Source organism: Bacillus sp. LJBS17, assembly GCF_019334685.1.
GTDB lineage: Bacteria > Bacillota > Bacilli > Bacillales > Bacillaceae > Bacillus > Bacillus subtilis.
Genome location: NZ_CP079759.1, coordinates 2,572,526 through 2,627,999, shown reverse-complemented (window position 1 = coordinate 2,627,999; position 55,474 = coordinate 2,572,526). Strand labels below are relative to the sequence as shown.

Genomic DNA, 55,474 nt, shown 5'->3' with positions numbered 1-55,474 from the left:
TCATTCTTTTCTCTCCAAGTTTGTTGGCCAATTTCCCGAATAGTAAAACTTGAATAACTACCGCAACAATGGAACTAATCGTAATAATGGTTGCAATATCTTTTGGTGTGAAGCCAAATTTATGATCAGAAAACAAGCTGAATACCGTTTCATAAGCTGATAAACCAAAAGCCATTACAAAGACGATAATAAATGCAATGAGATAGACAGGATGAATGGATCTCTTCAAATCTTTAATGAAATTTGATTCCTTTGTATGAGATGAGAGTTGATGGCGTTCTTCTATCGACAATGACTCTTTTAGTATAAAAACGGAAGTGACAGCTGCTATTAACGCGATGGCGGAGGCGAAGAAAAACGGCATGCGGATACCAAAGCCGGCAATAAATCCTCCCGCACCAGGCCCAATAATAAAGCCGGTGCTAATTGCAGCAGAAACATACCCCATAGCCTTTGACCTTTCCTTTAGGGTTGTCATATCAGCTACATATGCTGTTACCGCGGGCATGATAAAAGCCGCACTTATACCACCCAATATCCTCGAGAAATAAAATATTGAAACATGGGTCCCTAATCCGAAAATCAACTCAGATAAACTGAATATAAGCAACCCGAGAATAATCATTTTTTTTCTCCCAAAACGGTCAACCCACCTACCTGCAAAAGGTGAAGTAATTAACTGAGAAATGGCAAAAGCCGCAACAAGATAACCCATTGTGCTGCCGGATAAATGCATGATTTTCATAAAAGAAGGCATAACTGGAATGATTAAACCGATACCAAGAAATGCTACGAAGATGTTGCTTAATAGTATAATGAATATCGTTTTTTGCTCATTTATTGATTCTTTCATCTGAATTCCCCTTTTACTCAATTGAACCCTTTTTACCTATCCTTTTCGCTTGAAGCTTTTTTCAAGTACAATCAAATCATAAGGTATATGGTTACCGTATAGTCAAGGAGGTTTTTATGAGCGAAGATGTTAAGAAGTATTTCACAACAGGGGAGTTTTCGAAGCTCTGCCGTGTAAAAAAACAAACCTTATTTCATTATGATGAGATTGGTCTTTTCTCGCCGGAAATAAAAAAAGAAAATGGGTATAGATATTATTCCTATCATCAATTTGAGATTTTTCAAGTCATCAGTCTATTTAAAGAGCTTGGGGTTCCATTAAAAGAAATAAAGTGTCTAATAAAAGGAAAAACACCAGACAAGATCCTGCATGTTCTAAAAGAAAAGTCTATTGAGATTGATAAAAAAATAAATGAGCTTAAGCAGTTGCAAACGATCTTACAAACAAAAGTGACGCTTACAGAACAAGCACTTGAGACTGACTTTTCCTCAATTTCTTTTGAATATTTAAATGAAGAAACATTCATGTTAAGCCGAAAAACATTAAACTTACCGGAACGAAAATATGTGGCAGCCATTTCAGAACTCATTCATGAAGTTCAGCAATATGAATTAGATGAAGGATATCCGATAGGCGGAATCTTTGCACGGGAACAAATCTTAGAAAAAGACTTCTACAATTACAGTTACTTTTATATAAAAGTAAAAGATGGGGCAGAGAATATAAATTATCATGTACGGCCAAAAGGCCTGTATGCAGTTGGATATGAAATAGGCGGAAATACTGAAGAGGCGTACCGGAGAATCATTGAGTTCATTGAAAGAAATGGAATGCAAATAGGGGAAAATGCATATGAGGAATATATGCTAGATGAGATGGTAGTTGACGGGTATGAAAATACATATGCCAAAATCCTCCTTCAAGTTAAGGAGGTGTAAGATTACGAGATTTTCATATGGAAAAATTGCTTCTATTGTGTGCCCAAAAAGAATATAAACTGGTTTACTAAAAACGAGCCCACATACAGGTGACGGTACAAACGGCACTGGGAACCGCAAGTCTATCGGCGTTGAAATATGCTATAACGCTTCAGGAGGCGCTAAATACTATGCTGCTGAAAAGCTGGCCATCAAGGCGCATCCAAAGGGATAAATCTAAAAGAGCTGGGATAGGGGGGACAAACAACATAATTCCGTATACTCTGTTGTTGTGCTATGTAAATGTTCAAAAGCCATTTAGGATCGTCGACTTTTGATAATCCATCATATAAAAGTGTCATTCGATGTCTTGTTAACAAAGGCTAGTGAAATTCAATATCCAGAAAACGATTACAAGGTCGGTGATAAATTATTCATCCGTGAATCAAACGGTGATCGAAGATTCATTTTTGTGTTTAATATGAGTTTTCTTGATTTAGCACACTCCCTTAATAAATGCATAGGATACTATCACAAAAATTTATAATTGTGGGGATCAAAAAATGTACTATAACCCTTTTTCGCCTCAATGTTATTATTATGTGACTGTACCGATGTATAATGATGGAAGATCTGTTTATTGGACTATTCCAAATGAGATGGGGAACGTACACAGAGGTGCCGATTTGCGCTCTTCATATGAAGATAGAAACCTTCTTTTGAAGGATTATGGACCAAAACCATTTGTTGTAAATATCAATAGAGCCACAAAACAAAACAATACGTTCCGTACTGCTTTATGGACAGGAAAGCATTTTCAAGTTACTTTGATGAGTCTTGGTATTGGAGAAAACATTGGTTTGGAAATCCATCCTAACGTTGACCAGTTCTTACGGATTGAGCAGGGGCGTGGGATCGTCAAAATGGGAAAGAGCAAAGGTCATTTGAACTTTCAAAGAAATGTTTATGATGATTCTGCCATTGTTGTACCTGCCGGCACTTGGCATAACGTGATTAATACAGGTAATACGCCATTAAAACTTTACTCCATTTATGCTCCTCCTAACCATCCATTTGGTACAGTTCATAAAACCAAAGCAGATGCAGTGGCTGCGGAAGATTAGCATAGTTATTCGCAGATTTCTGAGTAATTGGAGTCACATCCAGCATGAAACATGGGGAACCAGTACCTAAGAATTGTTTTTATGCAAATGAAACCCAATGTAATATCCAAGCAGTCTTGTGCTAATTTAAAAAGTAATTGATAAAATAAAGTCGATTTAAAATAAAATCGGCTTATTTCTTTATTCGAGTTACTTTTTTAGCAGAATTGGCATTATCGAAATGTAAGTATTTTTTCAATCCGCGGATATTGGAATGAATCTATCAGCTCAAAGTAAGTAACTTTCACACTTGACTATATACCTGAGGGGGTATATTATAGTTTTGTGAATAACAAAGAGTTAATAAGGTGGTGTAAGTAGTATCAATTATTTAGTTATTGCATTCCTGCTTATTTTTGTGATTATCATTGCAACGTATAGACGTTATTATCCTATAACCGGAATCTCTTGTATCCATAAAGATAAATTAAAGGCTATAGACATGACAATATTAGATATTCGCCATTATAACGATGTACCCAATTTTTCGGATAATATTATTTTAAACATCCCATATGCGTATCTAAAACGTTTTTATTTAGAGATTCCACGTGATAAAATACACATAATAGCTCGTGATCGGGTGGAATTAAATTTAGGAGTGCGTTTTCTAAAGCGCAAAGGTATCCATGTAAACAGTTATGAACTGGCAACATGTAAATGTAAAAATAAATGAAAGAAAGGATTTCATTGATATATGGAGTATGATCAAAAGATTAAAAACCGCTTACGACGGATTGAAGGACAAATTAAAGGTGTATTGACTATGATGGAACAAGGAAAAGATTGTAGAGAGGTTGTGACCCAATTAGCAGCTTCCCGTAATGCGATCGATCGAGCGATGGGTTTAATTGTGAGCACAAACCTTGAACATTGTGTTCGTGAAAGTTTAGAAAAAGGCGAAGACACACAAAATTTAGTAAAAGAAGCAGTTGACTTATTGGTAAAGAGCCGATAAAAATTCATCAACCTAAGGTTGACGAATTTTTATATGCGTCATATTATACCCCTACCGGTATTTAAAGAGTTGAATAATAGCAGATCTTTCGAAAAAATTTTTTGACTTTAATATACCCGCGGGGGTAATTAGTTAGGAGAATAAACATGACAGAACAAACAAAACGCACAACAATTGTTTTATTTAGCGGGGATTATGATAAAGCAATGGCAGCCTATATTATTGCAAATGGTGCAGCTGTCTACGATCATGAAGTGACGATCTTCCATACTTTTTGGGGATTAAACGCTTTACGTAAAGAAGAGCTGATTCCAGTGAAAAAAGGATTTCTTGAAAAAATGTTTGGAAAGATGATGCCTCGTGGTGCTGATAAGATGGGTTTATCTAAAATGAACTTTGCAGGTATGGGCCCTAAAATGATTAAAAATGTGATGAAAAAGCATAATGCACTTCCTTTGCCTCAGTTGATTGAGATGGCTCAAGAACAGGGGGTAAAGCTCGTAGCTTGTACGATGACAATGGATCTTCTTGGTTTACAGGAAAAAGAACTATTAGATGATATTGACTATGCTGGTGTAGCAGCTTATTTGGCAGATGCTGAGGAAGGCAGTGTCAACTTATTTATCTAATGTTACTCATTTACTCATTGCTAAGCGGAAGGAGAAGTTTAAAGGGAAGTAAAAATATTGAAGAAACAAGGATTTAAAAAGATCACAAATATAAAAGGGGGTATGAATACATGGTATTAACTTCTAGGGAGAAACTTTTTGTATATTTATATACCCCCACCCCTATATGAGAAAAGGAGGAAAAAATGATGAAAGCAAATATTGTACTAGACGCTAAAGGTTTGGCGTGTCCAATGCCTATCGTAAAAACGAAGAAGAGAATGAAGGATTTAAAAGCTGGTGAAGTATTGGAAATTCATGCGACAGATAAAGGTTCTACAGCAGATCTGGAAGCATGGGCAAAAAGTACAGGCCATGAATATCTAGGTACTGAAGCAGAGGGAGAAATACTTCGTCATTTTCTTCGAAAAGGAGGAGAGCATTCATCAGAAAATGCATCTTCAATTCCTGAGATTTCATTAGAAGCTTTCAAACAGAAAGTAGATAGTGACGAGTCTCTTAACATTTTAGATGTTCGAGAGATAGAGGAATATGAAAAAGCTCATATCCCTGGAGTTGTGCATATCCCTCTTGGTGAAGTGGAAAAGCGCTCTGACGAATTAAACAAAAATGATGAAATTTATATTATCTGCCATTCGGGAAGAAGGAGTGAAATGGCGGCCCGCACCATGAAGAAACAAGGTTTTAAAAAGGTTATTAATGTTGTCCCCGGTATGCGGGGTTGGACAGGTAAAACCGAATAAATAAAAAGCATTATGAACAGATGAGTACAAGAGTAGCGATTATTGCGGCAAATGGCGGTCTGTTTGATGCTTATAAAGTCTGTAATATTGCGACAAGGAAAAGAACATGTCGCAGAAGGTTGTAAGAAAGCAAATGTGCCTTCTATTCCTAAACTGATTGAAATGGGAGTTGCATGATTTGGTTGTCAAATAACGATGGACGTTATGGGTTTAACAAAAGATGATTTTATGGAAGGAATCGAAGTAGGCGGGGCTGTTACCTTTTTTGGTTTTGCGAAAGATGCTGATGTATCCTTAACGTTTTAGTCCCGCTAAAAGATTTGATATAGGAGGTATTGAAACATGACCGTAAAGGCAATGACCCCAAAAGAAGCGACAAAAAAAATCTTTAACAAAGAACCTTTATTTATTTTGGATGTGCGTAATGAAAATGATTTTAACGATTGGAAGATAGAAGGGCATGACTTTGACCATTTGAATGTTCCTTATTTTGATCTTTTAGATGGCGTAGAAGATATCTTGGAGAAAATTCCTTCTGATAAAGAAGTGCTGGTCGTTTGCGCAAAAGAAGGTTCATCCGTCATGGTATCCGAAATGCTTTCTGAAGCAGGTCATTCTGTATCCTACCTTAAGGGTGGAATGAAAGCATGGAGCGAACATTTAGAGCCGGTAAAAGTCGGGGATTTAAAAGATGGCGGTGAGATGTATCAGTTTGTTCGAATCGGTAAAGGCTGCTTGTCATACATGGTCATTTCCAATGGTGAAGCAGCAATTATTGATGCGACACGTATGGTAGATTTCTTTATGGATTTTGCGAAGGAGAAGGGTGCAACGATTACTCACGTATTTGATACACATCTTCACGCGGACCATATTTCAGGCGGCAGAGTCATTGCTGAAAAAACAAAAGCAACCTACTGGTTACCGCCTAAAGATGCTGAAGAAGTGGTATTCGATTATCAGCCGTTGGAAGAAGGAAATGACATTATTATTGGAAATACAACGATTAAAATTCAACCGATTTATTCTCCGGGGCACACGATTGGGTCCACTTCTTTCATTGTCGATGATCTGTATCTTCTTTCAGGTGATATTTTGTTTATTGATTCAATCGGCAGACCAGACTTAGCCGGTATGGCAGAAGATTGGGTAGGAGATTTAAGAAAAACGCTTTATAGCCGTTACAAAGCGTTATCAAAGGATTTAATTGTATTACCGGCACACTTTATGATCATTGACGAGCTAAATGAGGATGGAAGTGTTGGTAAAAAACTAAGTACATTATTTAGCGAGAACCATGGTTTGAACATTGCGGATGAAACAGAATTTAGACACCTAGTAACAGATCATTTGCCTCCGCAACCAAATGCATACCAAGAGATTCGAGAAACAAACATGGGGAAAATCAGCCCAGATGAAGAAAAACAGCGTGAAATGGAGATTGGCCCAAACCGCTGTGCAATACGGTAACACAAGTTTCTGCTAAAAAGAGGAGAGATGAACATGAAATCAGATAAAGTATTAGACGCAAAAGGCTTGGCATGCCCAATGCCAATTGTCAGAACAAAGAAAGCGATGAATGAACTGGAATCAGGTCAAATATTAGAAGTGCATGCAACAGATAAGGGAGCTAAAAATGATCTTGCAGCCTGGTCTAAATCAGGCGGACATGACCTTTTAGAGCAAACTGATGAAGGTGATGTATTGAAATTCTGGATTAAAAAAGGCTAATAATGTGAAAGGGTATCGAATAAAAAGATACCCTTTTCCTTTGAAAGGAGGAAACCAAAGTGGATATTGCCTTTATCACAACTCTTTTCATTATAGGGTTTATTGGTGCCTTTATTTCCGGAATGATTGGTATTGGCGGAGCAGTTATTAATTATCCAATGCTATTGTACATTCCTTCTTTAGTGGGAGTGATGTCATTAACTGCCCATGAAGTTTCAGGGATAGGGGCTATTCAAGTTTTTTTTGCGACACTCGGCGGTGTTTGGGCTTATCGTAAGAGTGGTCTTCTAAATAAAGCATTAATGATTTACATGGGAAGCAGCATCCTTTTAGGGAGTGTATTGGGGAGTTACTTTTCTCATTATATATCTGAAAAAGGAATTAACTTTATATACGGAATTCTGGCTATTATAGCAGTTATTTTAATGTTTATACCTAAAAAAGGACAAAAAGGACAAGAACATAGCGAAGATAAGGAAGTGATATTTAATAAATGGTTGGCTTCTTCCTTAACGTTTATCATTGGTGGCGTATCAGGTATTTTAGGAGCTGGCGGCGCCTTTATCCTAGTCCCCATTATGTTATCGATTTTAAATATTCCTGTTAGAGTCACAGTCGCTTCATCTCTTGCGATTACATTTCTTTCATCTATTGGCGCAACAGTTGGTAAAGTAATCACGGGCCAGGTTCTTTTTGTACCAGCTCTGGTTCTTATGATTGCTAGTTTAATTGCATCTCCTATTGGTGCATCAGTTGGGCAAAAAGTAAATACAAAATTCCTGCAATGGATTTTAGCGCTATTAATAGGTGCGACAGCTATTAAAATTTGGTTAGAGCTTCTTTGATATGAGTCAGCTGGTAAAATGAAAGATTAAAAGATTCATCACTCGTTGGTTTCTTATTAATGTTATGACACTTGGCCACGTTCAATAAATGTTTCAAGTGCTTGATGAAATTCTTTTTGATAATGGTGACTTGGACAAGTCTAAACTATAGTACCATGAAATGCATTTGACTTAGTGGTGTCCAGTGTTGTTTTGCATTAAGACAGCATTCATAAAATAAAGAGACCATAACTTCATCTTTGATCACCTTTTTTAAAACATTTTAATCCTGATTGGTTTAAGGGGTATGGTATGTGATGGGTATAATGAGTCAATATAAATTATGTCTATTTTGTGCCCAAAATAAATAGAGGGACTCGAACTAAAAAAGAGGATGCCAAACTATATAGGTATCTTTGTTTGCTTTAGAGTTATTATATTTGAATATGACATGCCACGTAACAACACGTTATTGCACATATAATTATGAAGCAACTACTAAGGCAGATTCTTCTCTCTTTTAACACCATATCCAATCAGCCTCAAATGTAATATAATGTTGCCAAACCATATTGGTTGTGGCACCGAGGAGGAAATGATAGGTGGTTTATTTCGTAGCATTTTTTTGTTTTGCTATTACACTTCATAATATTGAGGAAGCTATTTGGTTACCTGAGTGGTCACAACAATCTTCAAAGTTTCAAAAGCCAGTAACTTCAAATGAATTTCATTTTGCTGTCATTGTTATAACTATGTTGGCTTATTTATCTGCATTTGGTTTTTTATATATGCCAGAATCAGATATTGCAAAATGGATTTTCATTGGCTTTCTAGGTTCTATGGTTATCAACGCTATTTTTCCACATCTTATCGCAACTGTTGTAATGAAAAAGTATGCACCTGGACTTCTTACGGGCTTATTGCTTAACATTCCAGTAAACTCATTAGTTATTTATCAAATGTTTTTAAAGAATTTGATTGTATGGAAGGAGTTAATAATATCTACGTTGGTTGTAGGAATTATTTTATTAGCACTTATTCCATTATTATTTAAAGTTGGTGATAAAGTATCTCTATAATGAGTTTAAATTGGTAAGGATTGAGGAAAAAGGTGAAAATTTTCTAAATGAGGGATTATTCTGTTATATCGGATTTCTACAAAACAATGTCTTAAGTCATCGTTGATTTTGGTGCCCAATTAGTTGCCCTGAATTCATGAAAAAGGATAAAATAGGTGTAAATAAAGTTGCAATTTTAAAATTAGAATCAATTCATTATCGTAAAAGCAATAATAACTAATTGGCAAAGAAAGGATAATCAGTCTAATGAAAACATTAGTTATCGTTATACATCCTAACTTGGAAACGTCTGTTGTCAACAAAACCTGGATGAATCGTTTAAAGCAAGAGAAAGACATTACGGTTCATGACCTGTACGGTGAATACCCTAATTTTATCATTGATGTAGAAAAAGAGCAGCAGCTCCTGTTAGATCATGAGCGTATCGTTTTTCAGTTCCCAATGTATTGGTACAGCAGTCCCGCGTTACTCAAACAATGGGAAGATGATGTGTTAACACATGGCTGGGCTTATGGAACTGGAGGAACTAAATTGCATGGAAAAGAACTACTCTTAGCTATCTCCTTAGGCGCACAGGAATCTGATTATCAAGCAGGCGGAGAATATAATATCACGATCAGCGAGCTTATCAGACCGTTTCAAGTCACTGCTAACTATATAGGAATGCGTTTTCTTCCTGCGTTTACACAATATGGGACACTTCATCTTTCAAAAGAAGATGTTAAGAACAGTGCGGAGAGATTGGTTGACTATCTTAAAGCCGAGCATTAATCCGGTATTCGCGAGGGAAGCTGAAACAAATGATGTGTTATGAAAATAAGGGTTTGTGACAGATTTTCATAAACTTAATTTCAAAGTTACATCGAATACTTAATTCAGGGGGGCATAGTGCGAGGGCTTAAAATTAATTAAAGCAGGGCAATGAGTACGTATTTCTTAATGAAATGTAGAGTTCCTTGGTCTCTAATAGGTACCCGATTAGTGTCCAGAATTCTGAAAAATGATGAAAATAAGTATAAATAAAGTAAACATATGCTTTGAATAAAAGCTTTTGTAACTCATGATATGTTTTTACTATGTTGAGGGACTAGTGGGCGTGGTATATGTCAGAAAAGAAACCGATGATTCAAAGGTGTTTTGACCCCTGTTTATGAGACAGGGATCAAAACACCTTTTAAACATCATTATTACCTTCCTCTGATAATGAAATATAAAAAAGTTACCAGCAACTCTCTGCGGCATCTTGCCGTGTTCAATTGTTTAGTCCTTTTTTTTCATAATCTTTACAAATCTGAAAAAGTCATCATCATTCAGTAGGGGCTTGTCATCTTCACGTCCATTGCGATGCATATGCGGATCAGAGTGATGTTCATTGTAGAACTCTACGATATGAAATCCACACTTATTCACATAGAAGTTGATATTTCGCTTTTCGAAATAAGGTGTCACGGTTTCCCAAAGCACAGTATCCGGATACTGTGCTTCAATGGCTTTCCAAGCAGAAAGACCAATCCCTTGGCTGTGATATTCTGGAGATACATAGAATAAATCTAGCGAATTATGATTTGTTTGGCTGTTGATACGTACTACTGCACCACCGACATTCTTACCATCCTGAAGAATATGATATACCACTGCTCCGGGAGCATTGAAAGACTCCTGAACATCATTGTCCGATGGAATCGGCCCATCTTCGCAATCACCGAACGTTTCAATCACGGCGATCGCAAAGGCTTCTTGTAATTTTTTTTGGAATTCTGGCAGATCAGATTCCTTTGCTAGTTCCAGAATAACTTTTGGTTCATTTTTAGTTTTCATGATTGTTCACTCCCTCAGTTGCTAAAATATAGAGTTCAGTCGTTCAGTAAAACATTCGAGCTGCTCTGCGAGGCCTTTTCACAAAAAAGTGATTCCATCGCTCTTTCTTCCGCGGTAAATTTGGCGTTAAAATACTTCAAAAGCTTTCTCCTGTCTTTTTGTATGATTCTTTTTCTTTGTTTCATTGGAAAACAAGCTGCATGTAACCCTAATTTACTATTGTTCACTACCGTTTTAAGTGTCGTATGCGGGATTTGTCATCATTCTCGAATTTTTCCTGCGAAAAGTTACAAAAATAGTCGAATGAGGCGCCTTTGACTATGAACATGCGTAAAAGATTCAATTTAGATTCGATCATGAGCAATGCACATTGAGTAAACTCTGGTGGATTTATTAGCCCAAAGAAGCCTAAATGATATAAAAATAACTAGTCCATATATCAAATCTGTCCGTTTAATGCCCGCTTCATTCAACAACACTAATTTGAAGTCATGCAATCTGTGCAAGGGGGTTATTTCTGAATAGATTTTTCCGAATGCAGCGGAGTTGCTTTGGGACTCCCGTTTACTTTGCCGTACGTCAGCTTGCGCCATACTAATTCCATCGGACCGTACCTAAACCGTTTCAACCACAATGTACTAAAGCTCATAAGAACGAAGTACACGGCCAGACTGAACATGAACGTGCCGGCGGATTGAATATGATCCGCAAGCCCGAATCCGTACCTGAGGAACAGAACTGTTCCAATGATAGAGTGAAGCAGATAACAGGTCAATGACATCCGTCCGACTTTGGTGAATATCATCATAGGGCCTCGCAGCTGAGGAACGTATAGAAACAGCATTGCAAAAGTGCTCATATAAAACATACTTCCGGTTAAGCCGCCATTTTGACCCAAGACAGAGGAAATGTCCTTCCACAGCATATTCTCAGAAAGATTAAACATGTCTAGTAATATACTGCTTTGTGTTATGAGAAAAGCGATTGTGCTAATGATCCAGATACGCTTCCATATAGGCTTTTTCGCTTCCATGTCTTTGAAAAATTCCATCTTAACAAAGTACACGCCCAGCAGAAACATGAGAAACATGGAATAGATCATAGAGAAAGAGCCGGCAGCCATCGTGACCATATCTGTCCACCGAGTGCTGATAGATTCCATGTAGGTAAGGCTGCTGTGGCTAAACAAAGTAAACTCTGAAAAATTCGGGTTTTTTGACCCTGCAGTATTGATGACATTGTACAACATTGTGAAAACAGGAGTCAGGAATTGAAACACGATAAGTGCGATAATCCATCTAAGCACCGTTTTGGCCGTGCGTTTATAGAAGGCGAGTAACAGGAAGCCACTTACGGCGTAAAAGGCCAATATGTCACCGACCCAAACAAATGTGATGTGCAAAATGCCAAATCCCAACAGGATAGATAACCTGCGGGCAAACAGCTTGTTGGGACTCTCTACCTTCTGCGCGGCTCGATCCATAAAGATCATAAACCCGACTCCGAACAGGAAGGAGAATAACGTAACGAATTTCCCTTCGGCAAACCAGGAAACCAGCTTATGCAGTACGTCATCGGAGGCCATTTCGAATCCCTTTACTGAATCTACGATCAGAAAATAATTGACAATAATAATGCCAAGCAAGGCAAATCCTCGTACGATGTCCAGAAAATGAACCCGTTCCCGCAGACTCACCGGTTGCCCGCGTCCTTCTTTTTGTACAATCATATCAATACTCCTTTCCCATTTATCACGGCAATGTGTAGTGCGGATCTGAAAAACTTGAGCCTTACAATGGATAAATATAAAGACCGAATCTTAACAATTTATGAAGAGTCATCATTTTTTTTAGAAAATGTGACAAATTTGTGGCGAGCATCAGCTTTCATAAATTGTTAAGATTTACGTAGTATCTTATAACGTACTTATTACTATGAACGATATATAGTAAGGACACACGAGAAATAACAACAAGAATCATGAGGTGAGAGAGACATGGCCTATCGAATATTAGTCGTAGAGGATGATGAGGATATTGGTGATCTTTTGGAGGAATCCCTTACACGTGCAGGTTACGAGGTGCTAAGAGCCAAGGATGGAAAGCGAGCATTGCAACTTGTGAATGACTCGCTTGATTTGGTTATTTTGGATATTATGATGCCAGGCATTTCGGGAATTGAAACATGTCAGCACATCAGGAAATCCTCTAACGTCCCGATTCTGTTTCTGACGGCCAGATCGAGTACACTCGATAAAACTGAGGGATTACTCGCCGGCGGCGATGATTATATGACTAAACCATTCTCGGAAGAGGAACTTCACGCTAGAGTGATTGCTCAATTACGCAGATATACTATCTATCAGGAAAAGAAGGAACAGGAAGAAACATTTCTTATCGGGGGCAAACTAAGAGTGAGCGAAGAATTTAATGAGGTGTGGAAAGAGGAGAAGCAAATCAAGTTGTCAGATCTGGAGTATCGTATCCTGAAACTTCTGATGAGCAAACGCAACAAAATATTTTCTGCCCAAAATATATATGAGAGTGTGTGGGGACAGCCTTACTTTTACTGTTCCAACAATACGGTGATGGTGCATATACGGAAGCTGCGCTCCAAAATTGAGGATGATCCGGCACGTCCGGTTTATATAAAAACTGAATGGGGAAGAGGATATCGATTTGGCGCATCTTAAATTTACGCTAACCAAAAAACTGGCTTTGCTGATAATGGTTGCTGCGATTGTGAGTGGTGTGATCTTTCTGACGTTGCAAAAGATCACAGATGATCTGATCGAGGGATATCTGAGTTCGGAAGAGTATTATCACGAGGAGTCAGCAAGATACATTCAAAAATTCAGCAAGTACGTTTCAGAAAATGAGTTGTCTACATCAGATAGAAAAGCGTTTGGCGAGTGGGTCAAAAAAGAAAATTACATTAACCTCACCATATTCAAGGATCAGGAGCTGCAATATGATTCTATTTATTCCGAATCGGATTATGGAAAGGAAAAGCTGACTCAGTACGCTCAAAATCATTCACATCCTGTCAAGTTTAGCGATGGTGAAGGACGAGTCATTATCGACGGTTTCTACTCTTCCCGATATTATGATCTGGCTTTTGCATTGGATTTGTTCGGGGCAACCCTCATCTTTTTAATTATTGTTCTCTTCGGAATTCGCCAAAGTCTTCGCTACCTTAAAACGATTCACCAAGAGATTCATATTCTTGAAGGGGGCGAACTGGACTACGAGATGACGATAAAAGGGCATGATGAATTAGCGATGATTGCAAAGAGCATTGAGGATCTGCGGAAAGCTTTCCTGGATAAACTTAAAGCTATCGAGGAATTGCAAGCTGAGAGCCGCAGCCTGGTTACCGAAATGTCGCACGATATGCGCACACCGCTGACGTCGCTGATCATGAATCTGGAGTTTGCCAAAAAAGAGGGAGGCGAAGCGGGTGCCAGCAAAGATCGGTATGTAGCCAATGCTTATGGTAAAGCACTGCAATTAAAAAGCTTGTCTGACAATCTGTTTGCGTATTTCCTGCTGGACAAGGAATATGAGGCCGATCTGGAGACCGTTGCAGTGAAAGAAGTGATCTACGATCTAATATCAGATCAGATTGCTATCCTTCATCAGGAGCATTTTCGGGTCCATATTTCAGGCGAGCTGCCGGAAACCTATATTAACGTGAATTTGGAGGAGCTTGGTCGTGTATTTGATAATGTGATGTCAAACTTATTGAAATACGCAGATCCGGAAGAAAAAATCAGCATCACGTTTGTATCGGATCAAGAGATATTTGAGATCCATGTTAGCAATACGATTAAACTTGCAGATATAACACCGGAAAGCAACGGACTCGGTGAAAGAAGCATTGCGCGAATGATGTCCCGCATGCAGGGACAGTTTCACAGTATACAAAAGAATTCTAAGTACTACATTGTGCTACGATTTTGGAACACCAAGATGTAGGCTGAGAATAAAAACCACGAATATATTGAAATAGGAGACAACATGATGAGATTTTCTAACAAATTCAAAAAGGTGCCTTACCTGTTACAAGCGCTTCTCAACGTCTGTCTGTTCTTTCTGGCGTTAGCCTTAAGCGCACTTCTGATCAGCGAGACTTGGTACATTGTGCTATTCGTATACAAGTCACTGTTCAACAAAGTGGACAGCTATTATGAGATGCTTGGAGAACTGCTTATATTCTTCATGTACTTTGAGTTCATTGCTTTGATTATCAAATACTTCAAATCAGACTTTCATTTTCCGCTTCGCTACTTCATTTATATTGGCATCACAGCTGTCATTCGTTTGATTATCATCGATCATGATCAGGCGATCTCAACGTTCTGGTGGGCGATGGCCATTCTTGCAATGATTTGTGGATTCTTTATTGCCAATAGACGAAATTCTGTTGTTGAACATTAATAAATTAGTTCGCATTATGCCGATACGCCGCCGAAATGTCCTAATTGTGAAAGGGAACTGGTACAGATTTTTATAAGTCTATCTGTTTAATGTCAGCTCTGAATGTATTTATTGGCAACTTTAACAGACATGTCCCGATGAAATAGCATTAACTGTCTGGAGATGAAAATCGCTCTTTATTTTACAAGGAAGAGGTTAAAATTCTTAATAAATAAGATGAAAAAGTTAGGATGGACGTTTATTGGGTTTTTTGTCACCATTTTTTACCATAATTGATATAAACGTATAGAAATGATAACAAATGAATATAGAGTGTGTAATGAAAATAAGCTTTCATAACCAATGAGCTAGATTTACTATATTGAGGGCCCAGTGATATAGAAAACAGATCGATGGTTCAAACCATCGGTTTTTTTATTTGTTTTCATACTCATTGAAAATCACCTCATTAGGACAAACAGGTATTACATAGCATTACCCAAGAGGTGATGCATTTTATGAAGGTGATAATCATCGAGGGACCGCAAGCTGACAAATGCATTAACGATTGCTATCATTATTTAATAAAACTTTATAGGAAGGAGATCCAGAGTGATAGCAATATATGTAAGGGTATCGACCGAGGAACAAGCGATCAAGCAAGCATCGACAGCCAGATTAAAGCCTGTATAAAGAAAGCAGGGACAAAAGATGTGCTGAAGTATGCTGACGAAGGATTTTCTGGTGAGCTTTTTAGAACGTCCTGCTTTGGATTGCTTGAGGGAGGATGCAGGCAAAGGACTTATAAGTTCAGACATTTGCTACGCTTTCTCGGAGAGCTTATCAGCTATGAAAAAAATGATTTTCATAACTCTTTCAAATAGAGAAAGCCGGAATATGAGATCCGGCCTCTTCTGCATTATTTCCCCTTCGCCTTCTTCCGCTTTTCCTTCTCTGCCCGATAAAACTCATGAAACATCTTCATCAACGCCCGCTTTTCAATCCGCGATACATAGCTGCGCGAGATACCGAGTTCTTTGGCAATCTCTCGCTGCGTTTTTTCCTTCTTCAAATCAAGTCCAAACCGACCGACAATCACTTCCTTCTCACGGTCATCTAAAATGTCAATGTATTGTTTCACTTTTTCAAGCTCCATATTGAGCTGGATCGTATCTATCACGTCTTCGTTTTCTGATTTCAAAACGTCAATCAGGCTTATTTCATTCCCTTCCTTATCCTGCCCGATCGGATCGTGAAGGGAGACGTCTTTTTTTGTTTTTTTCAATGCGCGCAAATGCATGAGGATTTCATTTTCAATACACCTCGCAGCATACGTCGCCAGCTTTGTCCCTTTACCAGCGGAATAGCTTTCAATTCCTTTTATCAGCCCGATCGTTCCGATGGAGATTAAGTCCTCTGCATCCTCACCTGTATTTTCAAATTTTTTCACAATATGGGCGACCAAGCGAAGATTATGCTCAATCAGCATGTTTCTGGCATGTTCATCCCCTTTAGCCATGAGCTCTAAGTATTTTTTTTCCTCGCTGCTTGAGAGCGGTTGTGGAAAGGCATTGTTTTTCACGTAAGATACTAAAAAGACAAGCTCTTTAACAACAAAGCCGAGCGCTGCGAAAACACCTGTCACCATCGTCACCTCCACAAAAGTATGTAGGCAAAAGCCTATATGTAAATGTATGTGACCGGGAGGCTGTCTGTGTCTGTACCGGGAAATTTCTCGCGGGGGAGTCCGGCTTTTGTAAGCAGCATACTAACTTCAAATGTTAAAAATAATCTTTATCAAGCGCCCATACATTGAAATGAACAAAGGTATGGGGGGATGGGAATGAAAAAATGGATGGCAGGCCTGTTTCTTGCTGCAGCAGTTCTTCTTTGTTTAATGGTTCCGCAACAGATCCAAGGCGCATCTTTGTATGACAAAGTGTTATATTTTCCGCTGTCTCGTTATCCGGAAACCGGCAGTCATATTAGGGATGCGATTGCAGAGGGACATCCAGATATTTGTACCATTGACAGAGATGGAGCAGACAAAAGGCGGGAGGAATCTTTAAAGGGAATCCCGACCAAGCCGGGCTATGACCGGGATGAGTGGCCGATGGCGGTCTGCGAGGAAGGCGGCGCAGGGGCTGATGTCCGATATGTGACGCCTTCTGATAATCGCGGCGCCGGCTCGTGGGTAGGGAATCAAATGAGCAGCTATCCTGACGGCACCAGAGTGCTGTTTATTGTGCAGTAATAAAGAAGAGGCTCTTTCTTGAGCCTCTGTTGTTACAATCCTTCGCCGAGCTGAATTTTTGGGGGATAGGTTTCTGCTTTTCGCCAATATTGGCGTGTGCCTTCGTCCCGTACAACGATGCCCAGCTGTGCCAGTTCGAGACGGAATTCTTCAATATCGTCTTTTTCTTCGTCCTGCAGCGCTTTGTGACGAGCTTTTAATAAGGCATGGGCGCCTTGCGATAGGTCTGGTGCATCAGGAATCCATCGGCGAAATTGATCTTTAAACGGATCACCATCTGTTGCCCATTCGTAATGATGCTGTCTAAAGGCCTTCTCAACGTTTACTGGTTTTTCATCAATTTCTTCCCGTACCAATTCATATCCGGCTGTTCCCAGGAGGACAAGCCGTTTGTGATCCATAAATACAAGAGCGATGTCATCGGAATGAATTGTTTGCACTTTTTTTCCTTTGATGAATTCCACTGTGTGATCTGTAATTTTGACAGACAGCAGCATTGCAATAACAGAATAAGCGAACCAAATCCCCGCACACATACCGAGAAGAGCAGTGATAAATGAAGCTGTAGATCCCTGAAAAGAGGTAATGAGCCGAAGCGGTCCTTCAAGAGGGATCCAGGGGAGGGATAATGCCCATTTCGCAATCTGCGGAATAAAATACCCGATTGCAAAACCGATGATTGCAAGTGCAGCGTATAAAAAGAATACAGCGGTTTTCGTAACTCCAATAAGAGTATGAGATTGATTCTGCAACATGTCACCTTCTTTTTACTGAAAAAATCGAATTCCTTCCCATATTTTAACTTAAACTGATGGTAAATCAAGGATAAAGTGATAATTATGGATATAAAGAGGTTCAGTAATAGAACTGGCAGGAGCAGTCGGCCCATGAAAAATAAAATTTACATGCGCAGACGATGTAAGCCCCATTTGTTTTCTGCGTATCACAATACAGTCCAAAGGGAACATAAAGAGTAAAGGCTTTTTAGACAATCAGGAGGAACAGATATGAAAATCGGATTAATCGGCTTAGGGAAAATGGGCATAAACATAGGAAAGCAATTCATTGACCGCAATCATCAAGCGGTTGGATATGATGTAAATCAAGCGGCTGTTGATGAACTGAAAGCATACGGGGCAGAGGGAACAACGAATCTTAAAGAGTTCATTTCTTTATTAGACCCGCCGCGTATCCTATGGGTTATGGTACCGCATGGCATTGTCGATGCTGTTTTGCGTGATGTATCACCTTTATTAAGTAAAGGCGATATGATTATCGAAGCTGGAAACTCTCATTATAAAGAATCAATTCGCCGCTACAATCAAATGAAAGAAGCGGGTATCCATTATCTCGATGCCGGAACGTCGGGCGGAATGGAAGGCGCACGGCATGGAGCCTGTTTTATGGTGGGGGGCGACCATGAAGCATGGGAGATTGTGGAACCGCTTTTTCGTGATACTGCCGTCGAAAATGGTTATCTATACGCTGGTGAAGCGGGAAGCGGACATTTTTTAAAAATGATCCATAATGGAATTGAGTATGGAATGATGGCCGCGATTGGTGAAGGATTCGAAGTGCTTGAAAACAGCCAATTTGATTTTGACTATGAGAAGGTTGCCAGAGTGTGGAATCATGGTTCTGTCATTCGTTCTTGGCTTATGGGACTGACTGAGCGAGCTTTCTCTAAGGATGCGAAACTGGATCAGATCAAGGGCATTATGCATTCCTCAGGTGAAGGAAAATGGACGGTGGAAACCGCGCTTGATCTGCAGACGGCAACGCCGGTCATCGCCATGTCACTAATGATGAGATACCGTTCTTTAACAGACGATACGTTTACAGGAAAGGTGGTTGCTGCGCTTCGAAATGAATTTGGAGGCCATGCGACAGAAAAAAAGTAAGGGGGCCAACAAGCCTCCTTATTTTTTTGGCACCTTCAGAAGATGAGGGAACTTTTTATAAATGACCAGCATGATGATCAGAATATATGTACCGTAAATGCTGATAGACAATAATTTATTGCTGGTGAAATTGGCACCTGCAATAGTGACAACAACAATATTGGGGATTTTCCCTATTAAAGACGCAAAGAAAAAAACATGCCAGCGAACCTGGCTCAGCCCGCAGATCACGTTCATTACAAGTGAAGGTATGACAGGTATCAGCCTTCCTAATAAAACAGCGGTAAAAGCGTTTTTGTTGAAGGAAGCCTCGTAGCTTTGTATGGCAGGATAGGCCTGAACTTTTTTTCTGGCCCAATCTCTAAAACTGTACCTGGCGAGAAAAAACAGCAATATTGTACCAAGCATTGAGCCGGTCAGTGTAATCCAAATTCCATTTGCAGTCCCGAACACTGCGCCATTTAAAGCAGCAACCAAAGCAAACGGCACTATTGGGAAAAAAACATCGGCAGCAATCAGCAACATACTAAATAAAACGGAAAACATCCCTCCTGCTTTGATTGCATCAAGCCAAGCTTCTTTCTGAAAAAAACCGACTGCAATGATAGCGATAATCACAAGTATACCTATTACTTTTTTTAACATGTCTATGGTCACTCCCAACTTAGGTGATGTCAGGAGCCAAAACCTCCGTCATCTAAATTAGTATAACTGGTGCCATTTCAGCGGTTCAACTGAAAACCAGGTTAAGAACACAATTCTTTTTTACCTCATAAAAAAGGCTGTCCATCTCTCTGTTTTCTGCATTCTTAATAATAGGGAGGGATAGAAATGGTAACCATAAAAAAGGATTTTATACCGCTATCAAATAATAATCGTCCTGGCTATTCGATGACGCCTGCTTATATTACGGTGCATAATACAGCGAATACAGCAAAAGGCGCTGATGCGAAAATGCACGCCAATTTTGTGAAAAACCCGAGCACATCCGAAAGCTGGCATTTTACAGTTGACGATTCAGTCATTTATCAGCATCTCCCGATAGATGAAAACGGCTGGCATGCGGGAGACGGTACAAACGGGACAGGAAACCGCAAATCGATCGGGATTGAAATCTGCGAAAATGCTGACGGCGATTTTGAAAAAGCAACATCAAATGCCCAGTGGCTGATCAGAAAGCTGATGAAGGAAAACAATATTCCGTTACATCGTGTTGTTCCCCACAAAAAATGGTCCGGGAAAGAATGTCCGCGGAAACTCTTGGACCACTGGAACTCTTTTATAAACGGAATTTCTTCCTCGGATACACCTCCAAAAGAAACTTCACCATCATATCCTCTGCCGTCTGGGGTTATAAAGCTCACTTCGCCTTATCGAAAGGGCACAAACATTCTCCAGCTGCAAAAGGCTTTAGCTGCACTTCACTTTTATCCTGATAAGGGAGCCAAAAACAATGGCATAGATGGAGTTTACGGACCGAAAACAGCGAATGCCGTCAAGCGTTTTCAGCTCATGAACGGATTAACTGCAGACGGGATTTATGGGCCAAAAACAAAGGCCAAGCTTAAATCGAAGTTAAAGTAAATGCAGGATTTAACGGATAACCTGTTTCCAGTGCGGATTCAGGTTATTTTCTTTTCTTTGGTTTGTGTGTTTTTCAGATTGGAAAGAAGGGAATTTTAAAAAATCATCAGCTGCGCCGCAATGAAAGCAGAATGATATTCACTGAGGGGGACACGTTAACTATAGGAAAAAACAGTGATAGCGAAAAACTCTTCATTGAACGAAGAGAAACAGAGGTATAACATTAAGGTGAGGCTTTTGGGGGTGTAAAGATGAAACATTTTATCATCCTTTTCCTTCTGCTGTTTGTTACAGCAGGATGCGAGGGAAGGGGATACGAAGACGTTGTAGCATTTGGTGACAGCAATACGCGTGGCTCTAATTGGGATTATCGCGATTATCCAAAAGCACAGCAGTGGGTCAATATATTAAAAACAGCTGAGCGCGGTAACCTTGATATACTCAATGCGGGAATCGGCGGACAGACGACAGAGGATGCCCGTCTCCGATTTCAGACAGATGTGCTGGATCAAAAACCGAAGTATTTGTTTATTATGTTCGGCACCAATGACGCTGCCATACTGACTGAGGGGAAACCGAGAGTGTCGAAGCAGCGTTTTAGAGAAAATCTGGTTTATTTTATTGAAGAAAGCAGAAAACACGGGATCAAGCCAATCTTAATGACGTGTATCCCAATTATAGAAGGTAATGGGAAGCATCATCTGTTTTACTATTCCAGATATCAAGCAGCTGCTTTTGAACCAAAAGGCGGAGCAAGGAAATGGCACAACTCATATAACGATATTACAAGAGATGTGTCGAAGCGCCTGGATGTCCCTCTTGTAGATAACTGGAAGCATTTTATAGAAGCAGACGGCGGAAAAGCAACTGATGAAGCGCTTATCCAATCTGGTTTAATAGATCCTTCTGGAAATCATATGACACCTAAAGGGGCAAGGATCGTATATGAAGGAATACAAGATGGGCAGATCCTGCAGCGTTGAGCCGGACAACCGCCTAGTCCGATTTATTTCTCCTACATAGGCTGTTATAAAACCTTATTAAGGAGGCGCTTCACATGTATGGCGCAGGCAGAGCATATGGATACGCTTTTATTGTTGTTTTAGTTGTTGTTCTCCTGGTTGTGGGCGGCATATACTGGTTAGCATAATAACCGGCCCTTTAAAACACCTCTTTTTAGGGGTGTTTTTTGCTGAAAGTAGTAGTAAAGCGCGCAGCCAAAGTGATATAATATCAGTCATCTGAGTAAAAAAAGGAAATACGCCCGGAAAAAATAGACAAATTCCTATTAAGAAGATACGGAAATAATATGTCCGAGCGATCTTCTTTTTATTTCGTTTTCAATTAACTCGATAAAGTCACGGTTTAAATTCATTTCGGTGGCTTTGAAATAAGATTCTATTAGTAATTCATCAGACAGTTTTCTCATGCTAGGAACCCAATTAATGGGAGAGGCACCTCCTTAAAAGTTGGAATCATTCATGATTTTAACGCATACAATGATAAGTTGCGTTCATCTGAGGTTGAAGTTATCTTTAATCTACCATGAAATGCATATAAGAACAATCGTTCTGTTATCCACACCAAAAAGTGGATAACTTGTGAGTATCGTGTTTATAATTTGTCTAAAGAGTGATGTAATAAGAGTGGATAGTGTGTGTAAATTTATCCACACCTGGTGAAGAAACCCAATTTTTGTCGAAATTTTTTTGCTCAGTTTTTCTTTAGGCGCAAGTTCGATTTTTTTCGACAATCATTTTGAAAGAAAGAAAAAGGGAAGGGTGCGGGTTTTGTTAAAAAAGTTTTTTTTACCTGACGAGTTTGTAAAAAATATTTTTCATATTACACCTGAGAAATTAAAGGAACGAAATGTAAAAGGGATTATTACTGACCTGGATAATACGCTTGTTGAATGGGACAGACCGAATGCGACGCCGCGATTGATCGAGTGGTTTGAAGAAATGAAGGAACACGGCATTAAAGTGACAATTGTCTCTAATAATAACGAAAGAAGAGTGAAACTTTTCTCAGAACCGCTTGGAATCCCATTCATCTATAAAGCAAGAAAACCGATGGGTAAAGCCTTTAATAGAGCGGTGCGCAATATGGAGCTGAAAAAAGAGGACTGCGTTGTCATCGGAGACCAGCTGCTGACCGATGTACTCGGGGGAAACCGAAACGGCTACCATACGATTTTGGTCGTGCCAGTCGCTTCCTCTGACGGATTCATTACGCGCTTTAACCGCCAGGTCGAACGCAGAATACTGAGTGCTCTCAAACGAAAAGGGCACATTCAGTGGGAGGAGTAAGAAATGGAAAAGGTTGTTTGTATCGGGTGCGGAGTTACGATCCAAACCGAGGACAAAACAGGTTTGGGGTACGCGCCGCCTGCATCGCTTACGAAAGAAAATGTGATTTGCCAGCGTTGCTTCAGACTGAAAAACTATAATGAAATACAAGATGTCTCCTTAACTGATGATGATTTTTTGAACATTCTTCACGGTATTGGAGAAACGGACTCTCTTGTCGTAAAAATTGTTGATATTTTTGATTTTAACGGCAGCTGGATTAATGGGCTGCAGCGCTTGGTGGGGGGAAACCCTATCTTATTAGTTGGCAATAAAGCGGATATTTTGCCTAAGTCACTGAAAAGAGAACGTCTGATCCAATGGATGAAGCGTGAAGCGAAAGAGCTTGGCTTAAAACCGGTTGACGTATTTTTGGTTAGTGCGGGACGCGGCCAGGGAATCAGAGAAGTAATTGACGCGATTGAGCATTACCGCAATGGAAAAGACGTCTATGTTGTCGGATGTACAAATGTAGGAAAGTCAACCTTTATTAACCGGATTATTAAAGAAGTGTCAGGTGAAGAAGATATTATTACAACATCCCAATTTCCTGGCACAACCCTTGATGCGATTGAAATCCCGCTGGATGACGGTTCATCGCTTTATGATACACCGGGAATTATCAACAACCATCAAATGGCGCATTATGTCAATAAAAAGGATCTGAAAATATTATCTCCTAAAAAGGAGCTGAAGCCTCGCACATTCCAGCTTAATGATCAGCAAACACTGTATTTTGGCGGACTTGCAAGGTTTGATTATGTGTCTGGGGAAAGATCTCCTTTTATTTGCTATATGCCGAATGAGCTGATGATTCATAGAACAAAACTTGAAAATGCAGACGCGCTTTATGAAAAGCATGCAGGGGAATTGCTCACACCTCCGGGTAAAGATGAAATGGATGAGTTTCCGGAATTGGTCGCCCATACGTTTACGATAAAAGACAAAAAGACAGATATCGTTTTCTCTGGGTTAGGCTGGGTTACTGTCCATGACGCCGATAAAAAGGTAACTGCATACGCGCCAAAAGGCGTTCATGTATTTGTTCGACGTTCATTAATTTAAGAAAAGGGGAGAGGAGTATGAAAAAGCTGTACGGGGTTATCGGAAATCCGATTGGCCATTCTATGTCACCTGATATTCATAACGCATCATTGAAAGACCTCGGGCTTGACGGACATTATCATGCCTTCAAGGTAGAAGAGAATGATCTGGAGGATGCGGTAAAAGGAATAAGAGCTCTAGGCGTACAAGGAATCAATGTGACTGTTCCGCACAAGGTTTCCATTATGGATTATCTGGATCATATTGATGAGAGTGCAAAAGTGCTCGGTGCCGTAAACACGGTCAGAAGAGAGGGAGATAAGCTTGTCGGATACAATACCGATGGGGAAGGCTTCGTGAAGTCATTAATGAAGGTATTAGACAAGCCCATCTCTGAACTGTCATTCTTAATGATCGGCGCTGGCGGAGCGGCGAGAGCCATTTTTACAACAATTGTCCGAAATACCCCGAAAAAATTTGACATTTGCAACCGGACGTTAGAAAAAGCAAAGCGGCTTACAGAAGCTACTCCCTCGTTTCACAATAAAGAAGTATTAAGCATAAAAGAAGCAGAAGAACGTCTTGAGCAGTATGATGTTATCATCCATACAACGTCTGTGGGCATGTATCCGAACGTGGACGATGTGCCGCTTTCATTACAGCGTGCCGCGAGCAGTGCCGTCGTATGTGATATCGTGTATAATCCAATACAGACGGCCCTTTTAAAAGAAGCAAGCCAAAAAGGCTTGAAAACACTCGACGGTGTGGGCATGTTTGTTGAACAGGCAGCATTGTCTTTCCAATTGTGGACTGGACAAGAGCCTGATATTGAAAAAATGAGATCCATTGTAATAGGAAAATTAGGAGGAACAGAATGTTAACAGGTAAACAAAAACGTTTTTTGCGTTCTAAAGCGCATCATTTAACGCCGATTTTTCAAGTAGGTAAAGGCGGAGTAAACGACAACATGATTAAACAAATTGCTGAGGCGCTTGAAGCGAGAGAGCTGATTAAAGTCAGCGTGCTTCAGAATTGCGAAGAGGATAAAAACGATGTAGCGGAAGCTCTTGTAAAAGGAAGCCGCTCTCAATTGGTGCAGACAATCGGCAATACGATTGTGTTATATAAGGAATCAAAGGAAAATAAACAAATCGAGCTTCCTTAAAGGTGGTTGAAATGAAGAAAATCGGAATTTTCGGAGGCACGTTTGACCCTCCGCATAATGGTCACCTCTTAATGGCGAATGAGGTGCTGTACCAGGCGGGGCTTGATGAAATTTGGTTTATGCCTAATCAAATTCCGCCGCATAAACAGAACGAAGACTATACCGACAGCTTTCATCGCGTGGAAATGCTAAAGCTTGCAATTCAATCTAATCCGTCCTTTAAGCTGGAGCTTGTTGAAATGGAAAGAGAAGGACCGTCATATACCTTTGATACCGTTTCTTTACTGAAGCAGCGTTATCCAAATGATCAGCTGTTCTTTATTATCGGCGCTGATATGATTGAATATTTGCCTAAATGGTATAAGCTGGACGAGCTGCTGAACCTCATTCAATTTATTGGAGTAAAGCGCCCCGGTTTTCATGTTGAAACCCCTTATCCGCTTCTCTTTGCAGACGTTCCGGAATTTGAGGTATCATCAACTATGATAAGGGAACGGTTTAAAAGCAAGAAGCCCACTGACTACTTAATCCCTGATAAAGTGAAGAAGTATGTAGAGGAGAATGGTTTATATGAATCGTGAGGAGGCACTTGCATGCGTGAAGCAGCAATTGACCGAACACCGATATATCCATACGGTTGGCGTGATGAACACGGCGATCGAACTTGCGGAGCGTTTTGGAGCCGATTCTAAAAAAGCGGAAACAGCGGCAATCTTTCATGATTACGCCAAATTCCGCCCGAAAGAAGAAATGAAACAAATTATTGCGCGAGAAAAAATGCCTGCGCATTTATTGGATCATAATCCGGAGCTCTGGCACGCTCCGGTCGGCGCTTATTTGGTCCAAAGAGAGGCAGGGGTTCAAGATGAAGACATTCTTGACGCCATTAGGTATCATACCTCAGGGCGCCCCGGCATGACACTTTTAGAAAAAGTCATTTACGTTGCCGATTACATTGAGCCAAATCGGGCATTTCCCGGTGTCGATGAGGTGCGTAAGCTTGCTGAGACAGATTTGAATCAAGCGCTGATTCAGTCCATTAAAAATACAATGGTTTTTCTTATGAAAAAAAATCAACCGGTTTTTCCAGACACATTTTTAACATATAACTGGCTTGTGTCTGGCAGCTGAACAGGAGGAATTTGTGAATGAACCAAAAGTCCATTTTAAAGATCGCAGCTGCGGCTTGCGACGATAAACGGGCAGAGGATATTTTAGCACTGGATATGGAAGGTATTTCTCTGGTTGCTGATTATTTTCTGATCTGCCACGGAAATTCAGATAAACAGGTGCAGGCGATTGCCCGTGAAATCAAAGATCAGGCTGAAGAAAACGGCATTCAAGTCAAAAAGATGGAAGGCTTCGATGAAGCAAGATGGGTGCTCGTTGACCTTGGCGATGTGATTGTCCATGTCTTCCACAAGGATGAAAGAAGCTACTACAACCTGGAAAAGCTGTGGGGAGACGCTCCGCTCGCAGATCTTGAGCTTGGAATGAACCAATGATTTACCAAGGCTTTGCAAGCGTGTATGACGAGTTAATGTCTCACGCGCCTTACGATCAATGGACAAAATGGATTGAAGCATCTCTCCCGGAAAAAGGCCGTATTCTCGATCTGGCATGCGGCACGGGGGAAATCTCCATCCGGCTTGCCGAAAAAGGCTTCGAGGTTACAGGCATCGATCTCAGCGAAGAGATGCTTTCTTTCGCCCAGCAAAAGGTATCGAGTAGCCAGCCTATTTTATTTCTTCAGCAGGATATGAGAGAGATTACCGGCTTTGACGGTCAGTTTGACGCTGTTGTGATATGCTGTGACTCATTAAATTATTTAAAAACAAAAAATGATGTGATCGAAACCTTTAACAGTGTTTTTCGGGTATTAAAGCCTGAAGGCATTCTGCTGTTTGATGTTCATTCATCTTTTAAAATTGCGGAAGTCTTTCCGGATAGCACATTTGCTGACCAGGACGAAGATATCAGCTATATTTGGCAGAGCTTTGCCGGAAGTGACGAGCTTTCTGTCATTCATGATATGTCGTTTTTTGTGTGGAACGGAGAAGCGTATGATCGTTTTGATGAGACACACGAGCAAAGAACGTTCCCGGTGGAAGAATACGAAGAAATGCTTAAGAACTGCGGCTTTCAGCTCCATCGCGTGACAGCTGATTTTACGGATACCGAGCCATCAGCACAATCAGAACGCCTCTTTTTCAAGGCGCAGAAATCAAAAACCATCGTTTCTTAAAACGATGGTTTTTTAAAATGCTTTTTTATGCTTTTGCAGTACAGACGAAAGTATGACATACTCGTCTACACATGAAACTGCTTTTTCACTGCAGAAATATCCTCCTCGTACTTCATATGAGTATTTTGAAATACCCGGTGAAACATATCCTGCACACCGCTTTCCAGCGCTTTAATGCCTTCTCCTGTTACACCGCCTTTAACGCAAACCTTTTCCTGTAATGCAGGCAGGGTATACAATTCGGTTTCTAACAGTTTTCCCATTCCGACAAGCATTTCCTTACACATCAAAATCGCGTCCTGTTTAGATACTGATGTTTCCGTGACAGCTGCATCTATAAACCGCTGAATCAGATAGCTCATAAAAGCGGGGCCGCAGCTTACGATGTCTGATGCAACCCTTGTGATGTCACTTTCAATTTGCAGCGGATGAGAGATATGCTGCATCAGCTCATTGATTTTCGTTTTTGCAGATTCGCCGCAGCTTGTGCCGAACGTGACGAGAGAAACACCTGCCAGCGCTCTGTTCGTAATACTTGGGATCACTCGCGCCACTTGACACGGCACATATTGTTCGAGCTGTTCGGTTTGAACGGGGCTTGTAATTGAAATGAGAATATGATCTTTTCTTAAATAAGGTAGCGCTCTTGCCAGTAAAGGATATATATCCAGAGGCTTAACACAAATAAAAATCATCTCATTTTCAGAAACGAGCTTTTCGAGGCTTTCGGTAACGTTGATGCTGTTGTAGCGGTTTTTTATGTGCAACGCTTTTTCAATTGTGCGGTTTGTAATTGTCATGTTTGAGGGATCGGCCGCTTTTGATTCAATAAATGATTCGATAAGGATCGTACCCATATTTCCTGTGCCGATAAAGCCTATCTTCAATGGTTTCCCCTCCTTTGAGCTATTATCCTCTAAACCATATGTGTTATGAAAATAAAATATGACGAAAGCGGGGAACATGCACGATGAATTGGTTGAATCAGCATAAGAAAGCAATTGTTTTAGCGGCTTCTGCGGCTGTTTTCACAGCGATTATGATCTTTCTGGCCACAGGGAAAAATAAAGAGCCGGTGAAGCAAGCTGTACCAACAGAGGCAGAAAATACAGTGGTAAAGCAGGAAGCAAACAACGACGAGTCAAGCGAAACAATTGTGATAGACATCAAAGGTGCTGTTCAGCATCCAGGCGTTTATGAAATGCGTACAGGGGACAGAGTATCTCAGGCAATTGAGAAAGCAGGCGGGACCAAAGAACAAGCAGACGAAGCGCAAGTAAATTTGGCGGAGATTCTGCAGGACGGGACAGTGGTGTACATCCCGAAAAAGGGAGAGGAAACAGCAGTGCAGCAAGGTGGCGGAGGGTCTGTCCAAAGCGATGGAGGGAAGGGAGCGCTGGTGAATATCAATACAGCAACCTTAGAGGAGTTACAAGGCATCTCAGGGGTGGGGCCATCCAAAGCTGAAGCTATTATTGCATACCGGGAAGAAAACGGGCGTTTCCAAACAATTGAAGAAATCACTAAGGTTTCAGGAATAGGTGAAAAGTCATTTGAGAAAATAAAGTCTTCCATTACAGTAAAGTGATTTGACGGTCATGCATTATGATAGGTAAACTATAGGTCAGGCAACACAACATTTGGAGGGAACAACGTGGAACGAATTTCATGGAATCAATACTTTATGGCTCAAAGCCATTTATTGGCGCTGCGCAGCACATGTCCGAGATTATCTGTCGGCGCTACTATAGTCAGAGACAAACGCATGATAGCAGGAGGCTACAACGGGTCAATCGCGGGCGGTGTACATTGTGCAGATGAAGGATGCTTAATGATAGATGATCATTGCGCAAGAACGATTCACGCTGAAATGAATGCGATTCTTCAATGCTCTAAGTTTGGGGTGCCGACTGATGGAGCGGAGATTTATGTGACGCATTATCCGTGCATTCAATGCTGCAAATCTATTATTCAAGCTGGTATCAAAACGGTTTATTATGCTGAGGATTACAAAACACATCCGTATGCGCAGGAATTATTTGAACAGGCGGGTGTAACTGTTGAACAGGTTGAACTCGATGAAATGATCGTTGATCTGAAAAACAGAGAAAAGCTTTCATTTGTAGCGGGTCTTATAGGGAAATTGGCCGATGCCGGTTTAGCGGAGGAAGAATTGAAAAAGATACATGAACAGGCGAATACACTTTTCACGAGCTACGTGTGATGAATGCGTAATTCGCGTTTGTTATTGCCTATGGCGGCAGCTTCGGCAACGGCTGGAATTACTGCCGCCGCTTATTTCCCCGCTATTTTTCTTTTCATCCTCTTTCTCCTCATCATGTTAATCAAAACGAGGCACGCTTTTCTTATTATTGTTTGTTTCTTCTCTTTTATATTGTTTTTTGTACTGTATGCAGTCACAGATTCTCAGAATGTCTCTTCCTATCGGCAGGGAACCTATCAATTCAAGGCAGTGATTGACACTATTCCCAAAATTGACGGCGACCGTATGTCTATGATGGTTGAGACACCTGATAAGGAAAAATGGGCTGCTGCGTATCGCATTCAGTCTGCTGGTGAAAAAGAACAGCTGTTATACATAGAACCAGGAATGTCATGTGAGTTGACTGGTACATTGGAAGAACCGAATCACGCAACTGTGCCGGGTGCATTTGATTATAACGAGTATCTTTATCGGCAGCATATTCATTGGAACTACTCTGTCACGTCTATCCAAAACTGCAGTGAACCTGAAAATTTTAAGTACAAGGTGCTCAGCTTGAGAAAACATATCATATCATTCACAAACAGCCTTCTGCCTCCTGATTCGGCAGGAATTGTACAGGCACTTACAGTCGGTGACAGATTTTATGTGGAGGACGAAGTGCTTACCGCGTATCAAAAGCTTGGTGTTGTCCATCTCTTGGCGATATCAGGACTCCACGTGGGGATTTTGACAGCAGGTTTGTTTTATATCATAATCCGTCTTGGTATAACTAGAGAAAAGGCGTCAATTCTGTTGCTGTTATTTCTGCCGCTCTATGTGATGTTGACCGGCGCTGCTCCTTCAGTGCTACGCGCCGCTCTCATGGCGGGTGTTTACTTAGCTGGAAGCCTTGTCAAATGGCGTGTCCACTCTGCAACTGCAATTTGTCTTTCATACATCGTCCTTCTGCTCTTCAATCCTTATCATCTCTTTGAAGCCGGTTTTCAGCTATCGTTCGCCGTCAGTTTTTCTTTAATTCTATCCTCTTCTATTTTTCATCAGGTTAAAACCTCCTTGGGGCAGCTGACAATTGTATCACTCATCGCTCAGCTGGGCTCGCTTCCGATTCTCCTATATCATTTTCATCAGTTTTCTATCATCAGCGTACCGATGAATATGTTGATGGTACCATTTTATACCTTCTGTATTTTGCCGGGAGCTGTAGCAGGTGTTCTTCTATTAAGTCTTTCCGTTTCGTTTGGGAGATTGTTTTTCAGCTGGTTTGATTTATTGATAAGCTGGACCAATAGGCTAATCACAAACATTGCAGACGTTGAAGTGTTCACGATTATGATCGCACATCCTGCACCTGTTTTGCTTTTTTTATTCACGGTCACGATCATCCTATTGCTTATGGCGATTGAAAAACGCTCCTTGTCGCAGTTGATGGTAACCGGAGGCATTTGCTGCACGGTGATGTTTCTGCTCTTTATATATCCGTGTCTTAGTTCCGAAGGAGAAGTGGATATGATAGATATTGGACAGGGTGACAGCATGTTTGTAGGTGCTCCGCATCAGCGGGGTCGTGTCTTAATTGATACCGGCGGCACTTTGTCTTACTCGTCAGAGCCTTGGCGCGAAAAACAGCATCCGTTTTCACTGGGGGAAAAGGTGCTGATTCCGTTTTTAACTGCTAAGGGAATCAAGCAGCTTGACGCTTTAATTCTGACGCACGCTGACCAAGATCATATCGGAGAGGCGGAGATTCTGCTGAAGCATCATAAAGTAAAGCGCCTCGTGATTCCGAAAGGGTTCGTTTCTGAACCTAAAGATGAGAAAGTGCTGCAGGCAGCCAGGGAAGAGGGAGTGGCAATTGAAGAGGTGAAGCGAGGCGATGTGTTGCAAATAAAGGATTTGCAGTTCCATGTACTGTCACCGGAAGCACCTGATCCGGCAAGCAAAAATAATTCATCTCTCGTTCTTTGGATGGAGACGGGCGGTATGAGCTGGATCTTGACGGGTGATCTGGAGAAAGAAGGGGAACAAGAGGTGATGAACGTGTTTCCGAATATAAAAGCAGATGTGTTAAAGGTGGGGCACCATGGGAGCAAAGGCTCTACCGGTGAAGAATTCATCCAACAGCTTCAGCCGAAAACGGCCATTATCTCAGCCGGGAAAAACAATCGGTACCATCATCCTCATCAAGAAGTTCTGCAACTATTACAGAGACATTCTATCCGCGTGCTGCGAACAGACCAAAACGGAACGATCCAATATAGATATAAAAACAGAGTTGGAACCTTTTCTGTCTATCCTCCATATGATACATCAGATATAACAGAGACGAACTAAAAAAAGACTGCCGAGAAATCAGCAGCCCGGGCAGTCGCTGTTATGAACCAACTAGGTGAATAACCGTTGCCATGACAAACAAGAAGGCGAAAAATCCGAAGGACACAACAAAACCAACAGCTGAATCTACAGCATCATTTCGTTTGCTTTGAACGTTTTTTTCAAAATCATTCAACTTTATCCCTCCTGACTGATTTAAGTATAATCGAATCGTTTTGAAAAATCTAGAAGCTTAGGTAACGTTTTCTGTTCTGGTGATTATCGCCTTTTTACAAGCTGTCCCGGGGGCTTGCGAACAGGCGTTTAATATAAATGGGGAAGCAGCAGTCAGGCTTCCTCTTTACTATTTTGCAAACTCAATTTAGGATAGAGGGGGATGATGAAAGAGAGGAAGTCGTACAACAATGGTATTTGATGTGTGGAAAAGCCTAAAAAAAGGAGATGTCCATCCGGTTTATTGCTTATACGGAAAAGAGACATATCTGCTGCAAGAAACCGTCAGCAGGATCAGACAGACGGTCGTTGATCAGGAGACAAAGGATTTCAATCTATCCGTTTTTGATCTGGAAGAGGACCCGCTGGATCAAGCGATTGCAGATGCTGAAACGTTTCCGTTTATGGGAGAGCGGCGTCTTGTCATTGTGAAAAATCCATATTTTTTAACAGGTGAAAAGAAAAAAGAAAAAATTGAGCACAACGTCAGTGCGCTTGAATCATATATACAATCACCTGCGCCTTACACAGTCTTTGTCCTGCTTGCTCCGTATGAAAAGCTTGATGAGCGGAAAAAGCTGACGAAAGCGTTAAAGAAGCACGCGTTTATGATGGAGGCGAAGGAATTAAACGCAAAGGAAACGACAGACTTTACTGTCAACCTTGCAAAAACAGAGCAGAAAACAATCGGCACGGAAGCGGCGGAGCATTTGGTTCTGCTTGTGAACGGGCATCTGTCATCGATTTTTCAGGAGATTCAAAAGCTCTGCACGTTTATTGGAGATCGTGAAGAAATTACGCTGGATGATGTGAAAATGCTTGTTGCTAGAAGCCTTGAACAAAATATTTTTGAGCTGATCAATAAAATCGTCAACCGAAAACGAACTGAGAGTCTGCAAATTTTTTATGATTTGCTTAAACAAAATGAAGAACCGATCAAAATTATGGCGCTTATTTCGAACCAGTTCCGGCTGATTCTGCAGACAAAGTACTTCGCGGAACAGGGATACGGACAAAAACAAATCGCTTCTAATCTAAAAGTTCACCCATTTCGGGTAAAGCTGGCGATGGATCAAGCAAGGCTTTTTTCAGAGGAGGAGCTCCGTTCAATTATTGAACAGCTTGCCGTCATGGACTATGAGATGAAAACCGGAAAAAAGGACAAGCAGCTTCTGCTCGAACTGTTCCTTTTACAGCTGTTAAAAAGAAATGAAAAAAACGATCCCCATTATTGAGGATCGTTTTTATATTATGCAGAAAGTCCGTTCACTTTTTTCGCTAGTCTTGATTTGTATCGAGCTGCGGTATTTTTGTGTACAAGACCTGTTTTCACTGCTTTATCAATACGTTTAGCTGCTTCAGTAAGAGCAGTTTTCGCTTTGTCAGCTTCGTTGTTGGCAACAGAAGCTTCAACTTGTTTGATTGCAGTACGCATAGCAGATTTGATTGTCGCGTTATGAACGCGGCGTTCGTTGTTTGTTTTTGTACGTTTAATCGCTGATTTAATGTTTGGCATGTGTTTCACCTCCTAAGATACAACCTGTAGCACAGTGTCTTAAGGTTAAATCTTCTTCACAATAGAACAAATTGTATTCTATCAAACACACCTTTAGATTGCAATATAAATGTAAAGTATTTTTCATTGAAGGTTCTCTTTTTAGCATGATTCATTCAGCAAATGGCAACAATATAGGTACTTAATGTGAAGGAGGCCCCTGTATGAAAAAGAGTGAGCTGGATGTGAATCAGTATTTGATACGGACCGATTTGGCAGTGGAAACGAAGGAAGCAATGGCCAATCAGCAGGCTGTGCCGACAAAAGAAATTAAAGGCTTTATTGAAAAAGAGCGTGATCACGGCGGCATTAAAATCCGCACAGTTGATGTTACAAAGGAAGGCGCAGAGCTTTCGGGAAAAAAAGAAGGGCGCTATTTAACGCTTGAAGCACAGGGAATCAGGGAGAATGATTCGGAAATGCAGGAGAAGGTCTCTGCTGTCTTTGCGGAGGAATTCTCAGCTTTTCTTGAAAACCTTAATATCTCAAAAGATGCGAGCTGTTTGATCGTTGGGCTCGGCAACTGGAACGTGACACCTGATGCGCTTGGACCGATGGCAGTAGAAAATCTGTTGGTAACAAGGCACTTGTTTAAGCTTCAGCCGGAAAACGTACAGGAGGGTTACAGGCCTGTCAGTGCATTTGCACCGGGTGTAATGGGGATAACAGGAATCGAAACAAGTGACATTATTAAAGGTGTGATTGAGGAATCGAAGCCTGATTTTGTCATAGCCATTGATGCGTTGGCGGCGCGGGCGGTGGAAAGGGTCAACACAACCATTCAAATATCGGATACAGGCATTCACCCGGGATCTGGAGTGGGGAATAAACGAAAAGATTTAAGCAAAGACACGCTTGGTGTTCCGGTGATTGCTATCGGTGTTCCGACAGTAGTTGATGCCGTGACAATTGCCAGCGACACGGTGGACTACATATTAAAACATTTTGGCAGAGAAATGAAGGATAACAGGCCATCAAGATCGCTTGTTCCGGCAGGCATGACGTTTGGGAAAAAGAAAGTGCTCACTGAAGAAGATCTTCCCGATCAAAAGCAGCGCCAATCGTTCCTAGGGATTGTCGGAACCCTTCAAGAAGATGAAAAACGGCAGCTCATTCACGAGGTGCTTTCGCCTTTAGGGCACAACTTAATGGTTACGCCGAAGGAAGTCGATTCATTTATCGACGATATGGCAAATGTTTTAGCGAACGGATTAAACACAGCGCTTCATGAAAAAGTGTCACAAGAAAACAAAGGCTCCTACAATCACTAAACAGTTCTACTTCCTCTAGCTTGTTCATAGAGTAATTACTAGACAAGCGCTGGAGGGATTCAATGAGAAATAAACGCAGAAACAGACAGATTGTTGTTGCGGTAAATGGAGGGAAAGCGGTAAAAGCCATTTTTCTATTTATCGTAAGCCTTATCGTGATTTTTGTTCTATCCGGTGTGCTGACGTCTCTCCGGCCGGAACTTAGGCCGTCGTCTGACTCTTTTTATGGGATTGCTGAAGAATTGCCGGGTGACGTATTTGCACATTTGCTGCGGATGGAAAACCATTATTTCGCTTCTGACCTCTCTCAAACCGACAGCTCATTTCATCTTTCTCGTCTTTCTTTAAAGCTGGCGACGAGCATTAACCTCGAAGATCCGCGGAGCTTTCTCGGTCGGGAGCTGCCAGGGTTTGCACAATTTGATACCGAGATTTTGTTAGCTGGACAAGGAACCGATTATACGAATATGCCTGCGGAATCGCCGCCGCCGTCTAAGGTGATGGAGGAAGAAAGGGAAGCGAATTTGGCAGAGATTGAAAAACAGCAAACGCGATCAGATAATGCACAAAAAGATCCGCCCAAACAAACAACAGGTGATAAAAAGGTCGTGTTTATCTATCACACGCACAATACCGAATCATATCTCCCTCTATTAAAAGGCGAGACCGATCCTGACATGGCGCGCCATTCTAAAGCCAACGTCACGCTTGTAGGAGATATGTTCGGACAAGCGCTTGAATCCCAGGGAATCGGAGCCACAGTGAATAAAACCGATATACAGTCAAAATTGAATAAAAAAGGCTTAAACTATGCCAGGTCCTATGACGAATCAAGGCCGGTCGTGAAAGACGCCCTCGCTTCAAACAAAAATCTGCAATATATCATTGACATCCACAGAGACTCACGGCGCAAAAAAGACACAACCGCAACGATTAAAGGAAAAAGCTATGCCAGGGTAGCCTTTGTCGTCGGGAAAAAAAGCAAAAACTTCGAAGAAAACTATAAAATTGCGAGTGAGCTTCATAAACTGATGGAGAAAAAATACCCCGGACTTAGCACAGGTGTCTTTTCCAAAGGCTCGCCAGGCGATAATGGTGTTTACAATCAGGATTTAACAGATAGAGCGCTTTTGCTCGAGTTTGGCGGAGTAGATAATAATCTCGAAGAGCTGCAGCGTGCGGCTAACGCGGCCGCGGACGTATTCAGCGAAATGTACTGGGATGCTGAAAAGGTCAATGCAGCAAGCGGGGAGACGAAAAAACAATAAGAAATAGGTGGTTGATTTGATTGCATACTTTGGAAAATGCTTACTGCTTGTCGCGATCATGTTTATAGGCGTTCTGTTCGGCATGCAGCAGGCAAACAACGGGATGCTGAGTATGAAAGGCTATCATGACCCTTCACTGAAGGGGGCGTTTACGCTCACCGACGGAAAAGATAATGAAAAAGAAGCCTCAATCCTAGGAGAAACAGTCACGGCAAAAGATTTAGAAGAAAAACAAAAAGAGCTGGAAAAGGTGGAGACATTCAATATGTTTTCAAAAGCCGGACAAGCACTTTCGAACACCGTAACCAATACTGCCCAGTCAATGTATGAATGGATACGGGATATGAATCAATAAGTACGTGAAAGAGAAAAGCAGCCCAGATATGATAGGGAACTTTTCTCTTTCTTGTTTTACATTGAATCTTTACAATCCTATTGATATAATCTAAGCTAGTGTATTTTGCGTTTAATAGTAGGAGTGATAGATTGTGACAGATAAAGAAAAGCGTTTAGAGAGGCAATCGAGAATACGGAATTTCTCTATCATTGCCCATATTGACCACGGAAAATCGACCTTAGCGGATCGTATTTTAGAAAAAACGTCGGCAATCACTCAACGAGAAATGAAAGAACAATTGCTCGATTCTATGGATCTTGAACGTGAGCGGGGCATAACCATTAAATTAAACTCTGTTCAGCTTAAATATAAAGCAAAAGACGGAGAAGAATATATCTTTCATCTAATCGATACGCCGGGACACGTCGACTTCACGTATGAAGTATCCCGAAGCCTTGCTGCCTGCGAGGGAGCGATTCTTGTCGTGGATGCAGCCCAGGGGATTGAAGCGCAGACGCTCGCCAATGTCTACTTAGCGCTTGACAACGATCTTGAAATCCTTCCGGTCATCAATAAAATCGACCTTCCGAGCGCCGAGCCCGAACGTGTGCGCCAAGAGGTAGAAGACGTTATCGGCCTTGACGCATCAGAAGCCGTGCTTGCTTCAGCAAAAGCCGGTATCGGGATTGAGGAGATTTTAGAACAAATCGTAGAAAAGGTGCCAGCTCCGACCGGAGATCCGGAGGCGCCGCTCAAAGCGCTGATCTTCGACTCGCTTTATGACGCCTACCGCGGTGTCGTGGCTTATATCAGAGTCGTTGAAGGAACGGTAAAGCCGGGACAAAAAATCAAAATGATGGCAACCGGCAAAGAATTCGAAGTAACAGAGGTGGGCGTGTTCACGCCGAAAGCAACTCCGACAAATGAACTGACGGTCGGTGATGTAGGCTTCCTGACTGCCTCAATCAAAAATGTCGGTGACACACGTGTCGGTGATACAATAACGAGCGCTGCCAATCCTGCAGAAGAAGCGCTGCCGGGATACCGCAAGCTAAACCCGATGGTGTACTGTGGTTTGTATCCGATTGATACAGCGAAGTATAATGATTTAAGGGAAGCTCTTGAAAAGCTTGAGCTGAATGATTCCTCCCTTCAATATGAAGCGGAAACTTCGCAAGCGCTTGGATTCGGGTTCCGCTGCGGATTTTTAGGCATGCTTCACATGGAGATCATTCAGGAGCGAATTGAGCGTGAGTTCAACATCGACCTGATTACAACAGCGCCAAGCGTTATCTATGACGTGTATATGACAGACGGCGAAAAGGTCGTTGTCGACAACCCATCCAACATGCCGGATCCTCAAAAGATCGAAAGGGTTGAGGAGCCATACGTAAAAGCGACGATGATGGTGCCGAATGACTATGTCGGCGCTGTAATGGAGCTTTGCCAAGGAAAACGCGGCAATTTTATTGATATGCAGTATTTAGACGCAAACCGTGTCAGCATCATTTATGATATGCCATTAGCGGAAATCGTATATGAGTTTTTTGATCAGCTGAAATCAAGCACTAAAGGCTATGCGTCCTTTGATTATGAACTGATCGGCTACAAACCGTCCAAGCTTGTGAAAATGGACATTATGCTGAATGGTGAAAAAATCGATGCCCTTTCCTTTATCGTGCATCGTGATTACGCATATGAACGCGGAAAAGTGATCGTTGAAAAACTGAAAGAACTCATTCCGCGCCAGCAGTTTGAAGTTCCGGTACAAGCCGCAATCGGCCAGAAAATCGTGGCCCGCTCCACCATAAAAGCAATGCGTAAAAACGTATTGGCTAAATGTTACGGAGGGGACATCTCGCGTAAACGGAAACTTCTTGAAAAACAAAAAGAAGGAAAACGCCGTATGAAGCAGGTCGGCTCAGTTGAAGTGCCGCAAGAAGCATTTATGGCAGTTCTGAAAATGGACGACAGTCCGAAAAAACAATAGAAGCCGCCGCAGTCTTGTACTGCGGCTTCTTTCTGTAAAGAAGGTGATCCATTTGAAATCAGCTTATATCCATATCCCATTTTGTGAGCATATTTGCCACTACTGCGATTTCAATAAATATTTTATTCAAAGTCAGCCAGTCGACGAGTATTTAAACGCACTCGAACAGGAAATGATAAATACAATAGCAAAAACCGGGCAGCCTGATCTCAAAACAATCTTTATCGGAGGAGGCACGCCGACCTCCCTGTCTGAGGAACAGCTTAAAAAGCTGATGGACATGATCAACCGCGTGCTGAAGCCCTCAAGCAACTTATCGGAATTTGCGGTTGAAGCGAATCCGGACGACTTGTCCGCAGAGAAATTAAAAATATTAAAAGAAGCAGGCGTAAATCGCCTCAGCTTTGGTGTGCAAACGTTCGAAGACGATCTGTTAGAAAAAATCGGCCGAGTGCACAAGCAAAAAGATGTATTCACCTCTTTTGAAAGAGCGCGGGAAATTGGTTTTGAGAATATCAGTCTTGATCTAATGTTCGGGCTTCCGGGGCAAACCCTCAAGCATCTGGAACATTCCATAAACACTGCTTTATCATTGGACGCCGAGCATTATTCCGTTTACTCCCTTATTGTAGAACCGAAAACGGTATTTTATAATTTGATGCAAAAAGGGCGGCTTCATCTTCCGCCGCAGGAGCAGGAAGCTGAAATGTATGAAATGGTGATGAGCCAGATGGAAGCTCACGGCATTCATCAATATGAAATCAGCAACTTTGCTAAGGCAGGCATGGAATCTAAGCACAATCTAACGTATTGGAGCAACGAACAATATTTCGGTTTCGGAGCCGGCGCTCACGGATATATTGGCGGCACACGAACAGTGAACGTCGGACCTGTTAAGCATTACATTGACCTGATAGCTGAAAAGGGTTTTCCGTACAGAGATACACATGAAGTGACAACAGAAGAACAGATTGAGGAAGAAATGTTTTTAGGTTTGAGAAAAACAGCCGGTGTCAGCAAAAAACGATTCGCAGAAAAATACGGCCGTTCCCTAGATGAACTTTTCCCAAGCGTGTTAAAAGACCTCGCTGAAAAAGGGCTGATTCACAATTCGGAGTCTGCCGTTTATTTGACTCATCAAGGGAAATTATTAGGCAATGAAGTTTTTGGCGCTTTTTTGGGTGAGTTATAATTGACATTTTTCTTGTGGTTTGATACTTTTGTTATAGAATTAGCACTCACTTATTGAGAGTGCTAACAGAGGTGATGATGATGTTAACAAATCGTCAGCTGCTGATCCTTCAGGTTATAATCAACGATTTTATTAAATCGGCACAGCCGGTGGGATCAAGAACTCTTTCGAAAAAAGATGAAATCACATTTAGCTCTGCAACAATAAGAAACGAGATGGCTGACTTGGAGGAATTGGGCTTTATTGAAAAAACCCATTCATCCTCAGGACGTGTTCCGTCAGAAAAAGGGTATCGGTACTATGTTGACCATTTGCTGTCACCCGTCAAACTGACGAAAAGCGACCTGGACCAAATCCACTCGATCTTCAAAGAGAAAATTTTCGAGCTGGAGAAGACAGTTCAAAAATCAGCGCAAATTTTGTCCGATCTGACGAATTACACATCCATCGTACTCGGGCCGAAGCTGAGTGAGAATTACCTTAAACAGATTCAAATCATTCCGATTCAGCCTGATATGGCGGTAGCGATTCTCGTTACCAATACGGGGCATGTGGAAAACAAAACGATTAACTTTCCGACCAAAATGGATCTGTCTGATATTGAAAAACTGGTCAATATACTGAATGACCGTTTAAGCGGCGTTCCAATGGATGAACTGAATGAGCGCATATTTAAGGAAGTTGTCATGTACCTAAGACAGCACATTAAGAACTATGACAATATACTCGACGCGCTTCGTTCAACCTTTCATTCCACAAATCATGTTGAAAAGTTGTTTTTTGGCGGGAAAATCAATATGCTGAACCAGCCTGAGTTCCATGATATCACCCGAGTTCGGTCGCTCCTTTCATTAATTGAGAAAGAACAGGATGTTTTAAAGCTGGTTCAATCCCCGCACACGGGAATTTCGATTAAAATCGGAAAAGAAAACGACTATGAAGAGATGGAAAATTGCAGTCTGATTACGGCTTCTTATTCCGTAGACCAGAAGCAGATCGGCTCAATTGCGATTATCGGCCCGACCCGCATGAATTATTCCAGGGTTGTCAGCCTGCTTCAGCATGTGACTTCGGACTTGTCAAAAGCATTAACAAGTCTGTATGATGAATAAGGGAATTTTGGCAAATTTTATCGAAGGGCAGCACCTGTCCTTCTCCTTACACTTTGAGGGAGGTGAACACAATGTCAGAAGAAAAACAAACCGTTGAACAAAACGAAACAGAAGAGCAAGAAATCATTGAAGAACAAGCTGCCGCTGATGAACAGCAGGAAGAAACAAATGAAAGCGAACTTCTTCAAAACCAAATTAACGAATTGCAAGGTTTGCTTGAGGAAAAAGAAAACAAACTTTTGCGTGTTCAAGCAGACTTTGAAAACTATAAACGACGCAGCCGTTTAGAGATGGAAGCGTCCCAAAAATACCGTTCTCAAAATATCGTGACTGATTTGCTGCCGGCTCTTGACAGCTTTGAACGAGCGCTTCAGGTTGAAGCCGACAATGAACAGACGAAAAGTTTGCTCCAGGGAATGGAAATGGTCCACCGTCAGCTCGTAGAAGCCTTGAAAAAAGAAGGCGTCGAAGCCATCGAAGCTGTAGGGCAGGAATTTGATCCTAATCTGCACCAAGCTGTTATGCAGGCTGAAGACGAAAACTACGGCTCCAACATTGTTGTTGAGGAAATGCAAAAAGGCTATAAGCTGAAGGATCGCGTCATTCGCCCTTCCATGGTCAAAGTGAATCAATAATTACATAGCAGGAGGTTATTCAAGTGAGTAAAGTTATCGGAATCGACTTAGGAACAACAAACTCATGTGTGGCAGTGCTTGAAGGCGGCGAGCCTAAAGTGATTGCTAACGCTGAAGGAAACCGCACAACGCCATCAGTTGTTGCGTTTAAAAACGGCGAACGTCAAGTAGGGGAAGTGGCTAAACGCCAATCTATTACAAACCCTAACACAATTATGTCAGTCAAACGTCATATGGGTACTGATTATAAAGTTGAAATTGAAGGAAAGGATTACACTCCACAAGAAGTGTCTGCTATCATCCTTCAACACCTTAAATCATACGCTGAAAGCTATCTTGGCGAAACAGTATCAAAAGCAGTTATCACAGTTCCTGCATACTTTAACGATGCTGAGCGTCAAGCAACAAAAGACGCTGGTAAAATTGCAGGTCTTGAAGTAGAACGTATCATCAACGAGCCAACTGCAGCAGCGCTTGCATACGGACTTGATAAAACAGATGAAGATCAAACGATCCTAGTATACGACCTTGGCGGCGGTACATTCGACGTTTCCATCCTTGAGCTTGGCGACGGTGTATTCGAAGTTCGTTCAACTGCCGGCGACAACCGTCTGGGCGGGGACGATTTTGACCAAGTTATCATCGATCATCTTGTGTCTGAATTCAAAAAAGAAAACGGCATTGATTTATCAAAAGACAAAATGGCGCTTCAGCGTTTGAAAGACGCAGCTGAAAAAGCGAAAAAAGATCTTTCCGGCGTATCTTCTACGCAAATTTCTTTACCGTTTATCACAGCTGGAGAAGCAGGACCGCTTCACCTTGAACTTACATTAACTCGCGCTAAATTCGAAGAGCTTTCTTCTCATTTAGTAGAGCGCACAATGGGTCCTGTCCGTCAAGCGCTTCAAGATGCAGGACTTTCTGCAAGCGAAATCGACAAAGTCATCCTTGTCGGCGGATCAACTCGTATCCCTGCCGTACAAGAAGCAATCAAAAAAGAAACTGGAAAAGAAGCGCATAAAGGCGTAAACCCGGATGAAGTTGTAGCGCTTGGTGCTGCGATTCAGGGCGGCGTTATCACAGGTGACGTAAAAGATGTTGTTCTTCTTGACGTTACACCGCTTTCTCTCGGTATCGAAACAATGGGCGGCGTGTTTACAAAACTGATCGACCGCAACACGACGATCCCGACAAGCAAATCTCAAGTGTTCTCAACTGCTGCTGATAACCAAACAGCTGTTGATATCCATGTTCTTCAAGGTGAGCGCCCAATGTCTGCCGACAACAAAACACTCGGCCGCTTCCAGCTTACTGATATCCCGCCAGCACCGCGCGGCGTGCCTCAAATCGAAGTTTCTTTCGATATTGACAAAAACGGTATCGTAAACGTAAGAGCAAAAGACTTAGGCACAGGGAAAGAACAAAACATTACAATTAAATCTTCTTCAGGTCTTTCAGATGAAGAGATCGAACGCATGGTTAAAGAAGCGGAAGAAAATGCTGACGCTGATGCGAAGAAAAAAGAAGAAATCGAAGTCCGCAACGAAGCAGATCAGCTTGTTTTCCAAACTGAGAAAACATTAAAAGATCTTGAAGGCAAAGTGGATGAAGAACAAGTGAAAAAAGCCAACGATGCCAAAGACGCTTTAAAAGCAGCAATTGAGAAAAACGAATTTGAAGAGATCAAAGCGAAAAAAGATGAGCTTCAAACAATCGTTCAAGAGCTTTCTATGAAGCTTTATGAAGAAGCTGCTAAAGCACAGCAAGCTCAAGGCGGAGCAAACGCTGAAGGCAAAGCGGATGACAACGTTGTCGACGCTGAATACGAAGAAGTAAACGACGACCAAAACAAAAAATAAGTTCTTTTTAGTGTCAGCCCCGCTTCCGGAGCTGACCGAAAAGAACACATTTCATAATCTGATTCAATGATTAGAAAGTCAAAGTCAGGCATCTCTTGGCTTTGACTTTTTTTCTTGCCCGGGATAAAAGGAATTGAAAAATCATAATTCAAAATGATACAATCTAATTTATGTGAGAAATTCGGGAGAGTGAAGCGAGATGAGTAAGCGTGATTACTATGAAGTGCTGGGAGTAAGTAAGAGCGCTTCAAAGGATGAAATTAAAAAAGCTTATCGGAAGCTGTCAAAAAAATATCATCCTGATATTAACAAAGAAGCCGGATCAGATGAAAAATTTAAAGAGGTAAAAGAAGCGTACGAAACGCTGTCAGATGACCAAAAACGTGCGCATTACGATCAATTTGGTCACACTGACCCTAACCAAGGCTTCGGCGGCGGAGGTTTTGGCGGCGGCGATTTCGGCGGTTTTGGTTTCGATGATATTTTCTCAAGTATTTTCGGCGGAGGCACAAGACGGAGAGATCCAAATGCTCCGCGCCAGGGTGCTGATTTACAGTATACGATGACCCTGTCGTTTGAGGATGCGGCTTTCGGTAAAGAAACAACCATCGAAATTCCCCGCGAGGAAACGTGCGAGACATGTAAAGGCTCAGGTGCGAAACCTGGAACAAATCCAGAAACATGCTCCCACTGCGGAGGCTCCGGCCAGTTAAACGTAGAGCAAAATACACCGTTTGGAAAAGTCGTTAACAGACGGGTCTGCCACCACTGTGAAGGTACAGGCAAAATCATTAAAAACAAATGTGCGGACTGCGGCGGCAAAGGAAAAATCAAAAAACGCAAGAAAATCAATGTGACAATTCCAGCCGGTGTAGATGACGGGCAGCAGCTTCGTCTCTCGGGACAGGGTGAATCAGGAATAAACGGCGGCCCTGCCGGGGATTTATTTGTCGTGTTCCATGTACGCGCACACGAGTTCTTCGAGCGTGACGGCGATGATATTTACTGTGAAATGCCGTTAACGTTTGCTCAGGCTGCTCTTGGAGATGAGGTAGAAGTGCCGACGCTGCATGGAAAAGTGAAATTGAAAATTCCGGCCGGTACACAAACAGGAACGAAATTTAGATTAAGAGGCAAAGGCGTTCAAAATGTCAGAGGCTATGGACAGGGTGACCAGCATATCGTCGTCCGCGTCGTTACGCCGACAAATCTGACTGATAAACAAAAAGACATTATCCGCGAATTTGCCGAAGTCAGCGGAAACCTGCCTGACGAACAGGAAATGAGTTTCTTTGACAAGGTAAAACGCGCGTTTAAAGGCGATTAATTATTGGATGAGGAGTTGGTAGTTTTGAAATGGTCCGAATTAAGCATTCACACAACACATGAAGCGGTCGAACCTATCTCAAATATATTGCATGAAGCTGGTGCAAGTGGGGTTGTGATAGAGGACCCGCTTGATTTAATTAAAGAACGTGAGAATGTGTACGGGGAAATCTACCAGCTCGACCCCAATGATTACCCAGATGAGGGTGTCATTGTCAAAGCATATCTGCCGGTTAACAGTTTTCTGGGCGAAACTGTAGACGGCATTAAAGAAACGATTAATAATCTCCTTCTTTACAATATTGATTTGGGTAGAAACCAGATCACTATTTCTGAAGTAAATGAAGAAGAGTGGGCGACTGCCTGGAAAAAGTATTATCATCCTGTGAAAATTTCTGAAAAGTTTACAATTGTGCCGACGTGGGAGGAATATACGCCGGTCCATACTGATGAACTGATTATTGAAATGGACCCGGGAATGGCTTTCGGCACAGGGACACATCCGACAACCGTACTCTGCATTCAGGCGCTTGAACGCTTTGTGCAAAAGGGTGATAAGGTGATTGATGTCGGCACTGGTTCAGGAATTTTAAGTATTGCGGCTGCAATGCTTGAGGCTGAATCGGTTCATGCCTACGATCTTGATCCCGTGGCTGTAGAAAGTGCACGCCTTAATCTCAAGCTGAACAAAGTCAGCGATATTGCTCAAGTGAAGCAAAACAATTTGTTAGACGGGATTGAAGGGGAACATGATGTGATTGTGGCCAACATTTTGGCTGAAGTCATTCTTCGCTTTACTTCACAAGCGTACAGCCTGTTAAAAGAAGGCGGCCACTTTATTACGTCAGGAATCATCGGGCATAAAAAACAAGAAGTAAAAGAAGCACTGGAACAAGCTGGCTTTACCATTGTAGAAATCCTTTCAATGGAAGATTGGGTCAGCATTATTGCGAAAAAATAACAGTTAGTAGGTGTCACAGCGTATGCAACGATATTTTATCGAGCTCACGAAGCAGCAAATAGAGGAAGCGCCGGCTTTTTCGATTACCGGCGAAGATGTTCATCATATTGTGAACGTGATGAGAATGAATGAGGGAGATCAGATTATCTGCTGCTCTCAAGACGGCTTCGAGGCAAAATGTGAACTTCAATCTGTTTCCAAAGATAAAGTGTCCTGCCTTGTGATAGAATGGACGAATGAAAACAGAGAGCTTCCGATAAAGGTCTATATTGCGAGCGGCCTTCCGAAAGGAGATAAGCTTGAATGGATTATCCAAAAGGGGACTGAGCTCGGAGCTCATGCCTTTATTCCTTTCCAAGCCGCGCGTTCTGTTGTCAAGCTGGATGACAAAAAGGCAAAGAAAAAGCGGGAAAGATGGACGAAAATTGCAAAGGAAGCGGCTGAGCAATCGTACCGTAACGAAGTGCCGCGAGTGATGGATGTCCATTCTTTTCAGCAGCTTCTTCAAAGGATGCAGGATTTCGATAAATGTGTCGTTGCATACGAGGAGTCATCGAAGCAAGGGGAAATAAGCGCATTCAGCGCGATTGTAAGCAGCCTTCCGAAAGGATCATCTCTATTGATCGTATTTGGTCCAGAAGGCGGTTTAACAGAAGCGGAGGTTGAACGGCTCACAAAGCAAGACGGTGTGACGTGCGGCCTTGGACCGAGAATTTTAAGGACAGAAACCGCTCCGCTATACGCGTTGAGCGCGATTTCTTATCAAACAGAGTTATTAAGAGGTGATCAGTAATGGCAACTGTTGCTTTCCATACGCTTGGCTGTAAAGTCAACCATTATGAAACAGAAGCAATCTGGCAGCTTTTCAAAGAAGCGGGCTATGAAAGAAGAGACTTTGAACAAACAGCTGATGTATATGTCATTAATACATGTACGGTTACAAATACGGGAGATAAAAAAAGCCGCCAAGTGATCAGACGCGCCATTCGTCAAAATCCTGACGGTGTCATCTGTGTCACAGGCTGCTACGCGCAAACCTCACCTGCTGAGATTATGGCGATCCCCGGTGTCGACATTGTAGTTGGAACACAGGACCGTGAAAAAATGCTTGGCTACATTGACCAATACCGAGAAGAACGCCAGCCGATTAATGGCGTCAGCAACATCATGAAAGCAAGAGTATATGAAGAGCTTGATGTGCCTGCTTTCACGGATCGCACAAGAGCGTCATTAAAAATACAGGAGGGCTGCAATAATTTCTGCACATTCTGTATCATTCCGTGGGCGCGCGGCCTGCTCCGCTCCCGCGATCCTGAAGAAGTCATTAAACAAGCGCAGCAGCTTGTTGATGCCGGATATAAGGAAATTGTTCTTACGGGTATTCATACAGGCGGCTATGGCGAAGATATGAAAGATTACAACTTCGCGAAGCTTTTGAGCGAATTAGACACCCGTGTGGAAGGCGTGAAACGGATCAGAATTTCTTCAATCGAAGCCAGCCAAATCACTGACGAAGTGATCGAGGTCTTAGACCGCTCAGATAAGATAGTGAATCATTTGCATATTCCTATCCAATCCGGATCAAACACAGTGCTTAAACGAATGAGACGCAAATATACAATGGAATTCTTTGCAGACCGTTTAAATAAATTGAAAAAAGCACTGCCAGGCTTAGCTGTTACTTCTGATGTCATCGTCGGATTCCCTGGAGAAACAGAAGAAGAATTTATGGAAACCTATAACTTTATTAAAGAACATAAATTCTCTGAACTGCATGTTTTCCCTTACAGTAAACGTACAGGAACACCAGCTGCGCGAATGGAAGACCAAGTGGATGAAAACGTGAAAAACGAACGTGTGCACCGCCTGATTGCTCTTTCTGACCAGCTTGCAAAAGAATACGCTTCTCAGTATGAAAATGAAGTGCTTGAGATTATCCCTGAGGAAGCGTTTAAGGAAACAGAAGAAGAAAATATGTTTGTCGGTTACACAGACAATTATATGAAGGTTGTTTTCAAAGGTACGGAAGATATGATCGGCAAAATCGTAAAAGTCAAAATCCTAAAAGCAGGTTATCCTTACAACGAAGGACAGTTTGTCCGTGTGGTTGAGGATGAAATAACTGAACACATGCGTTTGTCTTCTTAACCTAAAAAATCGGTGCATTAAAATGTACCGGTTTTTTATTTAGCCGGGATAAGAAGGTGAATCAAGCGGTAAAACAAGTTTGTAAGCGGAAGAAATAAAAGAGCTGTTACTACATTAAATAAAAGGCTGAAATGAGCAATCCTTTGGGCAGGATCGGGTGATAACTGCTCTACAAAGCCGGTCGCTGCGGTCAGAAAAGGCAATACTAGAGCCACCCCTAGCACGTTAAATACCACATGCGCATACGCTGTCTGTTTCGCCGCATATCCACCGGATACAGCAGCCATGACAGCTGTAATGCATGTCCCGATATTGGATCCGAGTACGACGCTCATCGCCTGTGTCAGTCCGATAATCCCTTCATTCATAAAACTCATCAAAATGCCGATACAGACAGAACTGGAGTGAATGATGGCAGTTAACACCATGCCGATGAGCAAAGCGGACCAGTTTGAATCGTTAACATGGTATAGAACGTCGGCTCCCGTTTTCAGCTTCGTCAGCGGCCCGGCAAGGTGGCTGAATCCGCTGATGCAAAAGAAGATGATGCCCAGTCCGAGGAAGCTTGTTCCCAGCTGTTTCAAAGGATACCTGCCAGTCAGAAAAAACAATAAACCTCCTATTAAAAGAACCCAAATCAAAATATCCATTTTGATAGCAATAAATTCAGTTGTAAAGGTAGACCCAACGTTTGTTCCGAGAATCATCGGTATCGTCCGCTTAAAAGAAAGCACACCCGCACTAACAAAGCCGATGACAATGACCATAAAGGCTGAACTGCTCTGAAGTATCCCCGTAAATACAATGCTGATAAGAAACGCTTTTAATGGATGGTCTGTAAATAAAAGCAAACGATCTTCAATTTTTGAGTACGCCATAGAAATTAAGCCTTTTCGAAGCATGTTCATGCCTGTGAGAAAGAATAATATAAGAGCAGTAAAGCTAATCAGAATTAACATCCTATTCACCAACCCCTTTCTATCATTATATAGACAGGCAGTCGCACTCATGACGGAAAAGTGAACTCACTTAGTTGACCTGACTGATGGCTTATATTATAATGTCAAAGTACATGTTTATATGTGTAACTTAAAGGTAGTCGATTGGTGTATTCGGAGGGAGGGAAAGAGAATGTCAAAAACGGTCGTTAGAAAAAACGAATCGCTTGAAGATGCTCTTCGTCGCTTCAAACGCAGTGTATCAAAGACAGGTACTTTGCAAGAAGCAAGAAAGCGTGAATTTTATGAAAAACCTAGCGTAAAGCGCAAGAAAAAGTCTGAAGCTGCTAGAAAACGCAAATTCTAAAAGAGGGTGGATTTATGAGTCTTCTTGAGCGTCTCAACCAGGATATGAAGCTGTATATGAAAAACCGTGAGAAAGACAAACTGACTGTCGTTCGAATGGTTAAGGCTTCACTTCAAAATGAAGCAATTAAGCTTAAGAAAGACAGTTTGACCGAGGATGAGGAACTCACTGTCCTTTCTCGTGAACTTAAGCAACGTAAAGACTCCCTCCAGGAATTTTCAAACGCTAATCGTTTAGATTTAGTAGATAAAGTTCAAAAAGAGCTGGACATTTTAGAAGTTTATTTACCTGAGCAGCTGTCAGAAGAAGAGCTGCGTACAATCGTAAATGAAACCATCGCGGAGGTCGGTGCGAGCTCAAAAGCGGACATGGGCAAAGTGATGGGGGCAATTATGCCTAAAGTAAAAGGTAAAGCTGACGGAAGTTTAATTAATAAGCTTGTGAGCAGTCAACTGTCTTAAATGGCAAAGAAAAGGACATCTTTCTAAGAGAGATGTCTTTTTTTATACATAAAAAAATGAAACCTTTGATACATTTGTTACGTATGAAGAGAAGGCACTTATTATAAAAGGAAGGAGGGATACACCGCCCTTGCTTCAAATCAAAGGATTCCGTGCTGCTCTTTTGGGTATATTTTTGCTTTCTTTATTAGGCGTACAGCTGAACGCTAAAGCAGAAAAACAAACTGTTTATGTGATTCCGGTTGAAAAAAATGTCGAACAGGGTCTCGTCTCGTTTTTGTCCCGTTCGTTACAAGACGCAAAGGATGCACATGCAGACCATATTATTCTTGATATCAATACCCCGGGGGGATTGGTCAAATCTGCTATTGATATGGCCGATTTGATAACCGATAGCGAGATCCCCGTAACTGCATATGTCAACAAACGCGCGTTGTCTGCTGGTGCATATATTGCACTTCAAGCAGATCACATTTATATGGCGCCTGGCGGAAAAATGGGAGCCGCCGCGATTGTTGATGGCCAAGGCAATGCCGCTGACCAAAAAGCTCAATCACTTTGGCTGGCAGAGATGGAAGATGCCGCAGTGAAAAATAACCGCGATCCAAAATATGCGCTCGCAATGGCTGACCCGGATATAGATGCCAAGGAAGTCGGCGCGCCTAAGGGAGATCTGTTGACACTTAACGCAGACAAGGCAATTGAGGTAGGCTATTCAGAAGGCACTGCTGACAATTTGTCCACGCTCGTAAAGAAGCTTGGGCTCGAAAAGGCGCAGATCAGCTACGCAAAGGAGAGCTTTGCGGAAAAGACAGCAAGATGGCTGACGAATCCGGTCATTGTCCCTATTCTGCTGACAATCGCTTTTTTAGGTCTGACGGTGGAGCTTTTTTCCCCGGGTGTCGGCCTCCCTGGAACGGCTGGACTCATTGCGTTATTGCTGTTCTTTTACGGGCATCTTGCAGCCGGTCTTGCCGGGTATGAGACGGTTCTCCTCTTTATAGCAGGGGTGATTCTCATTCTGCTTGAGATTTTTCTTCCCGGAGGAATCATTGGATTACTGGGCTTGGGAGCGATTATTGCGAGCCTGTTTTTAGCTGCGGGGAGCTTCACTGTCATGGCGGTTTCTCTCTTGATCGCCTCAGCTGTTTCGATTACAGCGTTTATTTTACTGACAAGGGTGTTGGGAAAACGTATGAAATTCTTTAAGAAATTGATATTAAATGATTCTACAAATACGGAGAGCGGCTACGTTTCAAATCAAACGCGAACGGACTTAATGGGAAAAGTGGGTATAACCTTTACACCGCTGCGTCCTTCCGGTACCGTAATTATTGATGATGAACGCCTTGACGTTGTTTCGGAGGGATCGTTTACAGAAAAAGATAAAAAAGTAAAAGTGATTAAAGTAGAAGGCTCACGCATTGTCGTGAGAGAAATTTAAATAGAAACGAGGAGAAGTTATATGGATCCGTCAACACTTATGATTCTGGCAATTGTCGCAGTAGCGATCATTGTTTTGGCAGTATTTTTTACATTTGTGCCTGTAATGCTTTGGATTTCAGCTTTGGCAGCCGGAGTGAAAATCAGCATTTTCACTCTAGTTGGGATGAGGCTTCGCCGCGTCATTCCGAATCGGGTTGTTAACCCGCTGATTAAAGCGCATAAAGCGGGACTTAATGTTGGAACAAACCAGCTTGAAAGCCACTATCTGGCTGGAGGTAATGTTGACAGAGTCGTCAACGCGCTTATCGCCGCTCAGCGAGCTAACATTGAACTCACATTCGAGCGCTGTGCTGCCATTGATCTTGCAGGCCGGGACGTGTTGGAAGCTGTTCAAATGAGCGTTAATCCTAAGGTGATTGAAACACCGTTCATTGCAGGTGTCGCAATGGACGGGATTGAAGTCAAAGCGAAAGCAAGAATCACAGTAAGAGCGAATATCGAGCGCCTCGTCGGGGGAGCAGGGGAAGAAACCATTGTAGCTCGTGTAGGTGAGGGGATCGTTTCTACAATCGGTTCATCTGATAATCATAAAAAAGTGCTTGAAAACCCTGACATGATTTCTCAGACAGTCCTTGGAAAAGGATTGGACTCAGGAACTGCGTTTGAAATTCTCTCAATTGATATTGCAGATGTAGATATCGGCAAAAACATCGGTGCAATTTTACAAACCGATCAGGCCGAGGCTGATAAAAATATCGCGCAGGCAAAAGCGGAAGAACGACGTGCGATGGCTGTCGCTCAAGAACAGGAAATGCGTGCCCGCGTAGAAGAAATGCGCGCGAAAGTGGTAGAAGCCGAGGCGGAAGTGCCGCTTGCGATGGCAGAAGCTTTGCGTGAAGGGAATATTGGCGTCATGGATTACATGAATATCAAGAACATCGATGCTGACACAGAAATGCGTGATTCATTCGGCAAGCTGACGAAAGACCCTTCGGATGAAGACCGCAAATCATAATCTCTCTAAGAAGGGAGAACGCTGATGGAAGATTTACTGACCAATCCGCTTATTATTGCAGCGATCATCGGAATCATTTCTGCGATTTTCGGCAAAAAGAGCAAAGAAGAAAAGCAAAACAGCCAAAAAAGAAAAAAACCTCAACACGTGCAATCTGCTTCTCCTCAAAAGAAGCAGTCAAAAGAAGATGCCCCTGCACCTATCCCTAACCGTATGGAACAGGCAAGACGGGAAGCGGAAGAAAGACGCAGGGAAACAGCAAGAAACCTGAAAGGGCTGGAACGAGATCTTGCTGCTGCCAAACAAAAAACAGTATACACAAAACAAAAAATGCTTCAGGTGAATAAAGACACCGTCGTACAGGGGATCGTTCTAGGAGAGGTGTTCGGGCCTCCACGGGCGAAAAAACCTCACCGCACGATGCGCTCGGCCCGTAAAAATTAAAGTGTTAGAACCTCCTTTCAAATCATACATATGAGATGAAAGGGGGTTCTTTTTGTATGGGGCAAAGAAAGAATCGTATGAAAGCTTGGCTGACAAGAGCATTGGAAATTCCCCCGGACGTTATGATGGATCTGCCGAGGATTACAATGGTTGGCAGACTTCATATCTACATAGAAAACCACAGAGGCCTTTTGCTTTTCAGTGAGAATGAAGTGAGGCTGATGCTGAAGCAGGGCCAGTGCATCATATCTGGTAAAAATTTTGTCATCAAGGCGATTCTTCCGGAAGAGATACTTTTGGAGGGTACGATTGATGTCGTTCGATATGTTGAGTCATAAAGCCGAGGGGGAAATGTTGTGAAAAATAAATGGCTGTCTTTTTTTTCGGGTAAGGTCCAGCTTGAATTGACGGGAAGAGGGATTGAGCGGCTCCTTAATGAATGCACAAGACAGGGGATTCCGGTCTTTCATGTCAAAAAAAAGAAAGAAGCCGTATCGTTATATATACAGCTTCAGGATGTACATGCCTTTCGGCGGGTGAGAAGTAAATTTAAATGTAAAGCCCGATTTATCAATCGGAAGGGATTTCCCTTCCTGTTGCTGAAATCAAAGCTGAATATAGGGTTTACGATCGGTTTTGCGATTTTTTTCATCCTTTTGTTTTTGCTGTCCAATATGGTGTGGAAAATTGATGTGACAGGCGCTAAGCCTGAAACAGAACATCAAATGAGGCAGCATCTTAATGAAATCGGCGTCAAAAAGGGCCGTCTGCAGTTTTTAATGATGTCGCCCGAAAAAATACAGAAATCATTAACCAATGGAATAGACAATATTACTTGGGTCGGAGTTGATCTGAAGGGGACGACCATTCACATGAAAGTTGTGGAGAAAAATGAGCCCGAAAAAGAAAAGTATGTTAGCCCGCGCAATATTGTCGCCAAAAAGAAAGCAACCATTACGAGAATGTTTGTGCAAAAAGGACAGCCCATGGCCGCCATACACGATCATGTTGAAAAGGGGCAGCTGCTTGTTTCGGGACTGATCGGCAGCGAAGACCATCAGCAGGAAGTCGCCTCAAAAGCAGAAATTTACGGAGAAACCTGGTATAGATCAGAAGTGACAGTCCCGCTTGAAACATTATTTAACGTCTATACGGGCAAAGTAAGGACAAAGCACAAGCTTTCTTTTGGTTCTTTGGCAATCCCGATCTGGGGGATGACGTTTAAAAAAGAGGAATTGAAGCATCCAAAAACAGAACAAGAAAAGCATTCGCTTCATTTTCTCGGGTTTAAGCTCCCTGTATCCTATGTCAAAGAGCAAACGAGAGAAAGTGAAGAGGCTTTGCGAAAATATACGAAAGAAGAAGCAGTTCAAGAAGGCATTAAATTGGGTAAACAGGATGTAGAGGATAAAATAGGCGAAAACGGCGAGGTGAAAAGTGAAAAAGTTTTGCACCAGACTGTTGAGAATGGTAAAGTAAAGTTGATTATTCTCTACCAAGTTATAGAAGATATCGTTCAAACCACACCTATTGTCAGGGAGACTGAAGAATGACAGAACATTTACTTGCGATGAATCAAAAACTGAAAAACCCGGACGAGGCGCTTTCACTCTTCGGGAACCAAGATTCTTTTTTGAAATTGATGGAGAAAGATCTGAATGTAAATATCATTACGCGCGGCGAGACGATTTATGTTTCAGGCGATGATGAATCGTTTCAGATTGCAGACAGGCTGCTGGGATCGCTCCTCGCTTTAATTCGCAAGGGGATAGAGATCTCTGAACGTGATGTGATTTACGCCATCAAAATGGCAAAGAAGAATGAACTTGAATACTTTGAAAGCATGTATGAAGAAGAAATTACAAAAAACGCAAAAGGCAAATCAATCCGTGTAAAAACAATGGGACAGCGGGAATACGTGGCCGCTATGAAGCGGAATGACCTTGTATTCGGCATTGGTCCGGCGGGAACCGGGAAAACGTACCTGGCTGTCGTAAAAGCAGTCCATGCTTTAAAAAACGGACATATCAAAAAAATCATTTTAACAAGACCTGCCGTGGAAGCCGGTGAAAGCCTTGGTTTTCTCCCAGGTGACCTAAAAGAAAAAGTAGATCCTTATTTGCGCCCGCTGTATGACGCTCTTCATGATGTGCTTGGGGCAGATCATACAGAACGTCTGATGGAAAGAGGCATCATTGAAATTGCTCCGCTCGCATATATGAGGGGACGGACGCTCGATGATGCTTATGTTATACTTGATGAAGCACAGAATACCACGCCTGCTCAAATGAAAATGTTTTTGACGAGACTGGGTTTTGGCTCTAAAATGATCATTACAGGTGACGTTAGCCAAATTGATCTGCCGAAAGGCGTCAAATCGGGACTTGCAGTAGCGAAGGAGATGCTAAAAGGAATAGACGGCATTTCTATGATTGAGCTGGACCAGACAGACGTGGTCAGACATCCGCTTGTTGCGAAAATTATTGAAGCATACGATAAGCAAAATTAATGCTGAATGACCCGATCGCGCGTTATCGGGTCATTTTTATGATTGCTTGTGGGCTTGATGTTTCAAGAGGAGGTTCTTGTGTTGAAAAAGAAGGCTAAGACCAAAAGCAGCTCAAAAAAATGGAGCAGTTTTAAAAATGCGCGCTCCATGCATGTACTGCTGTATCTTCTGCTGGCTGCCATTATGTTTGCTTTG

General features: G+C 41.9%; 65 protein-coding genes and 5 pseudogenes (2 of these 70 cut by a window edge). 57 read left to right on the top strand and 13 right to left on the bottom strand.

What is annotated here, in order from left to right:
- A protein-coding gene (blt, locus tag KXZ66_RS13645) for a multidrug efflux MFS transporter Blt (protein ID WP_151870138.1) crosses the window boundary here: on the bottom strand, positions 1-853 show its 5' portion. It extends 350 nt beyond the left edge of the window; the window shows 853 of its 1,203 coding nt (coding positions 1-853); the start codon lies at positions 851-853; the stop codon falls past the left edge of the window.
- Positions 854-969: 116 nt separating this feature from the next.
- Here blt and bltR point away from each other — a divergent pair, with 116 nt between their 5' ends.
- The 15 genes and pseudogenes from bltR (at position 970) to KXZ66_RS13585 (ending at position 9,668) form a co-directional block, all read left to right on the top strand.
- On the top strand, positions 970-1,791 hold the full coding sequence (bltR, locus tag KXZ66_RS13640; RefSeq protein ID WP_014480349.1) for a multidrug efflux transcriptional regulator BltR: 822 nt from the start codon (positions 970-972) through the stop codon (positions 1,789-1,791).
- A gap of 82 nt (positions 1,792-1,873) precedes the next feature.
- Positions 1,874-1,984: pseudogene (locus KXZ66_RS22615) on the top strand (N-acetylmuramoyl-L-alanine amidase); the annotation flags it as partial.
- Positions 1,962-2,108, top strand: coding sequence for a hypothetical protein (locus KXZ66_RS13635; RefSeq protein ID WP_032726231.1), 147 nt, complete (start codon positions 1,962-1,964; stop codon positions 2,106-2,108). The pseudogene KXZ66_RS22615 and the gene KXZ66_RS13635, both read left to right, overlap by 23 nt.
- A 225-nt stretch (positions 2,109-2,333) precedes the next feature.
- A complete protein-coding gene (locus tag KXZ66_RS13630) occupies positions 2,334-2,894 on the top strand; it encodes a cupin domain-containing protein (RefSeq protein ID WP_049141114.1) in 561 nt (186 codons plus the stop codon).
- A gap of 397 nt (positions 2,895-3,291) precedes the next feature.
- On the top strand, positions 3,292-3,609 hold the full coding sequence (locus tag KXZ66_RS22610; RefSeq protein WP_080286220.1) for a sulfurtransferase: 318 nt from the start codon (positions 3,292-3,294) through the stop codon (positions 3,607-3,609).
- A 21-nt stretch (positions 3,610-3,630) separates the two neighbouring features.
- Positions 3,631-3,891 carry a metal-sensitive transcriptional regulator gene (locus tag KXZ66_RS13625; RefSeq protein ID WP_003237170.1) on the top strand — a complete coding sequence of 87 codons (261 nt, stop codon included), beginning with the start codon at positions 3,631-3,633 and terminating at the stop codon, positions 3,889-3,891.
- Positions 3,892-4,037: 146 nt separating this feature from the next.
- Positions 4,038-4,520, top strand: a complete 483-nt coding sequence (locus tag KXZ66_RS13620; protein ID WP_049141115.1) for a DsrE/DsrF/DrsH-like family protein — start codon at positions 4,038-4,040, stop codon at positions 4,518-4,520.
- A 23-nt stretch (positions 4,521-4,543) separates the two neighbouring features.
- Positions 4,544-4,640 (top strand): annotated as a pseudogene (locus KXZ66_RS22770) (rhodanese-like domain-containing protein); the annotation flags it as partial.
- 65 nt (positions 4,641-4,705) lie between these two features.
- Entirely contained in the window at positions 4,706-5,263 is a 558-nt protein-coding gene (locus tag KXZ66_RS13615) for a sulfurtransferase TusA family protein (protein ID WP_049141116.1), read from the top strand.
- Positions 5,264-5,283: 20 nt separating this feature from the next.
- Positions 5,284-5,569 (top strand): annotated as a pseudogene (locus KXZ66_RS13610) (DsrE/DsrF/DrsH-like family protein).
- 29 nt (positions 5,570-5,598) lie between these two features.
- A pseudogene (locus KXZ66_RS13605) lies at positions 5,599-6,733 on the top strand (MBL fold metallo-hydrolase).
- A 33-nt stretch (positions 6,734-6,766) separates the two neighbouring features.
- Positions 6,767-6,994 (top strand): sulfurtransferase TusA family protein, encoded by a 228-nt coding sequence (locus KXZ66_RS13600; RefSeq protein WP_003156135.1) that lies wholly within the window; start codon positions 6,767-6,769, stop codon positions 6,992-6,994.
- A 59-nt stretch (positions 6,995-7,053) separates the two neighbouring features.
- Positions 7,054-7,839: a sulfite exporter TauE/SafE family protein gene (locus tag KXZ66_RS13595; protein WP_219144593.1), complete on the top strand. Its 786-nt coding sequence runs from the start codon at positions 7,054-7,056 to the stop codon at positions 7,837-7,839.
- Positions 7,840-8,420: 581 nt separating this feature from the next.
- Positions 8,421-8,897: an HXXEE domain-containing protein gene (locus tag KXZ66_RS13590; RefSeq protein ID WP_049141119.1), complete on the top strand. Its 477-nt coding sequence runs from the start codon at positions 8,421-8,423 to the stop codon at positions 8,895-8,897.
- A 246-nt stretch (positions 8,898-9,143) separates the two neighbouring features.
- A complete protein-coding gene (locus KXZ66_RS13585; protein WP_003246192.1) occupies positions 9,144-9,668 on the top strand; it encodes an NAD(P)H-dependent oxidoreductase in 525 nt (174 codons plus the stop codon).
- 489 nt (positions 9,669-10,157) lie between these two features.
- Here KXZ66_RS13585 and KXZ66_RS13580 read toward each other — a convergent pair whose 3' ends face one another.
- From KXZ66_RS13580 to KXZ66_RS13570, 3 genes are all read right to left on the bottom strand, one after another.
- The gene (locus KXZ66_RS13580) at positions 10,158-10,715 is read right to left on the bottom strand and encodes a GNAT family N-acetyltransferase (RefSeq protein ID WP_029318133.1); all 558 of its coding nucleotides are present in this window, start codon (positions 10,713-10,715) and stop codon (positions 10,158-10,160) included.
- Between the two features lie 344 nt (positions 10,716-11,059).
- The gene (locus KXZ66_RS13575) at positions 11,060-11,308 is read right to left on the bottom strand and encodes a hypothetical protein (protein ID WP_119123070.1); all 249 of its coding nucleotides are present in this window, start codon (positions 11,306-11,308) and stop codon (positions 11,060-11,062) included.
- On the bottom strand, positions 11,227-12,444 hold the full coding sequence (locus KXZ66_RS13570) for a DUF418 domain-containing protein (protein WP_038829696.1): 1,218 nt from the start codon (positions 12,442-12,444) through the stop codon (positions 11,227-11,229). The genes KXZ66_RS13575 and KXZ66_RS13570 overlap by 82 nt, the downstream gene beginning before the upstream one ends.
- A 267-nt stretch (positions 12,445-12,711) precedes the next feature.
- Here KXZ66_RS13570 and yrkP point away from each other — a divergent pair, with 267 nt between their 5' ends.
- The 4 genes and pseudogenes from yrkP to KXZ66_RS22605 all read left to right on the top strand — a co-directional run.
- Positions 12,712-13,407, top strand: coding sequence for a two-component response regulator YrkP (gene yrkP, locus KXZ66_RS13565; RefSeq protein WP_021480140.1), 696 nt, complete (start codon positions 12,712-12,714; stop codon positions 13,405-13,407).
- Positions 13,394-14,692, top strand: a complete 1,299-nt coding sequence (gene yrkQ / locus KXZ66_RS13560; RefSeq protein ID WP_049141120.1) for a two-component system sensor histidine kinase YrkQ — start codon at positions 13,394-13,396, stop codon at positions 14,690-14,692. Before yrkP ends, yrkQ begins: the two co-directional genes overlap by 14 nt.
- A 45-nt stretch (positions 14,693-14,737) precedes the next feature.
- Positions 14,738-15,154 carry a phosphate-starvation-inducible protein PsiE gene (psiE, locus tag KXZ66_RS13555; RefSeq protein WP_003246154.1) on the top strand — a complete coding sequence of 139 codons (417 nt, stop codon included), beginning with the start codon at positions 14,738-14,740 and terminating at the stop codon, positions 15,152-15,154.
- A gap of 591 nt (positions 15,155-15,745) precedes the next feature.
- Positions 15,746-15,958: pseudogene (locus KXZ66_RS22605) on the top strand (recombinase family protein); the annotation flags it as partial.
- Here the strand turns inward: KXZ66_RS22605 and KXZ66_RS13545 are convergent.
- Positions 15,955-16,053 (bottom strand): hypothetical protein, encoded by a 99-nt coding sequence (locus KXZ66_RS13545; protein ID WP_031600702.1) that lies wholly within the window; start codon positions 16,051-16,053, stop codon positions 15,955-15,957. The pseudogene KXZ66_RS22605 and the gene KXZ66_RS13545 sit on opposite strands and share 4 nt — an antisense overlap.
- Positions 16,053-16,781, bottom strand: a complete 729-nt coding sequence (sigK, locus tag KXZ66_RS13540; RefSeq protein ID WP_013308023.1) for an RNA polymerase sporulation sigma factor SigK — start codon at positions 16,779-16,781, stop codon at positions 16,053-16,055. The genes KXZ66_RS13545 and sigK overlap by 1 nt, the downstream gene beginning before the upstream one ends.
- Positions 16,782-16,976: 195 nt before the next feature.
- On the opposite strand from sigK, the gene nucB reads away from it, so the two are divergent.
- Positions 16,977-17,387, top strand: a complete 411-nt coding sequence (gene nucB, locus KXZ66_RS13535; RefSeq protein WP_160221688.1) for a sporulation-specific Dnase NucB — start codon at positions 16,977-16,979, stop codon at positions 17,385-17,387.
- 32 nt (positions 17,388-17,419) lie between these two features.
- On the opposite strand, the gene KXZ66_RS13530 is transcribed toward nucB, so the two are convergent.
- Complete coding sequence (locus KXZ66_RS13530) at positions 17,420-18,142, bottom strand: YqeB family protein (RefSeq protein WP_219144591.1); 723 nt, start codon at positions 18,140-18,142, stop codon at positions 17,420-17,422.
- A gap of 252 nt (positions 18,143-18,394) precedes the next feature.
- Between KXZ66_RS13530 and gnd the strand changes: the two genes are divergently transcribed.
- Positions 18,395-19,288, top strand: coding sequence for a phosphogluconate dehydrogenase (NAD(+)-dependent, decarboxylating) (gnd, locus tag KXZ66_RS13525; protein WP_163138265.1), 894 nt, complete (start codon positions 18,395-18,397; stop codon positions 19,286-19,288).
- Between the two features lie 18 nt (positions 19,289-19,306).
- Here gnd and KXZ66_RS13520 read toward each other — a convergent pair whose 3' ends face one another.
- Positions 19,307-19,933 carry a TVP38/TMEM64 family protein gene (locus KXZ66_RS13520; RefSeq protein ID WP_038429330.1) on the bottom strand — a complete coding sequence of 209 codons (627 nt, stop codon included), beginning with the start codon at positions 19,931-19,933 and terminating at the stop codon, positions 19,307-19,309.
- A 186-nt stretch (positions 19,934-20,119) separates the two neighbouring features.
- Here KXZ66_RS13520 and cwlH point away from each other — a divergent pair, with 186 nt between their 5' ends.
- Together cwlH and KXZ66_RS13510 are read left to right on the top strand one after the other, a co-directional pair.
- A complete protein-coding gene (cwlH, locus tag KXZ66_RS13515; RefSeq protein WP_163138266.1) occupies positions 20,120-20,872 on the top strand; it encodes an N-acetylmuramoyl-L-alanine amidase CwlH in 753 nt (250 codons plus the stop codon).
- Positions 20,873-21,123: 251 nt separating this feature from the next.
- The gene (locus KXZ66_RS13510) at positions 21,124-21,855 is read left to right on the top strand and encodes an SGNH/GDSL hydrolase family protein (protein WP_003229964.1); all 732 of its coding nucleotides are present in this window, start codon (positions 21,124-21,126) and stop codon (positions 21,853-21,855) included.
- Between the two features lie 305 nt (positions 21,856-22,160).
- On the opposite strand, the gene KXZ66_RS13505 is transcribed toward KXZ66_RS13510, so the two are convergent.
- The gene (locus KXZ66_RS13505; protein ID WP_003226124.1) at positions 22,161-22,301 is read right to left on the bottom strand and encodes a sporulation histidine kinase inhibitor Sda; all 141 of its coding nucleotides are present in this window, start codon (positions 22,299-22,301) and stop codon (positions 22,161-22,163) included.
- Between the two features lie 361 nt (positions 22,302-22,662).
- On the opposite strand from KXZ66_RS13505, the gene KXZ66_RS13500 reads away from it, so the two are divergent.
- From KXZ66_RS13500 to KXZ66_RS13465, 8 genes are read left to right on the top strand one after another with little or no spacing between them, the layout of a single operon-like run.
- Positions 22,663-23,181, top strand: a complete 519-nt coding sequence (locus tag KXZ66_RS13500; RefSeq protein WP_003226126.1) for a YqeG family HAD IIIA-type phosphatase — start codon at positions 22,663-22,665, stop codon at positions 23,179-23,181.
- Between the two features lie 3 nt (positions 23,182-23,184).
- Entirely contained in the window at positions 23,185-24,285 is a 1,101-nt protein-coding gene (yqeH, locus tag KXZ66_RS13495; RefSeq protein ID WP_003229966.1) for a ribosome biogenesis GTPase YqeH, read from the top strand.
- A 17-nt stretch (positions 24,286-24,302) separates the two neighbouring features.
- A complete protein-coding gene (aroE, locus tag KXZ66_RS13490; RefSeq protein WP_076458133.1) occupies positions 24,303-25,145 on the top strand; it encodes a shikimate dehydrogenase in 843 nt (280 codons plus the stop codon).
- Positions 25,139-25,429 carry a ribosome assembly RNA-binding protein YhbY gene (gene yhbY / locus KXZ66_RS13485; protein WP_003226133.1) on the top strand — a complete coding sequence of 97 codons (291 nt, stop codon included), beginning with the start codon at positions 25,139-25,141 and terminating at the stop codon, positions 25,427-25,429. Before aroE ends, yhbY begins: the two co-directional genes overlap by 7 nt.
- Positions 25,430-25,440: 11 nt before the next feature.
- Positions 25,441-26,010, top strand: coding sequence for a nicotinate-nucleotide adenylyltransferase (locus KXZ66_RS13480; RefSeq protein WP_004398676.1), 570 nt, complete (start codon positions 25,441-25,443; stop codon positions 26,008-26,010).
- Positions 26,000-26,560 carry a bis(5'-nucleosyl)-tetraphosphatase (symmetrical) YqeK gene (yqeK, locus tag KXZ66_RS13475; protein WP_014480316.1) on the top strand — a complete coding sequence of 187 codons (561 nt, stop codon included), beginning with the start codon at positions 26,000-26,002 and terminating at the stop codon, positions 26,558-26,560. The genes KXZ66_RS13480 and yqeK overlap by 11 nt, the downstream gene beginning before the upstream one ends.
- Positions 26,561-26,577: 17 nt before the next feature.
- Entirely contained in the window at positions 26,578-26,934 is a 357-nt protein-coding gene (gene rsfS, locus KXZ66_RS13470; protein ID WP_003237112.1) for a ribosome silencing factor, read from the top strand.
- The gene (locus tag KXZ66_RS13465; protein ID WP_032726197.1) at positions 26,931-27,674 is read left to right on the top strand and encodes a class I SAM-dependent DNA methyltransferase; all 744 of its coding nucleotides are present in this window, start codon (positions 26,931-26,933) and stop codon (positions 27,672-27,674) included. Before rsfS ends, KXZ66_RS13465 begins: the two co-directional genes overlap by 4 nt.
- 65 nt (positions 27,675-27,739) lie before the next feature.
- On the opposite strand, the gene comER is transcribed toward KXZ66_RS13465, so the two are convergent.
- Positions 27,740-28,561: a late competence protein ComER gene (comER, locus tag KXZ66_RS13460; protein ID WP_032726195.1), complete on the bottom strand. Its 822-nt coding sequence runs from the start codon at positions 28,559-28,561 to the stop codon at positions 27,740-27,742.
- A gap of 83 nt (positions 28,562-28,644) precedes the next feature.
- Between comER and comEA the strand changes: the two genes are divergently transcribed.
- The 3 genes from comEA to KXZ66_RS13445 all read left to right on the top strand — a co-directional run bounded on the left by comEA (position 28,645) and on the right by KXZ66_RS13445 (position 32,232).
- Entirely contained in the window at positions 28,645-29,262 is a 618-nt protein-coding gene (comEA, locus tag KXZ66_RS13455; protein WP_032726193.1) for a competence protein ComEA, read from the top strand.
- A 66-nt stretch (positions 29,263-29,328) separates the two neighbouring features.
- The gene (locus tag KXZ66_RS13450; RefSeq protein ID WP_003229978.1) at positions 29,329-29,898 is read left to right on the top strand and encodes a ComE operon protein 2; all 570 of its coding nucleotides are present in this window, start codon (positions 29,329-29,331) and stop codon (positions 29,896-29,898) included.
- Between the two features lie 3 nt (positions 29,899-29,901).
- Positions 29,902-32,232, top strand: coding sequence for a DNA internalization-related competence protein ComEC/Rec2 (locus KXZ66_RS13445; RefSeq protein WP_128441738.1), 2,331 nt, complete (start codon positions 29,902-29,904; stop codon positions 32,230-32,232).
- A gap of 40 nt (positions 32,233-32,272) precedes the next feature.
- Here KXZ66_RS13445 and KXZ66_RS13440 read toward each other — a convergent pair whose 3' ends face one another.
- On the bottom strand, positions 32,273-32,407 hold the full coding sequence (locus tag KXZ66_RS13440; RefSeq protein WP_003229983.1) for a YqzM family protein: 135 nt from the start codon (positions 32,405-32,407) through the stop codon (positions 32,273-32,275).
- A 76-nt stretch (positions 32,408-32,483) separates the two neighbouring features.
- Between KXZ66_RS13440 and KXZ66_RS13435 the strand changes: the two genes are divergently transcribed.
- Positions 32,484-32,597: a hypothetical protein gene (locus KXZ66_RS13435; RefSeq protein ID WP_122060479.1), complete on the top strand. Its 114-nt coding sequence runs from the start codon at positions 32,484-32,486 to the stop codon at positions 32,595-32,597.
- A gap of 39 nt (positions 32,598-32,636) precedes the next feature.
- Positions 32,637-33,680 (top strand): DNA polymerase III subunit delta, encoded by a 1,044-nt coding sequence (holA, locus tag KXZ66_RS13430; RefSeq protein WP_029317888.1) that lies wholly within the window; start codon positions 32,637-32,639, stop codon positions 33,678-33,680.
- Positions 33,681-33,694: 14 nt separating this feature from the next.
- Here holA and rpsT read toward each other — a convergent pair whose 3' ends face one another.
- Positions 33,695-33,961 carry a 30S ribosomal protein S20 gene (gene rpsT, locus KXZ66_RS13425; RefSeq protein WP_003229989.1) on the bottom strand — a complete coding sequence of 89 codons (267 nt, stop codon included), beginning with the start codon at positions 33,959-33,961 and terminating at the stop codon, positions 33,695-33,697.
- A 203-nt stretch (positions 33,962-34,164) separates the two neighbouring features.
- Between rpsT and gpr the strand changes: the two genes are divergently transcribed.
- The 12 genes from gpr to mtaB all read left to right on the top strand — a co-directional run bounded on the left by gpr (position 34,165) and on the right by mtaB (position 48,099).
- A complete protein-coding gene (gene gpr, locus KXZ66_RS13420) occupies positions 34,165-35,271 on the top strand; it encodes a GPR endopeptidase (RefSeq protein ID WP_032726190.1) in 1,107 nt (368 codons plus the stop codon).
- A gap of 62 nt (positions 35,272-35,333) precedes the next feature.
- Positions 35,334-36,539, top strand: a complete 1,206-nt coding sequence (gene spoIIP, locus KXZ66_RS13415) for a spore autolysin SpoIIP (protein WP_128441736.1) — start codon at positions 35,334-35,336, stop codon at positions 36,537-36,539.
- Positions 36,540-36,555: 16 nt separating this feature from the next.
- Positions 36,556-36,894: a YqxA family protein gene (locus KXZ66_RS13410; RefSeq protein WP_077671452.1), complete on the top strand. Its 339-nt coding sequence runs from the start codon at positions 36,556-36,558 to the stop codon at positions 36,892-36,894.
- A gap of 133 nt (positions 36,895-37,027) precedes the next feature.
- On the top strand, positions 37,028-38,866 hold the full coding sequence (gene lepA / locus KXZ66_RS13405; RefSeq protein WP_003229999.1) for a translation elongation factor 4: 1,839 nt from the start codon (positions 37,028-37,030) through the stop codon (positions 38,864-38,866).
- Positions 38,867-38,918: 52 nt separating this feature from the next.
- Positions 38,919-40,058 (top strand): radical SAM family heme chaperone HemW, encoded by a 1,140-nt coding sequence (hemW, locus tag KXZ66_RS13400; RefSeq protein ID WP_021480059.1) that lies wholly within the window; start codon positions 38,919-38,921, stop codon positions 40,056-40,058.
- 80 nt (positions 40,059-40,138) lie between these two features.
- Positions 40,139-41,170 (top strand): heat-inducible transcriptional repressor HrcA, encoded by a 1,032-nt coding sequence (gene hrcA, locus KXZ66_RS13395; protein ID WP_003246126.1) that lies wholly within the window; start codon positions 40,139-40,141, stop codon positions 41,168-41,170.
- Positions 41,171-41,241: 71 nt separating this feature from the next.
- The gene (gene grpE, locus KXZ66_RS13390; RefSeq protein WP_003230005.1) at positions 41,242-41,805 is read left to right on the top strand and encodes a nucleotide exchange factor GrpE; all 564 of its coding nucleotides are present in this window, start codon (positions 41,242-41,244) and stop codon (positions 41,803-41,805) included.
- 23 nt (positions 41,806-41,828) lie between these two features.
- A complete protein-coding gene (gene dnaK, locus KXZ66_RS13385) occupies positions 41,829-43,664 on the top strand; it encodes a molecular chaperone DnaK (RefSeq protein ID WP_014477380.1) in 1,836 nt (611 codons plus the stop codon).
- A gap of 199 nt (positions 43,665-43,863) precedes the next feature.
- On the top strand, positions 43,864-44,991 hold the full coding sequence (dnaJ, locus tag KXZ66_RS13380; RefSeq protein WP_041850026.1) for a molecular chaperone DnaJ: 1,128 nt from the start codon (positions 43,864-43,866) through the stop codon (positions 44,989-44,991).
- A gap of 24 nt (positions 44,992-45,015) precedes the next feature.
- Positions 45,016-45,951: a 50S ribosomal protein L11 methyltransferase gene (gene prmA, locus KXZ66_RS13375; RefSeq protein WP_032726187.1), complete on the top strand. Its 936-nt coding sequence runs from the start codon at positions 45,016-45,018 to the stop codon at positions 45,949-45,951.
- Positions 45,952-45,973: 22 nt separating this feature from the next.
- Positions 45,974-46,744 (top strand): 16S rRNA (uracil(1498)-N(3))-methyltransferase, encoded by a 771-nt coding sequence (locus KXZ66_RS13370; protein ID WP_038829708.1) that lies wholly within the window; start codon positions 45,974-45,976, stop codon positions 46,742-46,744.
- Complete coding sequence (mtaB, locus tag KXZ66_RS13365) at positions 46,744-48,099, top strand: tRNA (N(6)-L-threonylcarbamoyladenosine(37)-C(2))-methylthiotransferase MtaB (RefSeq protein ID WP_003230017.1); 1,356 nt, start codon at positions 46,744-46,746, stop codon at positions 48,097-48,099. The genes KXZ66_RS13370 and mtaB overlap by 1 nt, the downstream gene beginning before the upstream one ends.
- 35 nt (positions 48,100-48,134) lie before the next feature.
- Here mtaB and KXZ66_RS13360 read toward each other — a convergent pair whose 3' ends face one another.
- Positions 48,135-49,058, bottom strand: a complete 924-nt coding sequence (locus KXZ66_RS13360) for a Na/Pi symporter (RefSeq protein ID WP_014480301.1) — start codon at positions 49,056-49,058, stop codon at positions 48,135-48,137.
- A 172-nt stretch (positions 49,059-49,230) separates the two neighbouring features.
- On the opposite strand from KXZ66_RS13360, the gene rpsU reads away from it, so the two are divergent.
- The 9 genes from rpsU to pgpH form a co-directional block, all read left to right on the top strand.
- The gene (rpsU, locus tag KXZ66_RS13355) at positions 49,231-49,404 is read left to right on the top strand and encodes a 30S ribosomal protein S21 (protein ID WP_003152957.1); all 174 of its coding nucleotides are present in this window, start codon (positions 49,231-49,233) and stop codon (positions 49,402-49,404) included.
- A gap of 14 nt (positions 49,405-49,418) precedes the next feature.
- Positions 49,419-49,865 carry a GatB/YqeY domain-containing protein gene (locus KXZ66_RS13350; protein ID WP_003230022.1) on the top strand — a complete coding sequence of 149 codons (447 nt, stop codon included), beginning with the start codon at positions 49,419-49,421 and terminating at the stop codon, positions 49,863-49,865.
- Between the two features lie 130 nt (positions 49,866-49,995).
- Positions 49,996-51,309: an NfeD family protein gene (locus KXZ66_RS13345; protein WP_038829709.1), complete on the top strand. Its 1,314-nt coding sequence runs from the start codon at positions 49,996-49,998 to the stop codon at positions 51,307-51,309.
- A gap of 21 nt (positions 51,310-51,330) precedes the next feature.
- On the top strand, positions 51,331-52,326 hold the full coding sequence (gene floA, locus KXZ66_RS13340; protein WP_003230026.1) for a flotillin-like protein FloA: 996 nt from the start codon (positions 51,331-51,333) through the stop codon (positions 52,324-52,326).
- Between the two features lie 24 nt (positions 52,327-52,350).
- Positions 52,351-52,770 carry a hypothetical protein gene (locus KXZ66_RS13335; protein ID WP_024573276.1) on the top strand — a complete coding sequence of 140 codons (420 nt, stop codon included), beginning with the start codon at positions 52,351-52,353 and terminating at the stop codon, positions 52,768-52,770.
- Between the two features lie 56 nt (positions 52,771-52,826).
- Complete coding sequence (yqfC, locus tag KXZ66_RS13330; RefSeq protein WP_003226191.1) at positions 52,827-53,108, top strand: sporulation protein YqfC; 282 nt, start codon at positions 52,827-52,829, stop codon at positions 53,106-53,108.
- An 18-nt stretch (positions 53,109-53,126) separates the two neighbouring features.
- A complete protein-coding gene (gene yqfD / locus KXZ66_RS13325) occupies positions 53,127-54,323 on the top strand; it encodes a sporulation protein YqfD (protein ID WP_003230033.1) in 1,197 nt (398 codons plus the stop codon).
- On the top strand, positions 54,320-55,279 hold the full coding sequence (locus KXZ66_RS13320; RefSeq protein ID WP_014477373.1) for a PhoH family protein: 960 nt from the start codon (positions 54,320-54,322) through the stop codon (positions 55,277-55,279). The genes yqfD and KXZ66_RS13320 overlap by 4 nt, the downstream gene beginning before the upstream one ends.
- Before the next feature lie 78 nt (positions 55,280-55,357).
- Positions 55,358-55,474, top strand: partial view of a cyclic-di-AMP phosphodiesterase PgpH gene (gene pgpH, locus KXZ66_RS13315; protein WP_072175800.1) — the beginning only. The gene runs 2,019 nt beyond the window's last position; 117 of the gene's 2,136 nt are visible here — the first part of the coding sequence; it begins with the start codon at positions 55,358-55,360; its stop codon lies off the right edge, out of view.

What these genes read in the sequence shown, in the direction of transcription:
- yqfC (WP_003226191.1), top strand. Translation starts at nt 52,827, where the DNA reads ATGGGGCAAAGAAAGAATCGTATGAAAGCTTGGCTGACAAGAGCATTG.
- KXZ66_RS13370 (WP_038829708.1), top strand. Translation starts at nt 45,974, where the DNA reads ATGCAACGATATTTTATCGAGCTCACGAAGCAGCAAATAGAGGAAGCG.
- KXZ66_RS13575 (WP_119123070.1), bottom strand. Translation starts at nt 11,308, where the DNA reads ATGGCGCAAGCTGACGTACGGCAAAGTAAACGGGAGTCCCAAAGCAAC.
- hrcA (WP_003246126.1), top strand. Translation starts at nt 40,139, where the DNA reads ATGTTAACAAATCGTCAGCTGCTGATCCTTCAGGTTATAATCAACGAT.
- rpsU (WP_003152957.1), top strand. Translation starts at nt 49,231, where the DNA reads ATGTCAAAAACGGTCGTTAGAAAAAACGAATCGCTTGAAGATGCTCTT.
- cwlH (WP_163138266.1), top strand. Translation starts at nt 20,120, where the DNA reads ATGGTAACCATAAAAAAGGATTTTATACCGCTATCAAATAATAATCGT.
- KXZ66_RS13505 (WP_003226124.1), bottom strand. Translation starts at nt 22,301, where the DNA reads ATGAGAAAACTGTCTGATGAATTACTAATAGAATCTTATTTCAAAGCC.
- floA (WP_003230026.1), top strand. Translation starts at nt 51,331, where the DNA reads ATGGATCCGTCAACACTTATGATTCTGGCAATTGTCGCAGTAGCGATC.
- dnaJ (WP_041850026.1), top strand. Translation starts at nt 43,864, where the DNA reads ATGAGTAAGCGTGATTACTATGAAGTGCTGGGAGTAAGTAAGAGCGCT.
- KXZ66_RS13520 (WP_038429330.1), bottom strand. Translation starts at nt 19,933, where the DNA reads ATGTTAAAAAAAGTAATAGGTATACTTGTGATTATCGCTATCATTGCA.
- KXZ66_RS13465 (WP_032726197.1), top strand. Translation starts at nt 26,931, where the DNA reads ATGATTTACCAAGGCTTTGCAAGCGTGTATGACGAGTTAATGTCTCAC.
- bltR (WP_014480349.1), top strand. Translation starts at nt 970, where the DNA reads ATGAGCGAAGATGTTAAGAAGTATTTCACAACAGGGGAGTTTTCGAAG.
- KXZ66_RS13350 (WP_003230022.1), top strand. Translation starts at nt 49,419, where the DNA reads ATGAGTCTTCTTGAGCGTCTCAACCAGGATATGAAGCTGTATATGAAA.
- yqeK (WP_014480316.1), top strand. Translation starts at nt 26,000, where the DNA reads ATGAATCGTGAGGAGGCACTTGCATGCGTGAAGCAGCAATTGACCGAA.
- holA (WP_029317888.1), top strand. Translation starts at nt 32,637, where the DNA reads ATGGTATTTGATGTGTGGAAAAGCCTAAAAAAAGGAGATGTCCATCCG.
- grpE (WP_003230005.1), top strand. Translation starts at nt 41,242, where the DNA reads ATGTCAGAAGAAAAACAAACCGTTGAACAAAACGAAACAGAAGAGCAA.
- yhbY (WP_003226133.1), top strand. Translation starts at nt 25,139, where the DNA reads ATGTTAACAGGTAAACAAAAACGTTTTTTGCGTTCTAAAGCGCATCAT.
- rpsT (WP_003229989.1), bottom strand. Translation starts at nt 33,961, where the DNA reads ATGCCAAACATTAAATCAGCGATTAAACGTACAAAAACAAACAACGAA.
- aroE (WP_076458133.1), top strand. Translation starts at nt 24,303, where the DNA reads ATGAAAAAGCTGTACGGGGTTATCGGAAATCCGATTGGCCATTCTATG.
- psiE (WP_003246154.1), top strand. Translation starts at nt 14,738, where the DNA reads ATGAGATTTTCTAACAAATTCAAAAAGGTGCCTTACCTGTTACAAGCG.
- mtaB (WP_003230017.1), top strand. Translation starts at nt 46,744, where the DNA reads ATGGCAACTGTTGCTTTCCATACGCTTGGCTGTAAAGTCAACCATTAT.
- KXZ66_RS13585 (WP_003246192.1), top strand. Translation starts at nt 9,144, where the DNA reads ATGAAAACATTAGTTATCGTTATACATCCTAACTTGGAAACGTCTGTT.
- yrkP (WP_021480140.1), top strand. Translation starts at nt 12,712, where the DNA reads ATGGCCTATCGAATATTAGTCGTAGAGGATGATGAGGATATTGGTGAT.
- KXZ66_RS13530 (WP_219144591.1), bottom strand. Translation starts at nt 18,142, where the DNA reads ATGTTGCAGAATCAATCTCATACTCTTATTGGAGTTACGAAAACCGCT.
- sigK (WP_013308023.1), bottom strand. Translation starts at nt 16,781, where the DNA reads ATGGTGACAGGTGTTTTCGCAGCGCTCGGCTTTGTTGTTAAAGAGCTT.
- KXZ66_RS13320 (WP_014477373.1), top strand. Translation starts at nt 54,320, where the DNA reads ATGACAGAACATTTACTTGCGATGAATCAAAAACTGAAAAACCCGGAC.
- KXZ66_RS13580 (WP_029318133.1), bottom strand. Translation starts at nt 10,715, where the DNA reads ATGAAAACTAAAAATGAACCAAAAGTTATTCTGGAACTAGCAAAGGAA.
- KXZ66_RS13360 (WP_014480301.1), bottom strand. Translation starts at nt 49,058, where the DNA reads ATGTTAATTCTGATTAGCTTTACTGCTCTTATATTATTCTTTCTCACA.
- KXZ66_RS13635 (WP_032726231.1), top strand. Translation starts at nt 1,962, where the DNA reads ATGCTGCTGAAAAGCTGGCCATCAAGGCGCATCCAAAGGGATAAATCT.
- rsfS (WP_003237112.1), top strand. Translation starts at nt 26,578, where the DNA reads ATGAACCAAAAGTCCATTTTAAAGATCGCAGCTGCGGCTTGCGACGAT.
- gpr (WP_032726190.1), top strand. Translation starts at nt 34,165, where the DNA reads ATGAAAAAGAGTGAGCTGGATGTGAATCAGTATTTGATACGGACCGAT.
- KXZ66_RS13615 (WP_049141116.1), top strand. Translation starts at nt 4,706, where the DNA reads ATGATGAAAGCAAATATTGTACTAGACGCTAAAGGTTTGGCGTGTCCA.
- gnd (WP_163138265.1), top strand. Translation starts at nt 18,395, where the DNA reads ATGAAAATCGGATTAATCGGCTTAGGGAAAATGGGCATAAACATAGGA.
- KXZ66_RS13600 (WP_003156135.1), top strand. Translation starts at nt 6,767, where the DNA reads ATGAAATCAGATAAAGTATTAGACGCAAAAGGCTTGGCATGCCCAATG.
- spoIIP (WP_128441736.1), top strand. Translation starts at nt 35,334, where the DNA reads ATGAGAAATAAACGCAGAAACAGACAGATTGTTGTTGCGGTAAATGGA.
- KXZ66_RS13510 (WP_003229964.1), top strand. Translation starts at nt 21,124, where the DNA reads ATGAAACATTTTATCATCCTTTTCCTTCTGCTGTTTGTTACAGCAGGA.
- yqeH (WP_003229966.1), top strand. Translation starts at nt 23,185, where the DNA reads ATGGAAAAGGTTGTTTGTATCGGGTGCGGAGTTACGATCCAAACCGAG.
- KXZ66_RS13620 (WP_049141115.1), top strand. Translation starts at nt 4,038, where the DNA reads ATGACAGAACAAACAAAACGCACAACAATTGTTTTATTTAGCGGGGAT.
- KXZ66_RS13630 (WP_049141114.1), top strand. Translation starts at nt 2,334, where the DNA reads ATGTACTATAACCCTTTTTCGCCTCAATGTTATTATTATGTGACTGTA.
- KXZ66_RS13570 (WP_038829696.1), bottom strand. Translation starts at nt 12,444, where the DNA reads ATGATTGTACAAAAAGAAGGACGCGGGCAACCGGTGAGTCTGCGGGAA.
- KXZ66_RS13625 (WP_003237170.1), top strand. Translation starts at nt 3,631, where the DNA reads ATGGAGTATGATCAAAAGATTAAAAACCGCTTACGACGGATTGAAGGA.
- KXZ66_RS13445 (WP_128441738.1), top strand. Translation starts at nt 29,902, where the DNA reads ATGCGTAATTCGCGTTTGTTATTGCCTATGGCGGCAGCTTCGGCAACG.
- nucB (WP_160221688.1), top strand. Translation starts at nt 16,977, where the DNA reads ATGAAAAAATGGATGGCAGGCCTGTTTCTTGCTGCAGCAGTTCTTCTT.
- KXZ66_RS13545 (WP_031600702.1), bottom strand. Translation starts at nt 16,053, where the DNA reads ATGCAGAAGAGGCCGGATCTCATATTCCGGCTTTCTCTATTTGAAAGA.
- comEA (WP_032726193.1), top strand. Translation starts at nt 28,645, where the DNA reads ATGAATTGGTTGAATCAGCATAAGAAAGCAATTGTTTTAGCGGCTTCT.
- KXZ66_RS13335 (WP_024573276.1), top strand. Translation starts at nt 52,351, where the DNA reads ATGGAAGATTTACTGACCAATCCGCTTATTATTGCAGCGATCATCGGA.
- KXZ66_RS13480 (WP_004398676.1), top strand. Translation starts at nt 25,441, where the DNA reads ATGAAGAAAATCGGAATTTTCGGAGGCACGTTTGACCCTCCGCATAAT.